59 protein-coding genes, 1 tRNA gene and 3 pseudogenes (2 of these 63 only partly in view) are annotated in these 55530 nt (G+C 63.2%); 36 read left to right on the top strand and 27 right to left on the bottom strand.

Annotated elements, in window-relative coordinates:
- The 3 genes and pseudogenes from ACVWW1_RS10295 to ACVWW1_RS10285 form a co-directional block, all read left to right on the top strand.
- Nucleotides 1–230, top strand: a pseudogene (locus tag ACVWW1_RS10295) (HAMP domain-containing protein) (it extends 5956 nt beyond the left edge of the window).
- A 16-nt stretch (nt 231–246) separates the two neighbouring features.
- Nucleotides 247–1740: a sensor histidine kinase gene (locus tag ACVWW1_RS10290; RefSeq protein WP_456656650.1), complete on the top strand. Its 1494-nt coding sequence runs from the start codon at nt 247–249 to the stop codon at nt 1738–1740.
- A gap of 137 nt (nt 1741–1877) precedes the next feature.
- Nucleotides 1878–3410 (top strand): PQQ-dependent sugar dehydrogenase, encoded by a 1533-nt coding sequence (locus ACVWW1_RS10285; RefSeq protein WP_456655694.1) that lies wholly within the window; start codon nt 1878–1880, stop codon nt 3408–3410.
- Here the strand turns inward: ACVWW1_RS10285 and ACVWW1_RS10280 are convergent.
- Nucleotides 3374–3631, bottom strand: coding sequence for a hypothetical protein (locus ACVWW1_RS10280; RefSeq protein WP_092114459.1), 258 nt, complete (start codon nt 3629–3631; stop codon nt 3374–3376). The two genes, ACVWW1_RS10285 and ACVWW1_RS10280, sit on opposite strands and share 37 nt — an antisense overlap.
- A gap of 201 nt (nt 3632–3832) precedes the next feature.
- Between ACVWW1_RS10280 and ACVWW1_RS10275 the strand changes: the two genes are divergently transcribed.
- Entirely contained in the window at nt 3833–4651 is an 819-nt protein-coding gene (locus tag ACVWW1_RS10275; RefSeq protein ID WP_456656649.1) for an aminoglycoside phosphotransferase family protein, read from the top strand.
- A 12-nt stretch (nt 4652–4663) separates the two neighbouring features.
- Here ACVWW1_RS10275 and ACVWW1_RS10270 read toward each other — a convergent pair whose 3' ends face one another.
- Entirely contained in the window at nt 4664–4831 is a 168-nt protein-coding gene (locus ACVWW1_RS10270; protein ID WP_176531327.1) for a hypothetical protein, read from the bottom strand.
- 85 nt (nt 4832–4916) lie between these two features.
- Complete coding sequence (locus ACVWW1_RS10265; protein ID WP_456655693.1) at nt 4917–5387, bottom strand: winged helix-turn-helix transcriptional regulator; 471 nt, start codon at nt 5385–5387, stop codon at nt 4917–4919.
- Nucleotides 5388–5533: 146 nt separating this feature from the next.
- Between ACVWW1_RS10265 and ACVWW1_RS10260 the strand changes: the two genes are divergently transcribed.
- The 13 genes from ACVWW1_RS10260 (at nt 5534) to ACVWW1_RS10200 (ending at nt 15844) form a co-directional block, all read left to right on the top strand.
- The gene (locus ACVWW1_RS10260; RefSeq protein WP_456655692.1) at nt 5534–6454 is read left to right on the top strand and encodes an alpha/beta fold hydrolase; all 921 of its coding nucleotides are present in this window, start codon (nt 5534–5536) and stop codon (nt 6452–6454) included.
- A gap of 194 nt (nt 6455–6648) precedes the next feature.
- Complete coding sequence (locus tag ACVWW1_RS10255) at nt 6649–7932, top strand: tyrosine-type recombinase/integrase (protein WP_456655691.1); 1284 nt, start codon at nt 6649–6651, stop codon at nt 7930–7932.
- A complete protein-coding gene (locus ACVWW1_RS10250) occupies nt 7929–8492 on the top strand; it encodes a hypothetical protein (RefSeq protein WP_456655690.1) in 564 nt (187 codons plus the stop codon). The genes ACVWW1_RS10255 and ACVWW1_RS10250 overlap by 4 nt, the downstream gene beginning before the upstream one ends.
- Before the next feature lie 55 nt (nt 8493–8547).
- Nucleotides 8548–8751, top strand: a complete 204-nt coding sequence (locus tag ACVWW1_RS10245; RefSeq protein WP_456655689.1) for a helix-turn-helix transcriptional regulator — start codon at nt 8548–8550, stop codon at nt 8749–8751.
- Complete coding sequence (locus ACVWW1_RS10240) at nt 8752–9003, top strand: hypothetical protein (protein ID WP_456655688.1); 252 nt, start codon at nt 8752–8754, stop codon at nt 9001–9003. It abuts the gene before it with no gap.
- Between the two features lie 85 nt (nt 9004–9088).
- Nucleotides 9089–9577: a hypothetical protein gene (locus tag ACVWW1_RS10235; protein ID WP_456655687.1), complete on the top strand. Its 489-nt coding sequence runs from the start codon at nt 9089–9091 to the stop codon at nt 9575–9577.
- 63 nt (nt 9578–9640) lie between these two features.
- On the top strand, nt 9641–10108 hold the full coding sequence (locus ACVWW1_RS10230) for a hypothetical protein (protein ID WP_456655686.1): 468 nt from the start codon (nt 9641–9643) through the stop codon (nt 10106–10108).
- Between the two features lie 478 nt (nt 10109–10586).
- Nucleotides 10587–11219, top strand: a complete 633-nt coding sequence (locus ACVWW1_RS10225; RefSeq protein ID WP_456655685.1) for a hypothetical protein — start codon at nt 10587–10589, stop codon at nt 11217–11219.
- The gene (locus ACVWW1_RS10220) at nt 11206–12567 is read left to right on the top strand and encodes a DNA-packaging protein (RefSeq protein ID WP_456655684.1); all 1362 of its coding nucleotides are present in this window, start codon (nt 11206–11208) and stop codon (nt 12565–12567) included. The genes ACVWW1_RS10225 and ACVWW1_RS10220 overlap by 14 nt, the downstream gene beginning before the upstream one ends.
- A gap of 13 nt (nt 12568–12580) precedes the next feature.
- Complete coding sequence (locus tag ACVWW1_RS10215; protein ID WP_456655683.1) at nt 12581–13432, top strand: hypothetical protein; 852 nt, start codon at nt 12581–12583, stop codon at nt 13430–13432.
- 443 nt (nt 13433–13875) lie between these two features.
- Complete coding sequence (locus ACVWW1_RS10210) at nt 13876–14514, top strand: hypothetical protein (protein WP_456655682.1); 639 nt, start codon at nt 13876–13878, stop codon at nt 14512–14514.
- Nucleotides 14511–15176 carry an ATP-dependent Clp protease proteolytic subunit gene (locus tag ACVWW1_RS10205; RefSeq protein ID WP_456655681.1) on the top strand — a complete coding sequence of 222 codons (666 nt, stop codon included), beginning with the start codon at nt 14511–14513 and terminating at the stop codon, nt 15174–15176. Before ACVWW1_RS10210 ends, ACVWW1_RS10205 begins: the two co-directional genes overlap by 4 nt.
- Nucleotides 15173–15844 carry an SPRY domain-containing protein gene (locus ACVWW1_RS10200; RefSeq protein ID WP_456655680.1) on the top strand — a complete coding sequence of 224 codons (672 nt, stop codon included), beginning with the start codon at nt 15173–15175 and terminating at the stop codon, nt 15842–15844. Before ACVWW1_RS10205 ends, ACVWW1_RS10200 begins: the two co-directional genes overlap by 4 nt.
- Before the next feature lie 17 nt (nt 15845–15861).
- Here ACVWW1_RS10200 and ACVWW1_RS10195 read toward each other — a convergent pair whose 3' ends face one another.
- The 8 genes from ACVWW1_RS10195 to ACVWW1_RS10160 form a co-directional block, all read right to left on the bottom strand.
- Entirely contained in the window at nt 15862–16299 is a 438-nt protein-coding gene (locus ACVWW1_RS10195) for a DUF5658 family protein (RefSeq protein ID WP_456655679.1), read from the bottom strand.
- Nucleotides 16296–16553 (bottom strand): hypothetical protein, encoded by a 258-nt coding sequence (locus tag ACVWW1_RS10190; protein WP_456655678.1) that lies wholly within the window; start codon nt 16551–16553, stop codon nt 16296–16298. The genes ACVWW1_RS10195 and ACVWW1_RS10190 overlap by 4 nt, the downstream gene beginning before the upstream one ends.
- 141 nt (nt 16554–16694) lie before the next feature.
- Nucleotides 16695–16910 carry a hypothetical protein gene (locus tag ACVWW1_RS10185; protein WP_456655677.1) on the bottom strand — a complete coding sequence of 72 codons (216 nt, stop codon included), beginning with the start codon at nt 16908–16910 and terminating at the stop codon, nt 16695–16697.
- A 76-nt stretch (nt 16911–16986) separates the two neighbouring features.
- Nucleotides 16987–17322 carry a hypothetical protein gene (locus ACVWW1_RS10180; protein WP_456655676.1) on the bottom strand — a complete coding sequence of 112 codons (336 nt, stop codon included), beginning with the start codon at nt 17320–17322 and terminating at the stop codon, nt 16987–16989.
- Between the two features lie 172 nt (nt 17323–17494).
- The gene (locus ACVWW1_RS10175) at nt 17495–18838 is read right to left on the bottom strand and encodes an IS1380 family transposase (protein WP_176528776.1); all 1344 of its coding nucleotides are present in this window, start codon (nt 18836–18838) and stop codon (nt 17495–17497) included.
- A 173-nt stretch (nt 18839–19011) separates the two neighbouring features.
- Nucleotides 19012–19458: a hypothetical protein gene (locus tag ACVWW1_RS10170; RefSeq protein WP_456655675.1), complete on the bottom strand. Its 447-nt coding sequence runs from the start codon at nt 19456–19458 to the stop codon at nt 19012–19014.
- 39 nt (nt 19459–19497) lie between these two features.
- On the bottom strand, nt 19498–20622 hold the full coding sequence (locus ACVWW1_RS10165; RefSeq protein ID WP_456655674.1) for an Abi family protein: 1125 nt from the start codon (nt 20620–20622) through the stop codon (nt 19498–19500).
- Between the two features lie 230 nt (nt 20623–20852).
- Nucleotides 20853–20975 carry a hypothetical protein gene (locus ACVWW1_RS10160; RefSeq protein ID WP_456655673.1) on the bottom strand — a complete coding sequence of 41 codons (123 nt, stop codon included), beginning with the start codon at nt 20973–20975 and terminating at the stop codon, nt 20853–20855.
- A gap of 153 nt (nt 20976–21128) precedes the next feature.
- Between ACVWW1_RS10160 and ACVWW1_RS10155 the strand changes: the two genes are divergently transcribed.
- From ACVWW1_RS10155 to ACVWW1_RS10140, 4 genes are all read left to right on the top strand, one after another.
- Nucleotides 21129–21329, top strand: coding sequence for a hypothetical protein (locus tag ACVWW1_RS10155; protein ID WP_456655672.1), 201 nt, complete (start codon nt 21129–21131; stop codon nt 21327–21329).
- Between the two features lie 3 nt (nt 21330–21332).
- Nucleotides 21333–21971, top strand: coding sequence for a hypothetical protein (locus ACVWW1_RS10150; RefSeq protein WP_456655671.1), 639 nt, complete (start codon nt 21333–21335; stop codon nt 21969–21971).
- A 534-nt stretch (nt 21972–22505) separates the two neighbouring features.
- Nucleotides 22506–22709: a cold-shock protein gene (locus ACVWW1_RS10145; protein WP_076865209.1), complete on the top strand. Its 204-nt coding sequence runs from the start codon at nt 22506–22508 to the stop codon at nt 22707–22709.
- A 687-nt stretch (nt 22710–23396) separates the two neighbouring features.
- Nucleotides 23397–23573, top strand: coding sequence for a hypothetical protein (locus ACVWW1_RS10140; RefSeq protein WP_456655670.1), 177 nt, complete (start codon nt 23397–23399; stop codon nt 23571–23573).
- Between the two features lie 46 nt (nt 23574–23619).
- On the opposite strand, the gene ACVWW1_RS10135 is transcribed toward ACVWW1_RS10140, so the two are convergent.
- Entirely contained in the window at nt 23620–23793 is a 174-nt protein-coding gene (locus ACVWW1_RS10135) for a hypothetical protein (RefSeq protein ID WP_456655669.1), read from the bottom strand.
- Between the two features lie 308 nt (nt 23794–24101).
- A tRNA-Ser gene (locus ACVWW1_RS10130) sits at nt 24102–24191 on the bottom strand.
- A gap of 247 nt (nt 24192–24438) precedes the next feature.
- Here ACVWW1_RS10130 and ACVWW1_RS10125 point away from each other — a divergent pair.
- Complete coding sequence (locus tag ACVWW1_RS10125) at nt 24439–24870, top strand: arsenate-mycothiol transferase ArsC (protein ID WP_456655668.1); 432 nt, start codon at nt 24439–24441, stop codon at nt 24868–24870.
- Here the strand turns inward: ACVWW1_RS10125 and ACVWW1_RS10120 are convergent.
- On the bottom strand, nt 24863–25189 hold the full coding sequence (locus tag ACVWW1_RS10120) for an NUDIX domain-containing protein (RefSeq protein ID WP_456656648.1): 327 nt from the start codon (nt 25187–25189) through the stop codon (nt 24863–24865). The two genes, ACVWW1_RS10125 and ACVWW1_RS10120, sit on opposite strands and share 8 nt — an antisense overlap.
- Nucleotides 25190–26156: 967 nt before the next feature.
- Here ACVWW1_RS10120 and ACVWW1_RS10115 point away from each other — a divergent pair.
- Nucleotides 26157–27089 (top strand): septal ring lytic transglycosylase RlpA family protein, encoded by a 933-nt coding sequence (locus ACVWW1_RS10115; RefSeq protein ID WP_456655667.1) that lies wholly within the window; start codon nt 26157–26159, stop codon nt 27087–27089.
- A gap of 33 nt (nt 27090–27122) precedes the next feature.
- On the opposite strand, the gene ACVWW1_RS10110 is transcribed toward ACVWW1_RS10115, so the two are convergent.
- On the bottom strand, nt 27123–28058 hold the full coding sequence (locus ACVWW1_RS10110; RefSeq protein ID WP_456655666.1) for an alpha/beta fold hydrolase: 936 nt from the start codon (nt 28056–28058) through the stop codon (nt 27123–27125).
- A 267-nt stretch (nt 28059–28325) separates the two neighbouring features.
- On the opposite strand from ACVWW1_RS10110, the gene ACVWW1_RS10105 reads away from it, so the two are divergent.
- The 8 genes from ACVWW1_RS10105 (at nt 28326) to ACVWW1_RS10070 (ending at nt 36249) form a co-directional block, all read left to right on the top strand.
- A complete protein-coding gene (locus ACVWW1_RS10105) occupies nt 28326–29480 on the top strand; it encodes a D-alanyl-D-alanine carboxypeptidase family protein (RefSeq protein ID WP_456656647.1) in 1155 nt (384 codons plus the stop codon).
- 1 nt (nt 29481) lies between these two features.
- Entirely contained in the window at nt 29482–30168 is a 687-nt protein-coding gene (gene tmk / locus ACVWW1_RS10100; RefSeq protein WP_456655665.1) for a dTMP kinase, read from the top strand.
- Complete coding sequence (locus ACVWW1_RS10095; RefSeq protein WP_456655664.1) at nt 30165–31205, top strand: DNA polymerase III subunit delta'; 1041 nt, start codon at nt 30165–30167, stop codon at nt 31203–31205. The genes tmk and ACVWW1_RS10095 overlap by 4 nt, the downstream gene beginning before the upstream one ends.
- 120 nt (nt 31206–31325) lie before the next feature.
- Entirely contained in the window at nt 31326–33281 is a 1956-nt protein-coding gene (gene metG, locus ACVWW1_RS10090; RefSeq protein ID WP_456655663.1) for a methionine--tRNA ligase, read from the top strand.
- Between the two features lie 14 nt (nt 33282–33295).
- Complete coding sequence (locus ACVWW1_RS10085) at nt 33296–34087, top strand: TatD family hydrolase (protein WP_456655662.1); 792 nt, start codon at nt 33296–33298, stop codon at nt 34085–34087.
- Nucleotides 34084–34890, top strand: a complete 807-nt coding sequence (locus ACVWW1_RS10080) for an MBL fold metallo-hydrolase (RefSeq protein ID WP_456655661.1) — start codon at nt 34084–34086, stop codon at nt 34888–34890. Before ACVWW1_RS10085 ends, ACVWW1_RS10080 begins: the two co-directional genes overlap by 4 nt.
- 152 nt (nt 34891–35042) lie before the next feature.
- Nucleotides 35043–35801 (top strand): nitroreductase family protein, encoded by a 759-nt coding sequence (locus ACVWW1_RS10075; RefSeq protein WP_456655660.1) that lies wholly within the window; start codon nt 35043–35045, stop codon nt 35799–35801.
- On the top strand, nt 35782–36249 hold the full coding sequence (locus tag ACVWW1_RS10070) for a MarR family winged helix-turn-helix transcriptional regulator (RefSeq protein ID WP_456655659.1): 468 nt from the start codon (nt 35782–35784) through the stop codon (nt 36247–36249). The genes ACVWW1_RS10075 and ACVWW1_RS10070 overlap by 20 nt, the downstream gene beginning before the upstream one ends.
- Before the next feature lie 3 nt (nt 36250–36252).
- Here the strand turns inward: ACVWW1_RS10070 and ACVWW1_RS10065 are convergent, their stop codons facing one another.
- The 4 genes and pseudogenes from ACVWW1_RS10065 to ACVWW1_RS10050 form a co-directional block, all read right to left on the bottom strand.
- Nucleotides 36253–37902: an acyl-CoA synthetase gene (locus ACVWW1_RS10065; protein WP_456655658.1), complete on the bottom strand. Its 1650-nt coding sequence runs from the start codon at nt 37900–37902 to the stop codon at nt 36253–36255.
- A 24-nt stretch (nt 37903–37926) separates the two neighbouring features.
- Nucleotides 37927–39813 carry a TRAP transporter large permease gene (locus ACVWW1_RS10060; protein ID WP_456655657.1) on the bottom strand — a complete coding sequence of 629 codons (1887 nt, stop codon included), beginning with the start codon at nt 39811–39813 and terminating at the stop codon, nt 37927–37929.
- A 22-nt stretch (nt 39814–39835) separates the two neighbouring features.
- A pseudogene (locus ACVWW1_RS10055) lies at nt 39836–40856 on the bottom strand (TRAP transporter substrate-binding protein).
- A 635-nt stretch (nt 40857–41491) separates the two neighbouring features.
- Nucleotides 41492–42193, bottom strand: coding sequence for a L,D-transpeptidase (locus ACVWW1_RS10050; RefSeq protein WP_456656646.1), 702 nt, complete (start codon nt 42191–42193; stop codon nt 41492–41494).
- A 235-nt stretch (nt 42194–42428) separates the two neighbouring features.
- Between ACVWW1_RS10050 and ACVWW1_RS10045 the strand changes: the two genes are divergently transcribed.
- Entirely contained in the window at nt 42429–43676 is a 1248-nt protein-coding gene (locus ACVWW1_RS10045) for a DUF763 domain-containing protein (RefSeq protein ID WP_456655656.1), read from the top strand.
- 267 nt (nt 43677–43943) lie between these two features.
- Here ACVWW1_RS10045 and ACVWW1_RS10040 read toward each other — a convergent pair whose 3' ends face one another.
- A complete protein-coding gene (locus tag ACVWW1_RS10040; RefSeq protein WP_456655655.1) occupies nt 43944–44750 on the bottom strand; it encodes an enoyl-CoA hydratase/isomerase family protein in 807 nt (268 codons plus the stop codon).
- A gap of 74 nt (nt 44751–44824) precedes the next feature.
- Between ACVWW1_RS10040 and nthA the strand changes: the two genes are divergently transcribed.
- Genes nthA through ACVWW1_RS10025 form a run of 3 tightly spaced genes read left to right on the top strand, consistent with a single transcriptional unit; the run spans nt 44825 to nt 46487 of the window.
- Nucleotides 44825–45454 carry a nitrile hydratase subunit alpha gene (nthA, locus tag ACVWW1_RS10035; protein WP_456655654.1) on the top strand — a complete coding sequence of 210 codons (630 nt, stop codon included), beginning with the start codon at nt 44825–44827 and terminating at the stop codon, nt 45452–45454.
- Entirely contained in the window at nt 45451–46110 is a 660-nt protein-coding gene (nthB, locus tag ACVWW1_RS10030) for a nitrile hydratase subunit beta (RefSeq protein ID WP_456655653.1), read from the top strand. Before nthA ends, nthB begins: the two co-directional genes overlap by 4 nt.
- The gene (locus ACVWW1_RS10025; protein WP_456655652.1) at nt 46110–46487 is read left to right on the top strand and encodes a nitrile hydratase accessory protein; all 378 of its coding nucleotides are present in this window, start codon (nt 46110–46112) and stop codon (nt 46485–46487) included. Before nthB ends, ACVWW1_RS10025 begins: the two co-directional genes overlap by 1 nt.
- 374 nt (nt 46488–46861) lie before the next feature.
- Here the strand turns inward: ACVWW1_RS10025 and queC are convergent, their stop codons facing one another.
- Complete coding sequence (queC, locus tag ACVWW1_RS10020; RefSeq protein WP_456655651.1) at nt 46862–47581, bottom strand: 7-cyano-7-deazaguanine synthase QueC; 720 nt, start codon at nt 47579–47581, stop codon at nt 46862–46864.
- A 128-nt stretch (nt 47582–47709) separates the two neighbouring features.
- Here queC and mazG point away from each other — a divergent pair.
- Nucleotides 47710–48526, top strand: a pseudogene (gene mazG, locus ACVWW1_RS10015) (nucleoside triphosphate pyrophosphohydrolase).
- Nucleotides 48527–48558: 32 nt separating this feature from the next.
- Here mazG and ACVWW1_RS10010 read toward each other — a convergent pair.
- The 6 genes from ACVWW1_RS10010 to ntrX all read right to left on the bottom strand — a co-directional run.
- Nucleotides 48559–49596 (bottom strand): MBL fold metallo-hydrolase, encoded by a 1038-nt coding sequence (locus ACVWW1_RS10010; protein ID WP_456655650.1) that lies wholly within the window; start codon nt 49594–49596, stop codon nt 48559–48561.
- Between the two features lie 334 nt (nt 49597–49930).
- On the bottom strand, nt 49931–51301 hold the full coding sequence (mgtE, locus tag ACVWW1_RS10005; RefSeq protein WP_456655649.1) for a magnesium transporter: 1371 nt from the start codon (nt 51299–51301) through the stop codon (nt 49931–49933).
- 158 nt (nt 51302–51459) lie between these two features.
- The gene (locus tag ACVWW1_RS10000; protein ID WP_456655648.1) at nt 51460–52701 is read right to left on the bottom strand and encodes an FAD-dependent oxidoreductase; all 1242 of its coding nucleotides are present in this window, start codon (nt 52699–52701) and stop codon (nt 51460–51462) included.
- On the bottom strand, nt 52679–54073 hold the full coding sequence (gene hflX, locus ACVWW1_RS09995) for a GTPase HflX (protein ID WP_456655647.1): 1395 nt from the start codon (nt 54071–54073) through the stop codon (nt 52679–52681). Before hflX ends, ACVWW1_RS10000 begins: the two co-directional genes overlap by 23 nt.
- Nucleotides 54074–54084: 11 nt before the next feature.
- Nucleotides 54085–54333 (bottom strand): RNA chaperone Hfq, encoded by a 249-nt coding sequence (hfq, locus tag ACVWW1_RS09990; RefSeq protein ID WP_006020546.1) that lies wholly within the window; start codon nt 54331–54333, stop codon nt 54085–54087.
- A 391-nt stretch (nt 54334–54724) separates the two neighbouring features.
- Nucleotides 54725–55530, bottom strand: partial view of a nitrogen assimilation response regulator NtrX gene (gene ntrX / locus ACVWW1_RS09985; protein ID WP_028331957.1) — the 3' portion only. Its footprint extends 565 nt past the window's final position; only the last 806 of its 1371 coding nucleotides appear in the window; the start codon falls outside the window, past its right edge — the gene reads right to left on this strand; the stop codon is at nt 54725–54727.

Raw genomic sequence — 55530 nt, 5'->3', positions numbered from 1 at the left:
TCGCGATCGTGCTGATGGACATCATGATGCCGCAGATGGACGGTTACCAGACCATCGGCGCCATCCGGCAAAATCCCGCTTTTGCGCGGCTGCCGATCATCGCGCTGACCGCGAAGGCGATGAAAGGTGACCGGGAGAAATGCCTGGAGGCAGGCGCATCCGATTATCTGGCGAAACCCGTGAACACCGAGCAATTGCTGCTGGCGATCCGCATGTGGCTGCACCGCTGATCGGCGATCGATTATGATGGACCATGAAAAGGTAAACATCCTTCTGGTCGATGACCAGCCGGCCAAGCTGCTGGCCTATGAGGTCATCCTGAAGGAGCTCGGCGAGACGCTCGTGGCCGCTTCGTCGGGCCGCGAGGCGCTGGAGTTCCTGCTCAAGAATGAAGTGGCGGTCATCCTGGTCGACGTGTGCATGCCCGAGCTCGACGGCTTCGAACTCGCCGCGATGATCCGCGAGCATCCGCGCTTTCAGAAGACCGCGATGATCTTCATCTCGGCAATCCAGGTCAGCGATATCGACCGGCTGCGCGGCTACGAAATGGGCGCGGTCGATTACGTGCCGGTGCCGGTCGTGCCGGAAGTGTTGCGCGCAAAAATCCGCGTGTTCGCCGAACTCTACCGCAAGACGCGGCAACTCGAACGCCTCAACGCCGAGCTCGAGGACCGGGTGCGCGCCCGCACTGCCGAGCTCGAGCAGTCGACCACACGGCTGGTCGAGAGCGAGGCGCGCCGCAGCATGGCGATTGCCGCGGGCAAGATGGGCTCGTGGGACTGGGATTGGGTCAACGGCGACTGGATGTGGGACGAGGGGCAATACAAGATCTTCGGCGTCGATCCGAAATCCTTCGCACTGACCTCCGATAATATCCAAGCGCTGTTTCATCCCGACGATGTCGAACAACTCCGCCAGGGCTGGACCGGCTTCGGCAACGGCCACACATCCTATGAGGCCGAATTCCGCGTCGTGCGGCCGGACGGCGAGATCCGCTGGTGCGTCGGCACGGCTGCGGCGACCAGCGACAGGAGCGGCAGGGTGGTGCGGGTCAGCGGCGTCACCGTCGACATCACCGATCGCAAGAAGGCCGAGGAACGGCAGAGCCTGTTGACCCGCGAGGTCGACCATCGCGCCAAGAACGCGCTCGCGCTGGCGCAGTCGATCGTGCGCCTGACGCGCGCGCAGAACGTGACCGCCTATGTGCGGGCGGTCGAGGGCCGCATCACGGCGCTGGCGCGCGTTCACACCGTGCTGTCGCTGTCGAGCTGGCAGGGCGCCGAAATCCGGCGGTTGGTGACCGAGGAGATCGCGCCTTATTCCGAGGCCGGACAGATCCGGATCGCCGGCGGAGAGGTGCAGTTGCAGCCCGCGACCGCGCAGACGTTGGCACTGGCGCTGCATGAGCTCGTCACCAACTCCGCCAAATATGGCAGCCTGTCGGTGTTGCCGGGCCGGCTCGCGATCACCTGGGAAGTGGCGGACGACACGCTGATCCTGGCCTGGGTGGAATCCGGCGGGCCTCCGGTGACCAAGCCGAAGCAGAAAGGCTTCGGCACACGAAGCGTCATCGCCAGCATCGAGACCCAGCTCGGCGGACGGGCCGATTTCGATTGGCGCGCCGAGGGCCTGATCTGCCGGCTCACGGTTCCCCTCAAGCCGCTTGTTGGAGACACGCCGGCGTTCTGCGAACCGACGACGGCCGAGCGCAAGCCCATGGTCAGTTCCCGGGCCGTGTAGTGCATGCTGCGGAGCAGCTCGCCTGTGATGCGACGGCGCTTCCCAACGGCCAACGATACAGAGGACATTGTGAATGCATCCTGCGCGCGAACTGCGCTATGAGCGGCGCATCTGACAGGACCTCGCGCGAGGAGCAAATGCGTAAGACAAACCTTGCCGGCGTGAGCATTTCCGTCGTCATCCTCGCAGCGACCAGCATCGCGCGGTCGGGCGCTGAACCTGTGCTGAAGGGCGTGGAGGCCTTCGGCGACTGGCACCGCGACAGACCGGGCACGGTGCGTCTGATCACGCCGCAGGACTTGCCCAAGCCGGGGGCAACGGCGTCCAGCAGCAACTCATCCCGTGTCGTGTCGCGCCCTGCATCGGCGGCGCCGCAGGTGCCGGCGGGGTTCAAGGTCGGGTTGTTTGCGAGCGGACTGAGCGGTCCGCGCATTGTCCGGGCCGCGCCCAACGGCGATATCTTCGTCGTGGAAACCAGCTCCGGCCGCATCCGTGTCCTGCGCAGCACCGACGGCGCCACCAAGCCGGCGACCAATGAGGTCTACGCAACCGGACTGAACCGGCCGTTCGGCATCGCGTTCTTTCCAAACGGCGACAATCCGCAATGGCTCTACGTCGCCAACACCGACAGCGTCGTGCGCTTTGCCTACCGCAACGGCGATCTCAGGGCGCCGGGAAAGCCTGAGAGCATCGTCGCAAACCTTCCTCACGGCTACGGCCATTCCACGCGTGACATCGTGTTTACGCCCGACGACAAGCGGATGCTGGTGTCGGTGGGCTCCGTCGGCAACGCGGGCGAGGGCCTTGGCCGGCCGCCGGAAGGTATCGAGAGCTGGAGCCGCGATCACGCGCTTGGTGCGGCCTGGGGATCGGAAACCGACCGTGCGGCTGTGCTGGCCTTCGATCCCGACGGCAAGAACCAGAAACTGTTCGCCACCGGTATCCGCAACTGCGTCGGACTTGCGATCCAGCCTGGAAGCGGCACGCCCTGGTGTTCGACCAACGAGCGCGACGGCCGCGGCGACAATCTCGTGCCCGACTATGTGACGCGTATTCGCGAGGGCGCGTTCTACGGCTGGCCCTGGTACTATATAGGCGCCAACGAAGACCCCGCGCATAAGGGCGCGCGGCCCGACCTCAAGGACAAGGTGACTACTCCCGACGTGTTGTTGCAGGCGCACTCGGCCTCACTCGGCCTGACCTTCTACACCGGCAGCAGCTTTCCGGCCGAATATCGCGGCGACGGGTTTGCAGCCGAACACGGCTCGTGGAATCGCGCGAAGCGAACCGGCTACAAGGTCATTCGCATCAGGTTGAAGGACGGTCTGCCGACCGGCGAGTACGAGGATTTCGTCACCGGCTTTGTCATCGGCGACAATGAGGTCTGGGGCCGTCCGGTGGGTGTCACCGTGGCGCGGGACGGCGCGCTGCTGGTCTCCGAAGACGGCAACGGCACGATCTGGCGCGTCAGCGCACGACTAGAGCCTTTTCCGTTCCGATTGAATCGGAACGGAGCTCTAGATTCTAGTTTTGACGCGTTTTCTTCACGCGAACCGCTATCCACTTCGCTCGAAAACGCTCTAGCCGTTCGACCTTCACGCGGCTCTTCAGGGCGCCGCCGCGACGGCGGCCGCTACCCAAGTCCGTCCTTGAGGCCGTATTCCTCATAGATGGTCAGCGGATCGGTATCGGGAAACAACCGGCACTTGGCTTGCGCAAGATGCAGCGTGACGGCTCCGGCCTCACATCTCGCGGTCAGGAGCTTCCGGACGTCCTCCATATGCGCGCGCGGCTGATGCTTCGACGGCAACTGTTCGAGCGCGACCAGCGCGGTGGCCAGAGCTTCCGTGACCACCCAATCGTCGTGTCCGGTAATTCCCTTTCGCGGCATCACCACACCCTCCGTCGCACCGGCTGCGACATTGTAGCGCGAGAAGGGTGGGGGCTGTCATCAGCCAACATGGGCAGGGCGGCGGGGAACCGGTTGGCGCGGGCCCTGCCACGATGCGCCGCAGGGAACCAGCGTGGCAGCGCGCGCAGGCAATGCTTAGAACGAGGGTTAGGTCCCTTGATCACCCAGTCAACCCGCCCGATGTTCGATCCCTATCTCTCGGCCTGGAGCCTCGTCCCCGACGGCGATCCGATCGTGACGCACGCCGCACGGTTGCTGCCGGTGCGGCGGCACGGCGAACCGGCAATGCTCAAGCTCTCGAACGAGCCGGACGAACGGCTCGGTGCCATCGTCATGGAGTGGTGGGATGGCGACGGCGCGGCGCGCGTCCTTGCCCGTGACGGCGAGGCGGTCCTGCTCGAACGGGCGATGGGTACCGCTTCGCTCAGCGACATGGCGCGAACCGGCCGTGACGATGAGGCCTGCAGGATTCTCTGTGCAACGGCCGATCGGCTTCACGCAAGGCGAACGAAACCACGGCCGGACCTGACGCCACTGAAAGCCTGGTTTCGCGAGCTGCGGCCGGCGGCGAGGGCGCACGGCGGCATCCTGAACCGATCGGCTGACATCGCCGAAGCGCTGCTCGGCGATCAGCGCGAGATCGTGGTGCTGCATGGCGATCTGCACCATGACAATGTGCTCGACTTCGGTGCGCGCGGCTGGCTTGCGATCGATCCCAAGCATCTCGTCGGTGAGCGTGGCTTCGACTTCGCCAACATCTTCACCAATCCGGATCTTGCTGATCCGGCACGGCCGGTTGCGACCGAACCTGGACGCTTTGCCCGGCGTCTCGACATCGTCGCGGAAGCAGCGAAGCTGGATCGCCGTCGCTTGCTGTCATGGATCGTCGCCTGGACCGGCTTATCGGCAGCGTGGTTCCTCGGCGATGATGATCCGCTCGCCGAAATCGACCTGCAGATTGCAAAACTTGCCGCGTCTGAGCTCGACCGGATGGCGTAGGGCGCGCAGCGACTACGCCGCGGCGGCGCTGGCTCCGCTCAGCGACACACTCAAGATCCGCCATTTCGATATGTCGAAGAAGTAGGCGGCCTTGATACGCGCGGACGCGGGATCCGGCGCCTGAATCGCGGTGTGGAATTTCCGCTCCCCATCGCTCAGCGAAATCCGGAATGTCTGCATTGGTCGAACCTCCACGCGCGGATGCTGCGGCACGGACGGTTAACATCCGGTTGCTGGCAGCGGTCCGGCGTAGCGCACGCGCGTCTCACGCGCTGCCGTTCTCATGTGAAGCCCGCGGCAGCCGCACCATCGTGTCTTCTGCACCAACGACGCGTCCGTCCTGCGCTCTCAGCTCGAGGCGGCGCACCGGCAGTCCATTCTTTCGATCAACCAGCAGCACATGCGCTTCGTCGGGCTCGAAGAAGAAATCCTCACCCCACTGCCGGAGCGCGACGAGGAGCGGGAACAGCCCGCGTCCCTTTTCGGTCAGCACATATTCCTGGTACGGGCTGCCGTCCGCTGCAGGCGCGGTCTCCATGATTCCGTGCGCCAGCAGATTACGGAGCCGGGCGGAGAGGATGTTCTTGGCAAGCCCAAGGCTCTTCTGAAATTCGCCGAACCGGCGCAGCCCGTCGAATGCATCGCGGACGATCAGCAGCGACCACCAGTCTCCGATCGCATCCAGCGGCCGGGCCACGCCGCACATCGAGTCCCTGTGGCTCACTCGCTTCGCCATCGTGGTCCGCCTGACGCTCCTCAATCCATATTCTGATCGGTGCGCGGCCCGAAAGACCGCCCCGTCGGGGCTCGGTATATCGGTTGCAAAGTAAAACCACAAGCGATACACGATGGTTTCAATCTAAAACCATCCGAGGCCGAGCCATGATCCAGTCCGACGCCACCTTCGACGGCACCTTTCCGTTCACGCCGCATTTCAGCACGGCTCCAGGTTTCCGGATGCATTATGTCGACGAGGGCCCGCGGGACGGCGAGGTGGTGCTCTGCCTTCATGGCGAACCGACCTGGGGCTATCTGTTTCGCCATCTTGTGCCGGCCCTCAGCGCCACGCAGCGCGTGGTCGTTCCGGATCACATGGGGTTCGGCAAGAGCGCGACGCCGGCGCAGCGCAGCTATTGGCTGCAGGACCATGTCGACAATCTCGAAGCGCTGGTCCTTGCGCTCGATCTCACCGACATCACGCTGGTCATGCATGACTTCGGCGGCCCCGTCGGCATGGGGTTCGCGGTCAGGCATCCGGATCGCATCCGCCGCATCATCTCGGCCAACGGGCCGACGCCGTTCGGGCAGAGCGATCTGTTCGAGCGCGTCACGGCCAATGCGCTAGCTTCGCGGTGGTTTCAATGGATCGCAAAGGCCGAGGCGAACGGCGAGCTCGAGCCGGTTCTCGGCCAACTCGGTTTCAACATCCTGAGCACGCTCAAGCTCAATGGTTTCGAGAACAACGCCGTCATCACCGACACCTGGCTCGCCGCCTACGGCGCACCCTTCGCACGCCCGGCCGACTGTCTCGGTGCGATCGGATGGGCCAGGGGCTTTGCGACCGGTGCGCACAGGTTCGACGCGCCGGATCCCGCCGCCGACCGCGCGATCCGCAGCAGGCCGGCGCTCGCCATCTGGGGCGAGGCGGACCGCACCCTGCACGCAGAGCATTTCCTGCCGCTGTTTTCCGCGATCTTCCCGGCGGCACCGGTCAGGCGTCTCACCGGTGTCGGGCATTACTGTCTGGAGGATGCCCCGGAGGAAATCGGCGGCCTGATCGCGGAGTTCATCCGGCAGACCTGACTGCGACGGCTGGGCACATCGAGGGCAGGTGGCGGAAGGGGTGTCCGACTGAATAGTGTCCGCAGCTATCCGAGAACGTTTGAAAAGTCCTGCAAAATAAGTGTTTCTCGCAATTCTACGGTCTGGCGGCGTCCGAAGATTTCCGGTATGTTCCACAAACGATTTGTGCGTAGCATTGTTCAGCGAGAGAACCTATGGGCCGCGCCCGCAACAAGCTCTCAGTCAATTTCACAAAGAAGAACGACTTAAGGCCCGGCCTCTACGGTGACGGTGACGGCCTATACCTGCAGGTCAGTCCGAGAAATCCTACTCCGAAGGACAAGCGACGGATCACCAAGGCGTGGGTATTCAGGTTCATGATCGCAGGCGTCGCCCGCAAGATGGGCCTCGGGGACTATGACCGTGTATCACTCGCAGACGCCCGCAAGAAAGCCGCTGCGGCGCACCTGCTCGTGGTCGACGGCATCGACCCCATCGCAGACCGCGACGTCAGGAAGGCCGCCCAGGCGGCCGAGAAGGCCAAGGCACTCACGTTTAAGGAATGTGCCGAGGGTTACATAGCTGCGCATCGATCGGGCTGGAAAAACGCGAAGCACGCTGCCCAGTGGACATCTACGCTCGAGACTTACGCATATCCCATCATTGGCAGTCTTCCGGTCCAAATGGTCGAGACGGCGCATATCACGAAGATCCTACAGCCGATCTGGACCGAGAAGACGGAGACCGCCAATCGGGTCCGCGGCCGGATCGAGAAGGTTCTCGATCGCGCAAAGGTGCTGGAGCTTAGGACTGGTGAAAACCCTGCCAGGTGGCGCGGCCATCTTGATCAGGTGTTGCCGGCCAAATCGCAGGTCGCGCCCGTCGTACATCACCCGGCATTGCCTTATCCCGAAATCCCCGACTTCATGGCGAAGCTTAGAGCGCGCAACAGCATCAGTGCCAGGGCCCTGGAATTCACGATTCTGACAGCGGCGCGCACTGGCGATACGATCGGCGGCAAGGTCGGCGAGATCGACAAGGCGGCGAAGCTCTGGATCGTTCCCAAGGACCGGCTGAAGGGCAAGCGAGGAGCCCGCAAACGAGATCACGTCGTTCCGCTCTCGAAACAGGTCCTTACTGTCCTGGAGACCGCGCCACGCGAAGGGGAATATCTCTTTCCGGGCAGCGAAAAGGGAGCCGGGTTATCAAACGCAGCCATGTCCGAACTACTCAAGGGCATGGGCTACAAACCTGAATATGCCACCGTGCATGGCTTCAGGTCGTCCTTCCGGGATTGGTGCGGCGACATGACCAGCTATCCGAACGAGATGGCGGAGATCGCGTTGTCTCATACGGTCAGCGACAAGGTTGAGGCGGCCTACAGGCGCTCCAACATGCTCGAGCGGCGGCGCCGGCTGATGCAAGACTGGGCCGATTATTGCGCTTCGATACCCCGCGCCAAGACCGACATAGTTGTTGCCATGAAGGGTCCGCGATGATCATAGACCCGCTTGAGATACATCGTGGCGCTCTCATCGCGCAACTTCGCGATGTCGCGACAGAAAACAACCAGCGCGTCAGGCAGGTACGGACCATCGCCACGCTGTGCTATTATCTGGGCCAGATCGGCGTTCCAACAGAACTCTCGATGCCCCTTACCGAGCTTGCCGGCGAGATCGCAGACCGCCTCGCGCGCAGCAATGAAAAGCCACTAATAGAAAGCGAGCAGTGGGCTGCCTGTGCGGCGGCCGTCACCTATTTGAAAGATCATCTGGGCGTCGGGTTAGCGGAGGCCCTTCGCTCGGTGGCCAAAGCCGCGGGCGGGAAGATTTCCGAACGACAGCTACGAGAATTCCGCAAGAACGTCGGCAAGGGACGCGCCAGACCCGAAGCTATCCAATTTCATAATTTCGAGATTCAGCGAAACAAGACCGCCCTTCGGGGACTCGAGCCGAACATACAGAAGGACGTCCTGCTGAAATCTATCCGGCGCGTAATGGGCGACGGCTCACCGCCCACAAAGGGTAAGACCCGCAATCGTAATACCCCGACGGAATAGTAATTCTCTGGGCGTCACCGGAATCCCTCCGGGGAACGCAAAAGAGGATTTGCAGATGTCGAACCAGTTTTGGCGCCTTGAACGGGTGCAGCAGGAGACCGGCTTAACCCGCTCTGCCATTTACGAGCGGATGGAAGCTCAAACCTTCCCCAAAAACTTCAAGATTACGGAGCGGTCCGTCGCTTGGCTGTCTGACGAGATTCAGGCCTGGAAGTCGGAGCGCCTCAAGGCCGCCGGCAAGATCCGGGAGGCCGCATAGATGGCCTTTGAAGATCACCCGAGGATTGTGGCCTCAGTCAAAAAAAGCGGAAGAGAAGAGTTTCGTATCACCATCAGGAACTTCAATGGCAATGCAAAGCTCGAGATTCGCGTGTTCGAGAACCGGCCCGACACCGGTTGGAGTTCGACGCCGCGCCATCTCGTTGTGGGCAGGGATCATGGCGCGGTTAAGGGGCTAATCGACAGCCTGGCCTTGGGCCAAGCGCTGCTAGAGGCGGAGGCAGCGGCCTGATGCAGTCACCCATGGAAAACCCCGCAACGCTGGCGGCGTGCGGGGCTCCGAAACTTGATCTGGCTGGCGCTTCGATCGGTTCGGAATGTACGCCCTCGCTTCATTATCTGCAAGCGCGTCGTCTAACGCGGCGCTGTGCAATCAGTTTGGCCATGGCCGCTGTGCTCGTCCCGATTCTGCACGGGGAGGCGCAGCCATGAATAAGCAAATCAAGCCCGAACAGCTCGAACTGGCCAACGGCATATCCCGCGAGGAATTGTTGCTGGCTCGGGCGCCGCACATAGATCCGGAAAGTCCTGCCCTGAAGGCGGATCGGGCGAAGGTCGACAAGATTGCGCTGGCGGAGAAAGCTGACGCCATCCTGCGCGAGGAGGTCGAGTTCAATTGGAACGACGACGATTCCATCATCCTTAGAGAGCAGCGCGCGACCGCCGCGTACCGCAACAGGGTTGGCGAACTGATCATACGCCAGCAGGCCGGCTGGAACGACGACCAGGACACTTTCATCTACATTTCATCCGAGAACGAAGTCGCCTTCATGGAAGGGCTCGCTAAGCGGGCTCGGGAAGGCTGACATCCGTTGGGAAAGAGACGCAACAATCAGATAGACGGGCAGTTCTCTGCCCGTACTATCGAAATGCTGACCAGTCCCGCGTGGCGGGTGCTGAGCTTGTCAGCACATCGCGTGTTCGACCGCGTCTGCATCGAGCTCGCGCACCACGGCGGCAACGACAACGGGCGGCTGCCGGTCACCTACGACCAGTTTATGGAGTACGGGATCGATCGGCAAGCAATCGCGCCGGCAATCCGCGAACTGGAGGCTCTCGGCTTCGTGGAGATCACTCAGAGGGGGAAGCCGAGCGCGGGCGAATTCCGCTGGCCCAATTACTTCCGGCTCACATGCGTCAACAGCAAAAGCAGCCCAAACCCCTCGCACGAGTGGCGTAACGTCAAAACAGTCGAGGCGGCCAACCAGCTCGCTCGGGTAGCGCGCATGGCCAAAAACAAATCCCCAGGGTGGAAAACCCACACTGTCACAGTAGGGGAAACCCACACTGTCGAGGACATCTCCCAGGGTGGAGTTTCCACACTACTGTCCCAGTAGGGGAAACCCACACTACCTCTATATCTCGGGGGAGTACTCAGCGTGCTGCAGGGACTAATCCCGATCCCAACTGCTCGGAGCTTAGGCGTGCGCTAGGCTGAATGGGTGAGGGGGCGGCACCTTGAAGTGGGAGGCCGCTATGGAGCGTCTGTACTTGGGCATTACCGTTACCAGCACATATGCTCTGGTCTCGGTGCTGTTGATGTGGGTGTTCCTGCGCTAGCCGGCTCGTCTGCGCGACGCTGCTTGGCCGTTGTAGTGTCGTCGATATAACGCTTCGGTGATACTTGGCGGATGCTCCGTCCGCCGAATTAGCAAAATAAATTAGTAACTTCAGCGTTCTCGGACGTCACCGGACGCCTACTAGCAACGCTACGCACAAACTGGCTCTTGAACGCGACGGTTTTTCGCATATATTTGCTGCATCGAGTTCGCTCGATGTGCCCATGGCCGCGCAAGCGGAGCGGGCTTTCCACGGATGTACTGGAAAGTCACGCTGCCCATGGGCGTCATTCGCTCCTCACGTTGCAAAGTCTGCACCCACGCCGAAAGATGGCGCATCGAGCTATTGCGCGCTGGTGGCGCAAGCCTCGATAGCTTGGCCGAGAAGTTCGGCCTTGAGCGGGACAGCATCCATCGGCATTGGCACAACCACGTCTCGGACGAGGCAAAGGCGTCGTATCTCTGCGGTCCGGCTCAGCTAGCCGAACTGGCGGAGAAGGCGGCCAGCGAGGGCGACAGCGTCCTCGACCATCTCCGCATGGTCCGCACTGTGTTGTCCGGTCAACTGGCCGCGATGAACGAGGCCGGAGATGGCCGAGGCGTGGCTTACGTGGCCGGCCGGCTGACGTCGGTGCTCGAGACTATCGCCCGCGTTACCGGTGAACTGGGCTCAATGGCCCAATCCATCAACATCACGAACAACGTTGCGGTCCTGGCCGAGCATCCGGCTTTCCTGCGGATGCAGGCCACAATGCTCAAGGCCCTTGCCGCGTTCCCTGATGCGCGTGCGTCGGTGGTGGCGGCATTGCGCGACCTGGACGAGGAGGGCTCACCAGTGAGCCTGCCAAGCCCGTCCATGAGTCAGGTAATCGACCATGTCGCTGCGTAGCCTCGCATCACGACTGGCTGACACGCTGGCCGATGGTGGCTGGCGTGCGAAGGCGCGTCCGTCGCAGTTACCTCCGGCCGGCGATTGGAATGGCTGGCTCGTCATGGCCGGCCGCGGGTTCGGCAAGACCAGGACCGGCGCCGAGTGGGTCAAGGAAGAGGTTGAGACGGGCAGGGCGCGGCGTGTGGCGATGGTGGCCCCGACCGCTGCGGATGCCCGAGACACGATGGTGGAGGGCGAGAGCGGCATTCTGGCAATCTCTTCTGATTGGTGTCGTCCGGAATATGAGCCCTCAAAGCGCAAGCTGACGTGGCCCAACGGCGCCATCGCTCACACCTTCTCGAGCGAGGAGGCCGATCGTCTCCGTGGTCCGCAGTTCGATCTGGCTTGGGCCGACGAGCTGGCGGCCTGGAATGATCCTGATGCAGCCTGGTCAATGCTCCAGTTTGGGCTTCGGCTCGGCCAGCGGCCGCGTTGGATTGCGACTACCACCCCACGACCGATCAAGCTGGTGAAGGAATTGCTCAAGCGGGACGACGTCGTCGTTACCCGCGGCACGACGTTTGAGAATGCCGCCAACCTTGCGCAGCCGTTCCTGAACGCTATCCGGGCTCGATATGAGGGGACCAGGCTCGGAAGGCAGGAGCTGAACGCCGAAATCCTCGACGACGTCCAGGGCGCGCTGTGGACCCGCGACATGCTCGAGCGGGCGCGGTTCGCCGGCACCGTTCCTGATCTCAAGCGCGTTGTGGTTGCGATCGATCCCTCAGGCACCGGCGGCCAGGAGGACGGCGGCGACGCTGTCGGCATCATGGTTGCTGGTCTTGGCGCGGACGGCTTCGGCTATGTGCTGGCTGACCGTACCATCAAGGCGTCGCCCGGCATTTGGGGCGCGCGTGCGGTGGCTGCCTATCACGAATTCAAGGCCGATCGGATTGTAGCGGAGCGCAATTTCGGCGGCGCCATGGTTCAGCACGTCATCCGCACGGTTGATCCTGACGTGCCTTATCGCGAAGTCACCGCGTCCCGGGGCAAGATCCAGCGTGCTGAGCCGATAGCCAGCCTTTACGAGCAGAACAGGGTGCGCCACGCGGGCGGCTTCGCCGAGCTTGAAGATCAACTCGCTGCCATGACGGGCGAGGGATACCTCGGCGAAGGCTCGCCCGACCGTGCTGATGCGTTGGTCTGGGCGCTGACCGAACTGATGACGAAGCCGCAGCCGATTGGCGCGGTGCAGATGACGTATGGCGGCAAGTTAATTGCTGGCCGCATCGAGCGGCGCAGCACCATCAATGACGGCCCGATCACCGAAGGCCCGTTGGCCGGCGGTTACGCAACACGACGATGAGGAGACCAGGCTAATGAGTTCAATCGGCGAGAAACTGGGGATCAGGGGACGTCGCAAGATCCTACCGAATGACGTTCCGGGACGGCCCAACCACGAAATTCGTATGTGGGAATTGAAATCCAAGCCGGGCTCGACCGTCGAGCGTCTGGAGAAGGCCTATCTTGGCGCCTTGTCTGCCGTCGATCTCGCCGAGAGCATCGGCCGTCAGCTCGCTGCGGACACCCGTTACACCGACCAGGGACGGCAGGATCAGTTCAAGAACCACATCTTGCACCAAGCGGTGCCGGCATTCCACCAGGGGCGCCGCGCGATCTCGAGCGCCAAACTGGAACTTGAGGAAAAGCGCGGCCGCCTTCAACTGCCGAAGGCCGATCCTACCGACGCCGCCGGAGCCATCGCGCGAATGGAGATTCGGACCTGGCTTCGCGGTCTGCCGCAGGGCGAGCGCGACAAGATCACCGGACCCGACAAGATCGATCCACAGATCCGCGCTGCAATCCTCGAGGCGCCATCCATGTTGAGTGGCGCGTCCGATAGTCATCTGAAGTTGCTGAAAGAGCGGGCTCTGCGCGATGTACACGGCTCCCTGATCGATGAAATCGAGGAACTGGCCAGCGCGATCGACGTGGCCGCCTCGGCGGTGGAAGCCGGCCGCGACAGTGCCCGCATCGACACCGGCCTGACGGCGGAACAGTTTGAGGTCGCCGCCGCGCCGATCGAGGCCAAGGAGCTAGTGCCGTGGCTGCGCCGTGGGCGCGTGGTCGATCTCGAGCGCGGCGTGGAGCGAGAACCGACTGCGGACGAGCTCGCCAACGGCATCGAAGCGACCACGCTCGATGAATTCAACCAACGCAAAGCCGCCTGATTATTGAAAAGGACAATCAATGACTATTCCCAAAGCACTCCCGCCTGGCGTCGACCACCGAGCCGCCTCCGAACATCTGGCGAACGCCACGGAGTCTCACGTCAAGGCTGTGACCGCCCATCACACTGCGCCGCGGCCCGCGGGTACGAAGGCGACCGCCACCGTCGAGATCCCCGCCAAAAGTTTGCGATCGGGCGCGGCACAGTGAGCAAAGCAAAGCCGCCCCGATCATCGCGCAGTGCGAAAGACGCCGGCAGGGCGATCGTGGATCGGCTGACTGCGCCGCGGCCCGCCGGGCCGAAGTCGAGTCTGGCCCCGCATCACATCTCGAAGAAACCCCCTTCGGCCGTGCGCAAGCGGCTCGAGAAGCATTTCAAGTGATAATGGCAACCAGGAACCATCGATGAAACCGGGCAATATCGGATCGAGCGTTGGAGACTCCCATGCTGTTTAGTCCCCAGCTTGTGGCAAGACGAGCCGCTGTCGTATCGGCTTCAGCCGTGCCGACAACGTTCGATGCTGCATCTCTCTCAAACGCCGCGCTCTCCAACGGCAACTTGACCGCGACGCGCAGCAACACCAGCACCGGCGGCGCGCAATCGATTTCCTACAAGAGCGCCGGCAAGTTTTATTTTGAAGTCACTGTCGGTGCTTCGCACGGGAGCACCGACGCGATCGGTATTATGGCATCCAGCTATGGGTACGGCGCGCTTACAAACGGCAATACCGGCGCTGGGTCTGGCGTCTGGTTGGGCAGTGGCAATATCGTAAATAACGGCGGCACTGTCGGATCAGTGGGTGGCGCAGCTAATGCTGGGGGAAGCATTATCCGTGTGGCGCACGACGCCGGCAACGGGAAGGTTTGGTATGCGCTCAATGGCGGAAGCTGGGACAACATCGGGACAAATGATCCCGCGACAAATACAGGCGGCGTTTCGTTACTTGCCGCGCAATACGCGCCGGTCGTCGGGTTTAGCCCGTTCGGCAGCCCTGTAGCCGGCGATAATCTCACGGCCAACTTCGGAGCGACGGCTTTTACCTATGCCGTACCGTCTGGCTTCACCGCGGGATGGTCGGCGTGAGCTTCGTGCCCGAGATCTATGTTATCCACGCGGAGCCTAGAGCCGAGGCGGTGGCGCTGCCTGAGTGTCCAAATCCGCCGTTCCGCCCAAGAGGTTCCGCGCAGCCTTTGGCGCTGAAGTTTCATTCGTCGGTACCGCGCGGAATCGATATTGCGGAGGGTCGCGCTACGAAGCGCGACAGCAGTCGCTATTTGCAAGCCATCCGCGACGCGAGTGACCGCTCTATATCGATGTTGATCGATTGCGCCGGTGGTGAAGCCGGGAGCGCGGCGGCCATCGCCCTGGCTCTGTTACAGCACCCATGGCATGTCACGGCCCACATTGCCGGAAGGTGCTCGAGCGCAGCAATCTTTCTCGCGCTGGCAGCCGACTTTCGAACCATAGCAACGGGCGGAACGGTTCTAATTCACCGATCGGCGAGGATTTGCTCCCCATCCCAATTCGAGGCAATGCGGCAGCTGTCAGAGGACGCGAAAGAGGCGATCAATAACTCCCTGACCGCGACAGATGATTTTGAAGCGGTGATGTTGGCGTCTCGTCTCGGTGTCACCGAGCAGCGCGCCCGCGATTGGATGGCGGAGGGGCGCGTCTGGACCGCGGCGGAAGCCCTCGAGCGCGGCTTCGCTCATGCGATTGAAGATCACGCGGAGGTCGCATCGTGACTGGGGTCAATTGGCTTGTTGAGATCACTGCGGAGTCGATCCTGCAGTGTCGAGTTGGCGCGATTACCGCGCCTCCACCCGTTGTCAGCGTGAGTTCTGCCTTCGACCCCGGCTCGGTTTCTAACGCTACGCTCTCAAATGCAGATCTGACCGCGACGCGCACGAACACCAGCACGGGTGGCGCCAGGTCAATCTCTTACCAGAGCTCCGGAAAGTTCTATTTTGAAGTCACCGTCGGCGCGTCGCATGGAAGCACGGACTTTGTTGGCGTCATGGCAGCGAGCTATGGCTATTTCCCGGCTGTCAACGGGAATACGGGCTCCGGAGTCGGCGTGTGGCTGGGCAGTGGCAGCATTGTCAGCAACGGCGGTCCGTCGGGATCACTCGGGGCCGGCTTATCCGCAGGTAATATCATTGGCGTCGCGTTCGATGCCGATAACGCGCGAATATGGTTTCGAGTTAACGGTGGTAACTGGAATGGCGTCGGCACCGCGAATCCCGCAACGAACACGGGCGGCGCCTCTTACCCTGTAGCCGCAATGGCGCCGGCGGTTGCATTCAGTCCTTACGGCAGTCCAGTAGCCGGTGACAATCTAACGGCCAACCTCGGGGCGTCGGCGTTTTCTGGATCTGTCCCATTCGGGTTTACTTCGGGGTGGCCGCCATAATGCCAAACGATTGGACGTCAGTGTGAGCTGGCGATGACGAGGAGATTGTTCAGTACTGGTGTACAGCAGAACGCCACCACGACAGCGATGTTGTAAGGGTTGTTGCTGCGCCAAAGCAGCCACATCATGAAGTAGGTCAAGGCTAGCTTCGGGAAAAGCCACCACGGGCCGAGCCATGTCTGAGCGATGTGCATGAACGGGTTCAGCTCGCCCATGCCGAGATTCAAGATCGTGTTCGTGGTGTAGAGATCGGCGACCCCGAGAAGCAAGACAGAAAGCACAAGGAGTGTCTTGGCCAAGTAACGTGGCCCTAAAATAACTTCATAGGCGAACGCGACACCCTCGGGATCATTCTGCTTAAACCAAGCTTCCGCGGTATCGTTCGTCGCAAAGACTTTCAGGTGATCTGGATCGCCAACAATTTTGTTCGTGTCGGTATAGGTCCAAACTTTCATCTCATCCGCTCAAACAGTTCTTTGATTTCGCTCAGCCGTAGTTTGGTGCCAGTCGGCATGTGTTGCAACAGCATATGCCGCGTGCCGACCGCGATCCGGTCGCGTCGGTTGTCATCCTGCGCAGCGTGATACGCCTTCATGTCTGCGGCAAACTGGCGAGCCACCTCCGTCGGGATTTCGAGCTGCTTTCGGGTAATCGGCATGCCTGGGAGATAGGTATCCTGGGCTGGTTTTGCGAGTTCCGCATAGACCAATGGCGCATTGTCCTGCGCAGGCCGGTTTGAGGAAACTCCAGGACACGCAGCGGCGACGCTACAACGCTTGCGGAAACTACAGCACCAGCGCCCGGTAGGGGCGCTGGTGCTTTTTATGTCGCGATACTCGGCGTGGCGAGGTTAGGGTTCCACGATGATCCGGAAGGCGTTCCGCTGTTGAGCGATCGCGAGGGCACGATCCAGAGCCGCCGGGTAGATCATCTGCTCGTTGAGCTTGACCTCGTAGAGGATCGCGCCGGTCTCCGACACCAGCGTGAATAGCCAGAACCGGCGCCCGGCTGGCGGGTGGCCATGCTCGCGTTCATAGCGGGCGGTATAGACTTCGATGTCAGCCATCAGGGTTGCCGTTTCGGCTCTCAGAAAGAGACAACCGGCGATGGAGGGCAAGGCCGGGCTTTTACGGGGCGCTGAATCAGCCAGAAACGCCCTTCGCAAAGTTAATCACTTCGCCCCAGTCCAGCCGGGTATCGACCCAGCCGACCTTGCCGCATGCGGTGCACTTCAGGTGCGCGGAGATATCGTACCAGTCCCAATCCGGAAGGTCGGCGAGCTTCAGCCGGCCGTTGTGGTGCTGGCACCCGACGCAGAACACCAGCACCGTCTTGAAGCCGGCGTTGCGATCGACGGGGCCGGACCAGTAGCGGAGGAAGTGAGCGGGCTTGCGGCGCCAGGGCATGGGCCCATGATCGCGCCGATCGAGCAGCGGGTGAAGGCCTCTACGCCTCGCGACCAGGAAGGCGACGATCACAACGGATTGGTCTAGCCCGTCTTATTCATGATTGCCGGGCGGGGCAGCTGGAACATTTCCGGTCGGGGTGAAGGCGCGCGCGAACGCTTCGGCTTTTTCGCCGCTTTTCGACCCGACTTCGTGAACGCGTTGGAGGACGGCAGCGGGGTGACCGGGGCTCATGCCCCGCGCGTCAGGGTGCTTGCGGGACGAGAGCGTTTGCCAAGCCGCGGAACAGGTCGGCGTCGGGGCACGCCGCAGCGAAGGCGAGACGGACGCGGGTGGCGGTCTCGATGACGCGGGCTGCGATCTTGAGAAGCCTGAGCCTGATCGTGTTGAACTCGGCCGTTGCCAGATCGCGCGGCTTTGGGATGGCATCGCGCACGGCGAGGATGAGCCAATAGGCGGCGGTGTGGAAGACGAGGCGGACCTGGTTGGCGAGCGCCGAGCGGCAACTGGTGCGATCGGAGGCGAGCTGGGTCTTGTGCAGCTTGATCAGGTTCTCGGCCTGTCCGCGAGCGCAATAGAGGCTGTCATAGATCCACTCAGCCGAGCCGATATCCAGGCTGGTGACGACGTAGCGGACGTCGAGCCCTTGTTGGGTTGCCTCGATGCGGGCGACGACGCGGCGCTCACGATGCCAGGAGCCGGCCGCGTGGCGGGTCTCGGTGTAGCCGCGAACCACGATCTTGTTCTCGATCGCACGTTCGGTTCGAAATGCATCACAGACCTCGTCGACCTTTCTGGCGAGCGGCTTCGTGCCGGCTAGCGCGAAGATGTAATCGACGCCGTTTTGCTCGCAAAAAGTCATCGCCTCGGGGCCGGCGTAATGGCTGTCGCCGCGGAAGGTGATACGCGTATCGGGCCAGCGCCGGCGAATGCGCCGAACCAGGCGGCGCAGGTGTGCCCGCACCTCGCGGCCGCTCGGCGTCTTGCCGGGGCGCAGGATGACCGCAACAGGCCGGCTGTGCTCGGTGTCGTAGACGTGGATCGGCAGGAAGCAGTGTTCATCATAATGGGCGTTGAACAGCGAGAGTTGCTGACGGCCATGCACCACGTCGACCGTGTCGTCGATGTCGAGCGTGATTGCGCTCGGCGCTCGCGCGTAGCTGTCCATCCATAGGTCAACCAGCACAGAGCTCAGCCGGATCACCTCGCGCAGGTGTGGTGCATTCTCCAGGCGCGATAGGGTCGGCTGCGAACACAGATCCCGGCCAGTGTCCGGCAGTCGGCCGCAAGCCAGCTTGAACGCCGGATCGCCGCGTAAACGATCGAGATCATTGCCATCCTCGTAGCCACACGCGATGGCGAAGATGCGGGCGCGGATCATATCCGCAAGGCTGTGCACGATGCGTCCCGGATCGCGCCGCTCGGGGAATACGCAGGACAACTTCGCGGCCAAGCCGAGGCGCCGGTCCGCCATGGCCAGAAGCATGACGCCGCCATCCGACGTCAGCTTGCCGCCGTCGAACGAGGCTGTGATCTTCTTGCGGGAAACGGCTGGAAATGAGAACGGCAGACTCGTATCGTCGGTCATGGCGAGTGTGGCGGCCCGGATGCGCGGAGGGTGGGTGTCAGCAACCGAATCCTACGCCATCTCAGCGGCTTACGCCACGCTCGCCAGCCTCTCAACAAGCCGCTGATGAATAAGACGGGCTAGCCCGGATTCATCCGGGCGACGGCAATGAATAGCTTGTCCGAACAGACAAGTTAGTTGTCTGTACCCCATCCCGCGTCATCGCCAGAATTGCGCGGGAAGCGACGATCCGGGAAGCAGTATTTCGCAAATGAACTATAGACGAACGCATCCGAATTGTTGCGGATCACAGCCACCTCTCCATTTATGGCCATGTAATAAAATGGTTTTCTTCCGACGTAGCCGCCCATTCGGTTCTTGGCATTAACAAGCCCGCAAACCATGGCTCCAATCTCGGTCTTGATTTCTCGGATGTCTTCGTATTGAGCGCTGTATGGGTCAAACAAGAACTTGCCCAACTGCGTCTTCGCGCTTTTCACGTTGGCGCTGTCCGGCGATGCGCCCGTTTTCGCCGCCAACTGCAGCGACGGTGATCCGCCGAAAATCTGCCAAACGATCACGATCGAGAGCGCACCGGCAATGTAGAATAGGGCGGCAATTGCCCAGACTGAGCGGTTCATTGAAATGGCCCCGAAGGAAAGCAAGCAGCTTATCGCAACCTAGACGAGCGCGGAAGCGCGGCTAAGGGCGGCTGCAATCCGTGATTTTACGGTGGAGAACACCGGACTAGCGTCACCCTTGCTGCTAGGGCACGCGCCGATTGAACGCGGAGAGGAGCCGCTAGGAATTGGACAGTGCCGCGCCTCAGCCCGCGATGCATGGGGAAGCTTAATCTGAGTCAAACGACCACTCGGCCAGCTTATCCCAATCTGCGCGGGGAAGCCCATCGCACCCAGTGGAATGGTCGGATGTTCGTCGATCAAGGCACGCAAATTCTCTGCCCATTCATTGTTCGACCAGATCTGCTGAAGCAAAATTTGCATTGCTAGCAATGCAGCGTAGATGCGATCGTTCTTATTCCCGAAAGCTAACCGGTGCGCATTCGGTATCGTGGGTTTGATGGTGAGAACGCGGTTCCAGAGGCGTGAATGGTGAGCGCATAGATTGCGCACATAAGAGAGCGCGTGAAGCCATGAGCTTATGATCTGGTGGCTCAGACCGAATTTCTTGCAAACCTCTCCGTACTCTGGGTGCTTGAGGAACTTCAGGCACTGCGAGATGGATCCGAAAGTAATAATCTCGAAGACCATCCAGCATGGAGGCATGTCTGGATCGCTGTAGGTCTCGTAGTAGTGCTTTACGAAAACGTCCTGTCTTCGTGCATCGTCGTGACCGATTTGCCGCTTCACGTCCTCAAGGAAGGCGGCGTGCCACTTCACGACATCGAACTTTTGAGCCCGATGATAAAAGCCGGGGCGAGCGAACAAATTGCGGTCCATGTACCAATGAGGACCGTGTCGGCATGCAACGGCGTCTGAAATGGCCGCGCGTGCGGCTATCTCAATTTTCTCAACAGCCTCCAGGATTAAGATTCGAAGCCGCCGATCGAAAATGTATCGGTCGTGAACTAACTCGAAAGTCGTGTTCGGTTTAAAATTCTCGGCGTCCGCGCCTGTACCGCCAATCTTGAATGGTCTTAGATAACCGGTGAAGCGATAGTACCCGATGTGCTCCAAATGCGTGTGAGCATCCGCCCAGTTCTCGAACCTGAGGCCGCGGGTAGCCAGAAGGAACGTTAAGTCTCCAAGCTCGCGCGCGGGTTTCTTGAAGGGGGTTCGCGCCAAAATTGTAACTCAAGGCAAGGAAAACCCCACCATATGCGCTTCCATGGAGAGGCGGGCGGGGTGTTGTTGGAATTAGAAATAGTTCGTGAATCCTTAAGTGTCAATTAATCTGACACTGCATTCCAAACCAAAATTGTTGCCCGGAGTGTGGCGTACATGCGTGCTACGACCGAAAATTGAAACAATTTCAATCGCATCGAGAATCGCAGCTGGCCTCAAAAACTAACCGGCTATTTCTCTACCTTTAGTCCAATCTCGACCAGCCGGCGGATGGCTTCTGGGCGGCCGGGCAGGTCGTCCTGCTGCCGGCGCCAATCGTCCAGCGTTTGCAGCGCATCATGGGTCATGCGCACGGTAACCGCCTCGCTCTCGACGGAGGGGCGTCCGCGCTTTGATTTTTTAATGTCATTTATTCTTGACGGCATGAATTTATAATGTCATAAAAAGACAAGCCGAGCAAGTGCTGGAACACCTGCTCGGCTCTAACCCAAGCCAAGGAGTGACCTATGGCGCGAGCTGACTCAAATCATACCACAAAACCCCTGTCTTCGCTGATCCGCGACCCGTTCGTCGCGGCTGCGTTCCGTCGCGCCGAGGACGACGGTCTGACCGGCGCGCTCGTCAAGGTCGACGAGCCCCGCAGTCGGGACGGTGGTGCCTCGGAAACAATCCCGGCCATGAGCCGGCGCGCGCTGGTGGAGGCGTGAGCCATGAAGCACGGTCAACCATCACATCTGCGGATCGTTTCTTCGAGTCGTCCTGCTACCCAGCCGGAGCGGGACGCCATGACGTTTGAACCGCTGGATCTTCCCTTCAAGTGGTCGAATGAAGATTGGGCGCAGAAGCATCTGCCGTGGATTCGTCTAGCGACAGCGTTCCTCCAAGAGGACCACTCCGGCATGCAGGAGAAGTTCGCACAGTTGGCGCCTAAAGGCGTGTTGCCTGGCGCCCTTGATGAAATGTGTGCCACGAAGCAGCACCTGCTCGACTGCGCGCAAATCCTCGACATAGCCGTCACTCGCAGCTTCCTCGTGCTGGAGCGGCTGGGCTACAGCCCCGAGAATCCTCCACCTGATGGCGGCGAAGAGGGAAAGCGCCGGCTTCCACAGCCCGGGCGAATTAGGGGAGATGATAGAATGATCGCCAACAACACACCCGATGACTGCGACGCCATCATCGACCACGCCACGCTTCTCTGCGTGCTCACGACCGCTCCCGATGCGGAGACGTGTCTCGATCAGATAAACCGCACGCTCTGGCTCATCGTTGAGCACGCCCAGGCCATTAAATCGCGAGTTGCAACGCAGCCGCGGTCGATACCATTCGGTCGTGCGACCCGCGCCACATGATTGGGCCTGACGAACGAGGGCCCGCCGGTTCACGCCCGGCGGGGCTGCCTGTGCGCTTGTGCGCAGCAAGTCATTGGCGCTGCGCCATTTCACGCACTCTCAACCACTGTGGATATGCTGCGGGCATGCTGCGGATAAGTGGCACCCGGCGCGCGCGATCGGACTGACGAGGCGAATGCGAAAAAGTACGCCGCCGGGCTCGAAATGCAGCGTCCCGACGGCGGCCTGTTCTTCCAGCCCTGGGCCCTGAAATCCCCAGTGGGCGATGTTCTAGCAGGATCGGGGGCGCATGACTGCGGCTTCGTTAACACAAGGTTAATGGAAGAGGAGCCGGCGTCAGGGCCCGCGCGCCAGGCTCCTCCCCGAAACGCGACCGATCTACGTCCCCAACGGTCCCGTCCCACGGGGAAGCCTGCGCCGATCTGGTTGCTGGTTTGCTAACGGATCTTGGAAACGGCTTCGTCGCGAGGAGGGCCTAGGCGGCTGGTTCCGCTAACGCTAGGCTGGGCGCCTTACTTCAATTGGAGAGACGACGTGGCTACAGGTACTGTTAAATGGTTTAATCCCACGAAGGGGTACGGGTTCATTCAGCCCGACAACGGGGGCAAAGACGTATTCGTGCACATTTCGGCCGTAGAGAAGGCCGGTCTGAGCAGCCTCAACGAGGGTGCCAAGGTGAGTTACGAAGAGAGGGAAAACCGGGGCAAAACGTCCGCGGAAAATCTGAGAGTGGGCTAACGCTCCGTAGTCGTACTCAAGCCCGTCGGTTCAATTCGGCCGGTTTTTCTCTGAGCCTTCAGGGAAGCGGCGACGGGTTGGCCCGGCTTTTGAGATTGATGCCTTTCGGGCCGGCGCGTTTCCGCTGGCCGCGCAAATCTGGCGGCCCACCGTCGCTCGAACTTTCTTTGAATATCCCGAGGAACGTCGCACATTACCCGCCTCCGGGTTCAGCCCCTCGATGGGGCATCAACTCGCACGGCGCTCTAAAGGATCCAAACGGGTGCCATTTTCATTGGTTTGGCCTTAAGTTGGCAGGCCGCCTTTGACGACGACAAAAACTCCGCCCGCGCGCATGCTTTGCAAACGGGCGGAGTTGATTCGGGCCATGGAGCTGGAAGCCCTAGTGTCGCTGATGGGACTCGGCGCTTGCGCCCTGCTGCTCATTGCCTTCTGGGGGCTTACGCCGCGCTAATTCCAAAAAGACGCCGCCGGTCTCACAAATACACGCCCGGCGGGTTCTTCCTGAACTGGGACACTGAAATCCCCAGCATCAAACTAACTGCAGAGACCGTGCCGGAGCCGGGAGTTGAAAGTGGCGACCTTGGCGCTCCCCGCGCCAGGGTCGCTTACCTGGGCTTCTGATCGGAGGGATTCATCAGTGTTCTTTCTCCCAGCATGGGTATAGCGTCGGGAAAAGGGACAAAAATGAAGGACATCCTGAACTATTTAGAGAAGCTCCGCTGCGATGCGGCGGAGTGCGCGATGATCCGCGATCTTACCACCGACGTTCCGAAGCGAGAGCTGTTCGCGAGGCTGGCCGAGCATTTGACTTTGCTGGTGTCGATGGTTGAGCAGGAGGCGTCGACACGCCAGCGGCCGTGAAGACTGTATCACTTCCTGTGTGCGCCGAGCTCGGCATGGTAGTGAGCTAAATTGAAGGGCTCATTGATCCGCAGGTCTCTTGGGTTTTCTTGAGCGAGTGCGCACGCCAATGTTTGAGCACGTACCCCTGCTCACAGTGATGGTGCTTCTGGGCGTAGCTAATCGAACCGATCACAATCAAAGCCACTACGACAAGTCCGGCGACGATGTTCTGCACCATGGTTGTCAATCCCTGGGACCGCACCGGCCCAAACGGGGATGATGGACACCGGAATTCTTCGGGGCGATGGATATTTGGGATTAAGAGTTCCGCCGAGAACTTGCGGGTCTGCTGACGCAGACCTCAGGAACAACCGGCAGCGTCGGGAGTCATTGAAAATGCTCCCGGCTCTCACACCCAGCCCCCCGGTCGGGAGTTTTAGAATGGCGACCCCGGCGTGCCGCCCACACCGGGGTCGTTCTCATTGTGCAGCCATTTGTGCGCACAATCAACCAAATCCGCAATAAAACAGCAATTTCAATGAGTTGTGGCGGAAGGGGTGGGATTCGAACCCACGGTACCCTTGCGGGCACGCCGGTTTTCAAGACCGGTGCCTTAAACCACTCGGCCACCCTTCCGGATCATTCGGATCAGGCCCTTAGCGTAGGGCGACGCCGAACGCAACGCGAACTTGGCGAGAACACCGGAGCGAAATGGGCCGTTAGCTCGGTCCACCAGCAACCAACCGACTGAATTTGAGCGCGAGGACAACCCGGCCTTCAGCCGATGCTACGGCGCCGAGGCCGCAGCAATTGGCCGCGGGTCATCGTCGCATGCACGCACCACGGTTGACCGCGACCACCGCCGTTGGCCATCATGATGCCCATGAAGCGCGTTCTCTTCCTTTGCACCGGCAACTACTACCGCAGTCGATACGCAGAGGAGCTGTTCAATCATCTTGCGCGCGGCGAAAACCTGCCGTGGCGCGCCTCCTCGCGAGGCGCCGCCGAACGGGGCTCGCCCGACAATGTCGGCGCCATGTCGGTGTTTGCCGATGACCGGCTTCGCACCAGCGGCATCGTTCCGGAGGGCGCAACGCGCTATCCGCAGCCATGTTCATTGGCTGACTTCGACGGCGTGGACCTGGTGATCGCGCTCAAGGAGGCCGAGCATCGTCCGCTGATCGAGCGGCGGTTCCCCGAGGTCGCCGACAAGGTGACCTACTGGCATGTGCACGATATCGATGTTGTCCATCCCGCGGATGCGCTGCCGATGATCGACGAGCTCGTCCGCGAGCTGGTTTCATCGCTCAGGTAACTGGTTCGCGCTTCAGGAAGATCGCGAGCGCATATTCCGCCGGGCGTGCAAGCCTGCCGCTGATGCGTTCGAGGTCGTCGACGGCGACGATCTCGAGGCGGCCTTCAGTGACCCTCAACCGGTCGATCGGCACGTCCCGCGCGAGGAACACCTCGCCGTGGAGGCTGCCGCCTGGCGTCGAATGATCCGGCCCGAAATAACGGCCGATCAGCTCGAAACGTTCGGGCGGCAGGTAGTGGCCAATTTCCTCGTGGATTTCGCGCACCACGCATTCCAGGAAAGTCTCGGTGCCTTCCCGCCGCCCGCCAAACAGGCTGATCCTGCCAGGGTCGGAAACGTGAGGAAAGGTCGTCGCGCAGTTGCATCAGCAACCGGCCGTCCGTGCTGACCAGCAGCGCAGACGTTCCCTCTCTTACTGCGCCCGTCATTCGCGAATCCTCTCGCTGGGAACATGGAGGATGCGTCAGGACCGGGTCTGGGAGAAGACGGCGGATCTGCCGTGCAGATGATAGCAGCCGAACACTTGCCTGGGCTGGTATCGCCAGCACGCTAAGGCTGAAGCCGGGGTTCGGGCGGCGAGAAATGAGGTGAGGGTAGCCGACGCTTGTCGCATGGGCGCAGACGGCGCCCAGGACATCTCGTGTTCAGCCGAAAGCGAAGGCCAGCAGGCTCGAGCACAGCAGCACGAGGCTTGCTGCGGTCAGGGTTAGAAATCCGTCGGAGACCAAATCGTGATTACGCATGACACACCTGCCTTCAATCGATGCTCATCCGAATTGATTAAAGCTTTCCGAACATTCTCTCCTGGAAAGAGGTGACGCGTCTTTCCGCCTTCAACGCACTGTCAGGCCCGGTACCGATAGCCTTCCACGGCGTGCGCCAAGAAGATCGCCGCACTCACCAGGCCCATTACCGCTGTAACCGTCTCGATCATCGCAAACTTCCTTTGCGCCCCACGCGGAAGAGAAAACGATTGCAGCCTTGCACAGTCAAAAAGATTCAATTGTTGGAATTGAAGATGCCCCCCGACTGATGATTTGCTGCAACAGTGTGTCTGATAGCGGGACAGGCGAGGGCATTCTGCGCGGAGGGAGGTCCGTAGAAGGACGGAGGAAGCGCAACAGACCATTCACCAAGGCGCCACCGCCCGACGGCTCTCCCCATTTCCGCCGTGTTCCGGTTGCGATATCTTCACCATCCGGTGCGGAGGTGGGCCGCACAGTGACAGAATCGATCCCGACGCCTCGGAGTAGGCGCGGGTCCGGGCAGAATGGTACTTGGGGCAGATGGGGATTAGACGGCCAGATTCGATGATCCGGACGGCGCGCGGCGCCGTTGCGGTGGCCACGTGCCTCGTCGTCGCCAATTGTGCCTCGTCGAACCAGTTCGCCAGCCGGGTCGATCCCAAATACGGCGTGTCCTCGAGCCCGCGTGTGGTGGCGCTCGGCGACCCCGTGCCGAAAGGCGGCGGCACCTACCGCATCGGCAAACCCTATGTCGTCGCCGGCCGCACCTATGTGCCGGAAGAGAACGAGAATTACCGCGCCGAGGGCTTGGCGTCCTGGTATGGCGATGATTTTCACGGCCGCCTGACCGCCAACGGCGAGGTGTTCGACATGGGCTCGCTCACGGCCGCCCATCCGACCTTGCCGATGCCGAGCTACGCGCGCGTCACCAATCTGAGCAACGGCCGATCGCTCGTCGTTCGCGTCAACGACCGCGGCCCGTACCACGGCAATCGTCTCATCGACGTCTCGAACAAGGCGGCCGAACTGCTTGATTTCAAAGGCAATGGCGTCGCGCGCGTCCGCGTCGAATATGTCGGCCGGGCGCCGCTGGAAGGCTCCGACGACCGCCAGCTGATGGCGACCCTGCGCACTGGTACGCCGGCGCCGTCCCCGTCGATGGTCCGGGTCGCCTCGGCCCGGCCGTTCGTGCCGGAGATGTCGACCTCGTCGGGCCGGGTCCGGGGCGATGTCCCGCTGCCTGAAGGGCGGCCCTACAGCCTCGGCAACACCCAGTCCGACTACGCCTCGGTCAGCGCCACCTCGGAAATGTCGGCCTCGAGCCGGTCGCACCGCCGCGTGCCGAACAATCCGCGCGAGGTCTCCTACGAGGGTGACGCGCGCTACGCCGCGGCCCCGAGCCCGGCGGCGGCCTATGTGCCGATCGACGCGCGTGGACCGGCCGAAGTGCTGAGCGGGCGCGGCCTCTACTGAATCAAGCCGTTGCGAATCAAGCTTTTGGCCTGATCATTTCAGAAATGCGATCAGCGCCGCGTTGACCTCGGCCGGGCGCTCCTGCTGGATCCAGTGGCCGGCGCCCTCGATGATCAGCTTCTGCCGCAGGTTCGGCAGCACGCGTTCCATGTCGGCGACCCGCTTGGCACCGATCAGCCCGGTAATCACCGAATCGTTCGAGCCGGCGATGAACAGCGACGGCTGATGGATCTGCGCATCCTGCCAGGGCGCGGTCAGCTCCCAATTGCGGTCGAGATTGCGGTACCAGTTCAGGCCGCCGCGGAAGCCGGACTGCCGGTAGCCCTCGGCGAATTCGGCGATGTCGGCCTCGGTCAGCCAGGCCGGCAGCGGCATTCCGGCCGGCAGCTTGCCGAGGAAACCCTTGGCTTCGTCGACGAACATCGAGCTTGGATCGGAGACGCCGCGCCCGAGCACCAGTCGCATGGTGTGGGCGATGTCGCGCTCGAATTCGGCCTCCGCCACGCCGGGCGGCTGGAAGTATTGCCAATAGAAATTGGTGATGCCGCCCTCGCGCAAGGTTTCCAGCGGACGGCCGCGGCCACGGAACGGCGGCGGCACGCTGAGGCCGGCGACCTTGGTGAAGATATCAGGACGGAACAGGGCCGCGTGCCAGGCGACCGGCGCTCCCCAATCGTGACCGACGATCATCGCCTTCCGCTCGCCGAGCGCGGCCACCAGTGCGACCATGTCGCCCACCGTATCGAAGATCGTGTAGGCGCCGACATCGGCCGGCGCGGTGGTCCGGCCGAAGCCGCGCATATCAGGGGCTGCGACCCGGAATCCTGCCGCGGCGAGGGCTGCGATCTGGTGCCGCCATGAGTAGGACAGTTCCGGCCAGCCATGGCAGAGCACGACCAGTGGGCCTTGCCCGGCCTCACGCACGAACATGTCGATGCCGTTGGCGGAAATGGTGCGGGAGGATGACATTCGCGTTTCCGCCTTGTTTGCCGGTTCTGTTGTCGTTAGCTGGTTCCAAGGATACGGGCGTTCAGCGCTGCCGGCAATCCAGCCGGCCGTGCACAAGCGGCGAAACCTCAGTTGTTTGCGATACTTCCAGCTGTTAGAACGCAGTCTTTCAGGACATCGCCGATGGCAGCCCAGATCGCAATTCCCCGCACGTTGTTCGCTCGCGCTGGGCGCTCTTGGCGTGGCCTGGTCGCGGCCGTGGTGGTGCTGTCGATCGGCTGCGGCGGGATGGTTTATGCCGCCAATAACAGCGTCCAGGGCGCCAAGAAGGAAGATGGCGGGTTCGACGGCGATGCGCCGACCGCGATCCTGGTCGAGGCCTCCTCGGGCAGCGTGCTGTTCGAGAAGAATGCCGACGAGCTGCGCGCGCCCTCCAGCATGATGAAGCTGATGACCGCCGAGGTGGTGTTCGACGCCATCAAGAAGGGCGACATCAAGCTGACCGACGAGTACCGGATTAGCGAGAACGCCTGGCGGCGGGGCGGGGCGCCGTCCGGGACCTCGACGATGTTCGCGGCGATCAACAGCAAGGTCTCGGTCGACGACCTCCTGCACGGTGCGATCATCCCGAGCGGCAACGACGCCTGCATCGCGCTGGCCGAGGGCATCGCCGGCAACGAGCATACGTTTGCGACCGATTTCATGACCAAGCGCGCCCGCGAGCTCGGCATGACGAAGTCGACCTTCGGCAACTCCAACGGACTGCCGGATCCGTCCAACAAGATGACGGTGCGGGAACTCGCGATCCTGGCGCGCCACCTCATCCTGACTTACCCGGACCGGTACAAGCTGTTCGGCGAGAAGGAATTCACCTGGAACAAAATCCGCCAGCAGAATCGCAACCCGCTGCTGAACGCTTTGCCCGGCGCCGACGGCCTGAAGACCGGCTACACCAAGGACGGCGGCTACGGCATGGTCGGCTCGGCCGTGCAGAACGACACAAGGCTGATCGTCGTGGTCAATGGCCTCGAGGATTCCGAAGACCGCGCGACCGAAGCCAAGAAGATGCTGGAATGGGGGTTCCGCAGCTTCGAGACCCGGGTCCTGATCGCGGCCAACCAGCCGGTCGGCTACGCCCGGGTGTTCGGCGGCGATCGCCGCTCGGTCAAGCTGGTCAGCCCCGATCCGATCAAGGTGATGGTGTCGAAGAACGGCAACGACAAGCTGCTCGCGCGCGTCATCTATAGCGGCCCGGTCAAGGCGCCGATCACCGCCGGCCAGCAGATCGGCGTCGTCCGGGTCTGGCGTGGCGCCAATGTCGCGGTGGAGACTCCGGTGTTCGCGGCGGATGCCGTCGGCACGGGATCGACGATGCGCCGCGCACTCGACGGCGCCCAGGAGCTCGTGATCGGAATGTTCCGCGCAGGGGTCGAGAAGCTCTGACATGGCGGAAGCAGCAGTCCAACGGCCGAGCTTGCGCGGTCGCTTCATCACCTTTGAGGGCGGCGAGGGATCGGGGAAATCGACCCAGATCCGCAAGCTCGCCGAACGGCTCGATGTCGCCAAGCTGCGCGCGATCGTGACCCGTGAGCCCGGCGGCTCGCCGGGGGCGGAGATCATCCGTCACCTCGTGCTGTCTGGGATGGGCAAGCTGCTCGGGCCGGAAGCCGAGACGCTGCTGTTTGCCGCCGCGCGTGACGACCATGTCCGCACCGTGATCCTGCCGGCGCTCAACCAGGGCATCTGGGTGCTGTGCGATCGCTTCTTCGATTCCACACGCGCCTATCAAGGCCAGCTCGGGCAGGTGTCGCCCGGCCTCGTCAATGCCATGCAGCGCGTCACCATCGGCGATCTCAAACCCGATCTCACCTTCATCCTCGATGTGCCGGTCGAAGTCGGACTGCAGCGCGCCGCCCTGCGCCGCGGCAATGCCACGGCGGATCGCTTCGAAGCCGAGGGCATCAAGTTCCATCAGGATTTGCGTGATGCCTACCGCAAGATCGGGGCTGACGATCCACAACGCTGCGTGCTGATCGACGCGACGGCCGATCCGGACACGGTTGCGGCGAGGATCTGGGCCGCGCTGCGCGAGCATCTGCGCGCAACGCTCACGGCAGACAATCCCGCATGAGCGCACGCAAGGTCGAACAGGAGAACCCCGCTCGCCACCCGCGCGAAACCCCCGATCTGTTCGGGCATCGCGAGGCGGAGACCGCACTGCTCGATGCCTATCGCAGCGGACGAATTCCGCATGCCTGGCTGATCGGCGGCGCGCAGGGCATCGGCAAGGCTACGCTGGCCTACCGCATGGCGCGGTTCGTGCTGGCGTTCCGCAATCCGAAGTCGTCCCAGGTGCAGGCGGCGCCGACGCTGCGCGTCGATCCGTCCGATCCGGTGGCGCGCCAGATCACGGCGGGCGCCCATGGCGGGCTGCTGGTGCTGGAGCGCGGCCTCAACGACCGCGGCGTGATGCGCACCGTGATCACGGTCGACGAGACCCGCGAGACGATCTCGTTCTTCGGCTCGACCGCGGCGGTCGACGGCTGGCGCGTCTGCATCGTCGATACGGTCGATGAGCTCAATCCCAATGCCGCCAACGCGCTGCTGAAGATCCTCGAGGAGCCGCCGCAGCAGTCGCTGTTCCTGCTGGTCAGCCACGCGCCGTCACGGGTGCTGCCGACCATCCTGTCCCGCTGCCGCAAATTGCTGCTGCGGCCGCTGGAGACGAGCGATGTGGTGCGCGCGGCCGCGGCCTCAACCGACATCGAGGCCGACGATCCAGCGCTGGCGGAAGCTGCCGCAGCATCCGAGGGCAGTGTCGGGCGGGCGCTATCGCTGCTCGGCGGCGATGCGCTCAAGCTACAGCAGCGCACGGCCGCTCTGCTCGCAACGCTTCCGAGCGTCGATCCGCGCGAACTGCACGCGCTGGGCGATGCGCTCGGCACCAGCGACCGCGTCGCGCTCGCCGCTTTCATCGACGGCATCGATCGCTGGATGAGCGAGCGCATGCGAACCGGTGACGCCAATGCCAATCTGCCGCGCCTTGCACGGCTGGCGGAGGTATGGGAAAAGATCGTCCGCACCGCGCGCGATACCGAAGCCTACAATCTGGAGCGCAAGCCGCTGGTTTTCTCGGTGTTTTCGATGCTCGCGGACGCGACCCGGTAGACGCCAAGTCTGAAAACAATCAGTCTGACAACGCACCCGTCCGAAAACACACTCGTCCGAAAATACATCTGTCTGACAACACTCCCGACAATCTCGTTTCGATCTGCAAAGGATTCCGTGGTGGCGACTGCTAAGAAGAAATCGTCGAAGAAGGCCAAGAAGACGAAGAAGGCATCGCCCGCCCGCGCGACCAGGAAAGCCACGGCGAAGTCGCGCGCTGCCAAGACCAAGACCAAGAAGGGTGGGCGCGTCACCAAAAAGGCGAAGATAGCCACCAAGGCCAAGACAGGTGCCAAGAAGTCGACGGCAAAGAAGGTCGCCCAAAAGGCCGTCAAGAAAGCTGCCAGGAGGCCCACCAAGGCTCTGCCGGAGAAGGCAGCCGCTGCGGCCGTAGCTCCGGCTGCAAGGAAGCCCGCTGCGCCGAAAGCTCCAGCGGCCGAGAAGGCTCCGAAGGCGGCAGCGGTCCGCGCGCCCAAGCAAGCCAAGCCCGCAGCGACCGCTGCTGAGCGCGCGCCGGTCTCAGCACCTGCCGCGGACCGCGGCAACGTCTACTACATCACGACCGCGATCGCGTATCCGAACGGCCAGCCGCATATCGGCCACGCCTATGAGGCGATCGCGACCGATGCGCTGGCGCGCTTCCAGCGGCTCGACGGCAAGGATGTGTTCTTCCTGACCGGCACCGACGAGCACGGACAGAAGATGATCCAGACCGCGCAGGGCGAGGGGATGACGCCGCACGATCTCGCCACCCGCAACGCTGCGCGCTTCAAGGAGATGGACGAGCGGCTCAACGTCTCGTTCGACCGCTTCATCCGCACCTCCGAACCTGCCCACCACAAATCGGTGCAGGAAATCTGGCGCCGCATGCAAGACAATGGCGACATCTATATCGACGCCTATGCCGGCTGGTACTCGGTACGTGACGAGGCCTATTACGCCGAGGATGAGACAACAGTCGGCGAGGACAATGTCCGCCGGGGCCCACAGGGCACCCCCGTCGAATGGGTCGAGGAGAAGAGCTACTTCTTCAAGCTGTCGGCCTACCAGGACAAGCTCTTGCACCTCTATGAGAGCCAGCCCGATTTCATCGGCCCGGATTCGCGCCGCAACGAGGTGATGAGCTTCGTGCGGGGCGGGCTGAAGGATCTCTCGATCTCGCGCACCACCTTCGACTGGGGCGTCAAGGTCCCCAACGATCCCGAGCACGTGATGTATGTCTGGGTCGACGCACTGACCAACTACATCACCGGCGTCGGCTATCCCGACGAGAGCGACAAGTACTGGCGCTACTGGCCGGCCGATGTGCACATCATCGGCAAGGACATCATCCGCTTCCACGCGGTGTACTGGCCGGCCTTCCTGATGTCGGCCGGCATCCCGTTGCAGAGGCGCGTCTATGCGCACGGATTCCTGTTCAACAGGGGCGAGAAGATGTCGAAGTCGGTCGGCAACGTGGTTGACCCCTTCAATCTGGCGAACCAGTACGGCGTCGACCAGCTGCGCTACTTCTTCCTGCGCGAAGTGCCGTTCGGCCAAGACGGCAACTACAACCACGAGGCCATCGTCGCGCGTATCAATGCCGACCTCGCCAATGATTTCGGCAATCTCGCCCAGCGTTCGCTGTCGATGATCGCCAAGCAACTCGGCGGCGTGCTGCCGGAGCCGGGCGAATTCAGCGATAACGACAAGGCGATCCTGGCGCAGGCCGACGCCATGCTGGAGACGTCGCGGACCGCGATGGCGACGCAGCAGATCCATCAATGGCTCAACACGGTCTGGGCCGTGGTCGCCGAAGCCAATCGCTACTTTGCCGGCGAGGCGCCATGGGCGCTGGCCAAGACGGATCCGGCGCGCCAGAAGACGGTGCTCTATGTCACCGCCGAAGTGGTGCGGCAGATCGCGATCATGGCGCAGGCCGTGATGCCGGAATCCTGCGGCAAGATGCTCGACAGCCTCGGCATATCAGCGGATGCGCGCAGCTTCGCCGCGATCGCGGAGCGGATCAGGCCGGGTACGGTTCTGCCGGCGCCGGTCGGCGTGTTTCCGCGCTATGTGGAACCGAAGACCGAGTGAGTGGTTCGAAAGTTATGCTGGTCGACAGTCACTGCCATCTGGACTTTCCTGATTTCGCCGACGATCTCGACGGGATCGTCGGACGCGCCGAAGCGGCCGGCATCGGCCGCATCGTTACGATCTCGACCCGGGTGAGGCGGCTCGGCGGCCTGCTTGCGATCACGGAGCGGTTTCCCGACGTCTACTGTTCGGTCGGCACCCATCCGCATCATGCCGACGAAGAGGACGGCATCCCGGCCAGCGAACTGATCGAGCTGACCAAGCACCCGAAAGTCGTGGCGCTCGGCGAGGCGGGGCTCGACTATTTCTATGAGCATGGTTCGCGCGAGGCCCAGGAGCGCGGTTTTCGCGCGCACATCACTGCTGCGCGCGCAACCGGCCTGCCGCTCGTCATCCACACCAGGGAGGCCGACGAGGATTGCGGCCGCATCCTGGAGGATGAGGTCGCGAAGGGGCCGTTCAAGGCCGTGCTGCACTGCTACACCGGCGGCCGCGAGCTCGCGATGAAAGCGATTGGGCTTGGGCTATCGATCTCGTTCACGGGCATCCTGACCTTCAAGAAGTCGGACACCCTGCGTGCGCTGGCCGCCGAGCTACCGGCCGATCGCATCATGGTCGAGACCGACGCGCCGTATCTGGCGCCCGGAAAATTCCGCGGCAAGCGCAACGAGCCGTCCTACGTCGTCGAGGTCGCCAAGGTGCTCGCCGAGACCCGCGGCGTCTCGCTGGAGGAGATCTCGCGGCAGACCACCGAAAACTTCTTCCGGCTGTTCTCCAAGGTGCCGGCGCCGAAGGTTGCTGCATGACGCTGACACTGACCATTCTGGGCTGCGGCTCATCCGCCGGCGTGCCGCGTCCCGCGCTCGGCTGGGGCGCCTGTGATCCCAACAATCCCAGGAATCGCCGCCGCCGCTGCTCGATCATGGCGGAGCGCACCATGGAGCACGGCACCACGCGGGTTGTGATCGATACGTCGCCGGATTTGCGCGAGCAGCTGATCGACGGCGACGTCGAGCATATCGACGCGGTGTTCCTGACGCACGAGCACGCCGACCAGACCCACGGCATCGACGATCTGCGCTCGGTGGTGCTGCACCAGCGCCGCCGTATCCCGGTCTACTTCAACCAGTCGACCGCCAAGGACATCATGGCGCGGTTCTCCTATTGCTTCATCTCGCCGGAAGGCAGCGACTATCCGCCGATCCTGACCCGGCATTCGATCGAGGCCGGCGAGAGCCACACCGTCCAGGGGAAGGGCGGTCCGCTGAAGCTCGAGGCCTTCCTGGTGCAGCATGGCCGGATTCCTGCGCTCGGCTACCGCGTCGGCGACGCCGCCTACACGCCCGATCTGCACGACATTCCCGAGGCGAGCTGGCCGGCACTGGAAGGTCTCGATCTCTGGATCGTCGACGGCCTGCGCTATGCGCCGCATCCCAGCCATTTCAGCGTTGCGGACGCGCTGTCGTGGATCGAGCGCTTCAAGCCGAAGCGCGCGGTCATCACCAACATGCACTCCGACCTCGACTACGAGGTGCTGCGGCAGAGCCTGCCGGCTGGCGTCATCCCGGGCTATGACGGCATGCGCCTGACGCTCGATCGGGCAGGCTGAAAACTCAATAGTCCTGAGCTGGCCGGACCTGGCGCGCCTACCGCGGACGCGCGGTTCCGCACGTCAGGGTGATCGACCGACACTGCAGTCGGCCATTGACCTTTTGCACATTGTCGATATCGTTATGATCATAACGATATCGGGAGGCCTCAATGGCAGAAGCTTTGGCAGTGCGGGACTACTCCGATCGCACGCGATATGACGCGCTGATGGATGTCGTGAAGAACCGCCTGACGACCCGGGCGTTCGACGCCAGCTACGTGATGCCGCCGGAGCATTACGACATGATCCTGGAGGCCGCGCGGCACGCGCCTTCGGGCGCCAATGCCCAGCCTTGGCACTTCATTGCCGTCACCGATCAGGACCTCAAGAACAGGATCACGGAATACTTCCGCGAGGAGCAGGTCGCACGCGCCCGGCTCAAGATGAAGTTTCCGACGCCCGATTATCGCGGCCTCGCGTCGGCCCCCGGCTTCATCGTCGTCGCCAGCGACTTCCGCTGGGTCAAGGCGTTTCCCGTGCTCAACGACGGCTCCGAGCTCGACAAGATGTACAAGGAGAACGCCGAACGCATCCTGCTGCAGAGCGTGGCGGCGGCGACGATGTCGGCCCATCTCGCGGCGGCCGCGCTCGGCTATAATGTCTGGTGGGTGACCGCGATCGGGCAGGAGAAGGCGCAGCAAGCGATGAAGCCGCTGCTCGGCATCCCCGATGAATTGTCCGTGCTCGACATCATGTGCTTCGGTCCGCCGGCCAAGCCGCCGTACAAGCGCTGGAAGAAGAGTCTGGCTGACATCAGCAACTGGAACAGGTTCGATGATCAGCACTTCATGACTGAAGCCCAGATCGACGAATGGGTGTCGACCACGCGCCACAAGGTGATGTACCGCGATGCCGAGAACGTCGACTAAAGCGGACGCGCCGGTTCGGCGGGGCGCGTCGGACTACCGGCTGGAGGACCAGGTCGGCTTCCTGCTGCGCCGCGCCTATCAGCGCGCGTCGTCCAACCTGGTCGAGCGGATCGGGTCCTACGATCTGACGGCGCCGCAATACGCGACGCTGGCCCGGCTCTACGAGCGCGGGGCACTGTCGCAGAACCTGCTCGGGCGGCTGGTCGCGATGGAGCCGGCCAATATCCGCGACGTGGTGCTGCGGCTGAAGAAGCGGCAGCTGGTCACGACCCGGCGCGACGCGACCGACAAGCGGCTGATCCTGATCGACCTGACCGCGGCCGGCGTGGCGCTGGTCGAGCAGTTGATCCCGATCGAGATCGAGTGCACTGCGACCACGCTGGCACCACTCAAGGCCAGCCAAAAAGCGGTGCTCTACGAGCTGCTCGGCCGCCTTGCGGAGGACTGAGCGTTAGGCCGTAATCGCCTTGGCCGATCCGACCTGGTTGCGCAGCAGGAATTTCTGGATCTTGCCGGTCGAGGTCTTCGGGATCACGCCGAATACCACCGACTTCGGCGTCTTGAAGCCCGACATATGCTCGCGGCAATAGGCGATGATCTCAGCCTCGGTCGCCTTGGCGCCGTCCTTCAGCTCCAGGAAGGCGCAGGGCACCTCGCCCCATTTCAGATCGGGCTTGGCGACAACCGCGGCGAACAGCACGGCCGGGTGCTTGTAGAGGATATCCTCGACCTCGACCGAGGAGACGTTCTCGCCGCCGGAGATGATGATGTCCTTGGAGCGGTCCTTGATGATGACGTAGCCGTGCTCGTCGAGCACGCCGAGATCGCCGGTGTGAAACCAGCCGCCGGCAAACGCTTCCTGCGTCGCCTTCTCGTTCTTCAGATAGCCCTTCATCACGATGTTGCCGCGGAACATGACCTCGCCGATGGTCTCGCCGTCGCGCGGCACCTCGCGCATGGTCTCGGGGTCGAGCACGGTGACGTCTTCCTGCAGCGGGTAGGCCACGCCCTGGCGTCGCTTCAGCTGCGCGCGCTGATCGGCCGACAGCTCATCCCAGCCCGGCTGCTCCGCGCAGACGGAGGCGGGGCCGTAGACTTCGGTCAGCCCGTAGACATGGGTCAGCTTAATGCCGATGCGCTCGGCGCCCTCAAGGACCGCAACCGGCGGCGCCGCGCCCGCGATCAGGCCGACGACGGGCTTCGCCTTTCCGCCCTTCGGCGCGTCGGGCGCATTGATCAGCGTGTTGTAGACGATCGGCGCGCCGCACATGTGGGTGACGCCGTGTTTCGGGATCAGCTCGAAGATTTTTGCCGGATCGACCTTGCGCAAGCAGACATTGACGCCGGCGGTCGCCGCGATCGTCCAGGGGAAGCACCAGCCGTTGCAGTGAAACATCGGCAGCGTCCAGAGATAGACCGGATGCTGGCCGAGATTGCCGGCGAGAATGTTGCTGACGGCGTTGAGATAGGCGCCGCGGTGATGGGTGACGACGCCCTTCGGATTGCCCGTCGTGCCCGACGTATAGCTCAGCGCGATCGCATCCCATTCGTCGGCCGGCGGCCGCTCGGCGAATGCGGGATCGCCGGAGGCGACCGCAGCCTCATACTCGATCTCGCCGATCCGCTCGCCGCCGGCGAAGGCGGCATCATCGACGTCGATCACGAACGGCTTTGGGCCCTTCATCAGGGTCAGGGCTTCCGCGATCACGCCGGAGAACTCGGGGTCGACGAGGATGATCCTGGCGCCGCCATGATCGAGCTGGAACGCGATCGACGCCGCATCGAGGCGGATGTTGAGCGCGTTCAGCACCGCGCCGGTCATCGGCACCGCGAAGTGCAGTTCGTTCATCGCCGGGATGTTCGGCAGCATCGCCGCGACCGTGTCGCCATGACCGATGCCGTGGCCCGCAAGATAGGACGCAAAGCGCTTGCAGCGTTCGTAGGTCTCTTTCCAGGTGAAGGTGCGGCCCTCATAGACCGCGCTGACATGGTCGGGATAGACGGCGGCCGAGCGGGCCAGGAAGCTCAGCGGCGTCAGCGGCACGTAGTTGGCGGGCGTCTTGTCCAGCCCGATCGAGTACTGGTTTTGAGCTGCACTCATGGCTCTATCCAATCCGCTAGGTTCTCAAAGGAATCCAATCGATATCCAGGGGAAGATGGCGACGATGATCAGGCCGATCAACAGCGCCAGCATGTAACCCCAGATCGGCCGGATACCCTCGGCCGGATCGACGCGCCCGATGGCGCAGGCGGCATAATAGCCGACGCCGAACGGCGGCGCGAACAATCCGATGCCCATCGCCAGGATGATGATCATGGCGTAGTGCACCTCGTGGACGCCGACCTGGCGCGCAATCGGAAACAGCAGCGGCCCGAACAGCACGATGGCCGGAATGCCCTCCAGCACGCTGCCGAGGATCACGAAGGCCAGGATCGAGACCGCGATGAAGGTCGCCGAACCGCCGGGCAGCCCGGTCATCGACGCCGCCAGCGCCCGCGAGAAGCCGGACTGGGTCAGGCCCCAGGCCATGCCGGTCGCGGTGCCGATGATGAAGAGGATCGCGCCCGACAGGCACGCCGTGTCGATCAGCATCGGCAACAGCCGCCGCCAGTTGAACTTGCGGTAGATCAGGAGGCCGATGACGAAGGCGTAGACGATGCCGATGGTCGAGACTTCGGTGGCCGTGGCGATGCCTTCGACCACGGCGTAGCGGATCACGAAGGGCAAGGCCAATGCGGGCAGGGCGAATACCAACGCCTTGCCGATCTCGCTGCCGGTGGCGCGCTGCACGTGGCTCAAGTTCTCGCCGCGGTAGCGCCACCACACCAGTCCGGACAGCGTGATTGCCAGCACGACGCCCGGCAGCAATCCGCCGGTGAACAGCGCCGAGATCGAGACGCCGGTAACCGAACCGATCGTGATCAGAACGAGGCTCGGCGGAATGGTTTCGGTCTGCGCGCCGGTGGCGGCGAGCAGGGCGACCAGATCGCCCGGCTTGGCGCCGCGCTCCTTCATTTCCGGAAACAGCACGGGTGCGACGGCCGCCATGTCGGCAGCCTTCGATCCGGAAATGCCGGACACCAGATACATGGCGCCGACCAGCACGTAATGCAGGCCGCCGCGGACATGCCCGAGCAGGCTCGCCAGGAACGCCACCATCGCGCGCGCCATGCCGGTCATCTCGATCAGCAGGCCGAGGAAGACGAACAGCGGCACCGACAGCAGGATGAGGTGGCTCATGCCCTCGTCCATCCGGCCGACCAGCACCATCAGCGGCGTCCGCGTGGTCAGCGCCAGATAGCCGAAGATCGCCATGCCGAAGGCAAAGCCGATCGGCACGCCGGCGAACACGCAGAAGCCGACCACGCCGACGAAGAAGATGATCAGATTGAGGTTGCCGAGCGGCCGCAGCATCGGCTGCGCCAGCCAGAACACGCCGATCAACGCGACGACCGTCAGCGCGGCCAGCAGGAAGGTTTTGACGTCGCCGACCCGCGCCAGCCGCAGCAGCGCAAACAGCCCCATCAGGCAGGTGCCGACCGGCAGCGCCGCCGCGCGCCAGGTATTGGAGATCTGCAGCGCCGGCGTCGTGATGAAGCTTTCCTCGTAGGCGTATTCATAGGCCGGCCGCACGATCAGGATCAGGAACGCCAGCGCGGCGCAGGTCGCGACCACGTCGAGATAGCCCCACAGCCTGGGCCCTGCGCTTGCGACCAGCGCTGTCATCCGCATGTGCTCGCCGCGACGGAACGCGACCGCCGAACCCAGCATCGCAAGCCACAGGAACAGGATCGACGCCAGTTCGTCGGACCAGATCAGCGGCGCATGCAGCACGTAACGCGACACCACGCCGGCGAACAGGATGACGACCTCGGCGACGACTAGGATCGCCGCCGGGATTTCGACCAGCCATCCGAGCGTCGCCTCGATGGAACCGAGAACAGAGCGGCGGCGAGGGGGCTGTGACGCCGCCTCGCCGGCCACGGCCGGCGTCATCTCGACATGAGCCATGGCACGCCTCCCGCTTGATCGATCAGGACAGTTTGCCGACGGACTTCTCGAGCAGATCCCAGGCCTTCTCGCCGTACTTGCCCTTCCACTCGGCGTAGAAGCCGGCGGCGCGCAGCTTGTCGCGGAACGGCCCGACCTCGGGCTGGTTGAACACGAGGCCCTTGCCGGTGAGCTCCTGCTTCACGGTGGCGTTGAGCTTCTCGGTGTCCTCGCGCTCCTTGACGGCGGCCGCGTTGACGTTCTTGGCGACGATGGTCTTGATATCGTCCGGCAGCGCCGCCCAGGCACGGCGGTTCATCAGGAACCAGAAGCCGTCCCACATGTGGTTGGTCATCGAGCAGTATTTCTGCACCTCGTACAGCTTCGCCGCCGAGATCAGCGCCAGCGGATTTTCCTGGCCCTCGACGATCTTGGTCTGCAGCGCCGAATAGACCTCGCTGAAATTGATCGAGGCGGGCGACGCATCGAACGCCTTGAACATCGAGGTCCACAGCGGCGACACCGGCACGCGGATCTTGAAGCCCTTGAGATCGTCAGGACCGTTGATCGGCTTGGTCGAGGACGTGGTCTGGCGGAAGCCATTGTCCCAGATCCTGTCCATGACCTCGAGGCCGGCCTTGTTGATCTCGCCGCGCACATAGGCGCCGAGCTCGCCATCCATGGCCTTCCAGACCGTGGGATAGTCCGGGAATGCGAAGCCGATGCCGTTGATCGAGGCTGCCGGCACCAGGGTCGCCAGGATCAGGCCGGACAGCGTGAAGAACTCGACGCCGCCGGAGCGCACCTGGCTCAGCATGTCCGTATCGGAGCCAAGCTGGCTGTTCGGGAACACCTGCAGGTCGAACCGGCCGTTGGTCTCGGTCTTGATCGCCGCGGCCATCTCCCGGGCGCGCGCCACGAAACGGGTGCGACTCCGGCAGGTTGTTGGCGAACTTGTACGAGAACTCGGCCGACTGGGCGCGCGCGACATACGGCGCGCCAATTCCGCCCAGGACGGCGGAAGCGGCGGAAACCTTCAGCAGCGTGCGTCGTGAAAAGCTCATTGGGTTTGCTCCCTCGAGAGGCTTGTTGTTGTTCTGAGATGCCATCCTATACGGACCTGATGCCGCGGGGTCACCAGCGATCTCTGCACAGCTGGCGCTTATTGCAGCGTCCGTACGCCGCGGCAATATCGGCTTTCTGACGAGATGCGTGCGCGTGGATCGCTGGCGTGTCTCGACGAGCTCGACCAACGACCGAGACAAGCCCGGACAGCCGCCAAGCTGCGGGCTGGTGCGAAAATTTCCAACTAAGTATCTGATCTAATTGTATATATAAATATTCCATAATATACCTTATGCGAATTTCGGATATGGAAGTCGATCCGGTTTGGTGGCCCAGCTGTGGCTTCCCCTATACGGTTCGCATTTCATCCCATAGGCCGTCGCAACGCATCTCTGCGATCCCTAAGGTCGCTCCTGGTATGTCCGGCTGACCACCGAGTTGGGCGATACCTTGCGACGTCTGCGACACGCCGGTGTCGGTCATAGCCGCCGGTGTAGACGCTGCCGAAGATGGCGAAGGCGGCGCAATCGAAAGACCTGCGGAAGGCTCATTTTCTTGTCCGCATCGTGCGTGATTGCGATCCCCTGCGACGGCCGCCTGCTGCGATGCGAGCGCATCCTCGGCCTGCCGTTGCCTAGGCCGGGAGCACGATCACCTTGGTTTTGAGAGGCGTTCGCGAATAGAGGTCGATCATGTCCTGACTGAGGAGGCCGGTGCAGCCGCTCGTAATGCCGTTCCCGATGGTTTCGGGGGCGCTGGTGCTATAGATCGTGTAAAGCGTATATGCCCCGTTTTGATAGAGGTAGAGCACGCGGGCGCCGAGTGGATTGTCGAGACCTCCCGGCATGCCGCGGGCATATTTGCCTGCCTCCGGCTGGCGCGCGATCATCTCCTTGGGTGGCGTCCAGGTAGGCCATTCGGCTTTGCGCCCGACATAAGCCTCCCCGCTCCACCGGAATCCATCGCGGCCGACATTGGCGCCATAGCGGGTCGCGTTTCCCTCTCCTTCAATGCGGTAAACATAGTACTTGCCGGGATCGATGATGATCGTACCGGGTGCCTCATCGCTGTCGTAGCGCACTGTCTTGCGAAAATATTGCGGTTTGACCTTGCTAACATCGACCGCAGGGATCGGGAATTTCTCGTCAGGCACGGGCCCGTAGACTTTCTCCGCCTCGGCCAGGCTCATGTAGTCGGATGCACAACCGGCTAGGCCCAGTGCGGCAAGACCGGCAGCGGAGCCGAATAGAAACGCCCGGCGGTTGAGACGCGGCGAACGAGGCCCAGACAGAGCGCCCTTGCCCATCGCGCCGGCAATTCCACGGTCCATGATCATGATTTCGGGTTTTCCGAGATTTTCCAGAAGGCGCGACAAGCTTATGTCGGGGAACCACCCCGTTACGACACTCTTATGGAGGATTTCGCGCTTTTTTATGAAGGGAAACTTTCAAGAAAAAGCTAAGGAATTCCGTTCTGTGTGTCGGTCTTATGCGGGGATTCAACAACCCCCGAAGGCTTTGCCTGATAGTCTGCCCCCGACTCAACGACACCAGTTCGAGACTTGGAGACCAATGGCCCGACGTACCGGCAGCGCTGATCTCCCGCTCCATGGTGGACGCGTGCCGCCGTGGCTCGCGGAGCGCATGGCAACGCTGGGCGCGATCATCACGCAGGCTGTGGTCCATCATTACGGCCGTGACGCGTTCCTGCAGCGGCTCTCGCATCCGTTCTGGTTCCAGTCGTTCGGCGCCGTGATGGGCATGGACTGGCATTCGTCCGGTATCACCACGAGCGTCATCGGCGCGCTCAAGCGCGGGCTGGCGCCGCTGCAGGACGAGCTCGGCATCTACGTCTGCGGTGGTCGCGGCAAGCATTCGCGGCGCACGCCGGATGAATTGTCGGCGCTGGGCGACCGGACCGGCGTCGACGGCGTTGCCCTCACCCGCGCCAGCCGCTTGGTCGCCAAGGTCGACAGTGCCGCGGTCCAGGACGGCTTCGAGCTCTACCTACACGGCTTCTTCGTCACCGCGGACGGCAAATGGACCGTGGTCCAGCAAGGCATGAACGATCACAAGCGGCAGGCGCGACGCTACCACTGGCATTCCGAGGGGCTGCGCAGCTTCGTCGACGAGCCGCACAGCGCGATCGACGGTCCAGCGCAGGGCGAGATCGTCAATCTCACCGATCACCGCGCCGACGCCTCGCGCCAGGCTCAGCTCGATCTGCTCGCCGCGCTCGGTCCCGATGGCATCGCGCGTGAATATGCCGAGTTGACCGAGCAGGTCGCGGCGCAGGGCGATCTGTTGCACCTGATCATGCCCGAGCATCACGATGTGCGCTCGAGCGACGTCTTCATCCGCCGCCTGCACGGCACCCTCGCCGCCGCGGCCGAGCGCGGGCCGCTGGATTTCCCCGAGCTGCTGCTCACGCCGGGCGTCGGCGCCCGCACCGTCGAGTCGCTCGCCATGGTCGCCGAGGTCGTCCACGGGACGCCGTATCGCTTCCGCGATCCGGCGCGTTTCTCACTCGCGCATGGCGGCAAGGACCGTCATCCGTTCCCGGTGCCGATCAAGGTCTATGACGAGACCATCGGCGTGCTGAAATCGGCGGTACGGCAGGCGAAGCTCGGCCGCGACGAGGAGTTGCAGGCGCTGAAGCGGCTGGATGACCAGGCCCGCAGGCTGGAGCTGACCGCAACCGGTCCGTCCTTCGATGCTTACGTCGCCAACGAGCGCGCGCGTTCGCCGGCGCTTGACGGCCGCTCGGTGTTCGGTTGGGAGGCCGACCTCGCCGCCCGCGACCGCATCACCAAACGCTAGTGCGGGATGAATTTTGGTTGAACCGGCTTGCCGCGCTTTCGGTTCACCTCTCCCCGTCGGGGAGAGGTCGGATTGCTCTCGGCGATGCGAAGCATCGTCCGGTGCAATCCGGGTGAGGGCTCTTGCTCTCTCGATAGACCGCAACCCCTCACCCGATTTGCTGCGCAAATCGACCTCTCCCAAAGGGAGAGGTGAACTTTCTACGCCATTCCAGCCCAACCTAATCTCATCATGCTTTAGTGCGGCGCTTGTCGACCGCGACACCTGTCAGCGTCCCCTGAAGCGCGGCTTGCGCCGTCCGAGGAAGGCCGCGACGCCCTCCTTGTGATCGTCGGTCAGGCTCGCCAGCGCGAACTGGTCGATATCCATGTGGCTGGCGAGATCGTCGAGCGCATGGGCCAGCCGGTTGACCGTCAGCTTGGTCATCGCGACCGAAATCGGCGGCTGGGCGGCGACCTTGGCCGCGAGCGCCATCGCGGCCTCATATGATTTGCCCGGATCAACCACCTGCTCTACCAGGCCCCATTCGTAAGCCTCGTCGGCCGAGATCCGGTCGTCGGCCAGGATCACGGCCTGCTTGGTGCGCGCCGGCCCCATCAAATGCAGCATGCGCGGCACACTCTGCCAGCTCATGTTCATGCCGAGCGCGATCTCCGGCACGCGTAGATGCGCGTCGCGCGCCATCACCCGGAAGTCCAGTGCGACCGCGAGCGCCACGCCACCACCGACGCAGAAGCCCTCGATCGCGCCGATCGTGACCTGTTCCATCTCCTGCCAGGCGCGCGTCAGCCGCGGCCCGAGCTTCAGGTGACGGCGCAGCGTGCCCATATCCATCGTCTTGCGCGAGCGCCCTTCGGCATCCTTGAGGTCGAAACCGGCGCTGAACGATTTGGCGCCGCCGGTCAGCACCACCACCGAGGTTTCGCCATCGTCCTCGAAACTGCGCGCCGCATCGGTCAATTGCCGCAGCGCCTCCGGCGACAGCGCGTTGATACCGTCGCCGCGGTCGAACCGCACCACCGCGATGCGGCCCTCCGGTCCGAGGCCCTTCTCGATCGTCACATCGTCAACCACGCATACCTCCCTGCTCGCATTGTTGTGTACTGCTTGCCTCGACATAGCACGGCGGTTTCGCCTATTCTGCGGGCATGAGCGAACATGATCATCACCACCACGATCACGACCATTCCGAACTGTCGGAGACCGAACTGCGCGTGCGCGCGCTGGAATCGATCCTGACCGAGAAAGGCTACGTCGAGGCTGCCGCGCTCGACGCCATCGTGCAGGCCTATGAGACGAAGATCGGCCCGCATAACGGCGCCCGGGTCGTCGCCAAGGCCTGGACCGATCCCGCCTTCAAGAAGGCGCTGCTCGAGGACGCCAGCAAGGCGGTCGGCACCCTCGGCCATGTCAGCCGGGTCGGCGACCATCTGGTCGCGATCGAGAACACGCCTGGCCGTCACAACATGGTCGTCTGCACTTTGTGCTCCTGTTACCCTTGGGAGATGCTCGGCCTGCCGCCGGTCTGGTACAAGGCCTCGCCGTATCGGTCACGCGCGGTCAAGGATCCGCGCGGCGTGCTCGCCGATTTCGGCGTCAGCCTGCCGAAGGAGACCGAAATCCGGGTCTGGGACTCTACGGCTGAAACGCGCTTCCTGGTGCTGCCGATGCGGCCCGCGGGCACTGAAGGCTGGAGCGAAGAACATCTCGCCGACCTCGTGACGCGCGATTCCATGATCGGCACCGGCTTCCCGAAAACGCCGGGAGCACCGTCGTGAACGGCGTCCACGACATGGGCGGCATGGACGGGTTCGGCAAGGTCGAGCCCGAGCCGAACGAGCCGATGTTCCATCAGGAATGGGAATCGCGGGTGCTCGCCATGGTCCGCGCGATGGGCGCCGCCGGCGCCTTCAACATCGACGCATCGCGCTTCTATCGCGAGACCCTGCCCCCGCAGGTCTATCTGTCGAGCTCCTACTACAGGAAATGGCTGCTCGGGCTGGAAGCCCTGCTGCTCGACAAGGGCTATATCTCCAAGGACGACGTCGCGGCCGGACATTCCGTCGCGCCGGCGAAATCGCTCAAGCACGGCAAGTTCTCGATGGCCGACGTCGAGCGCATCATGGTGCGCGGCAAGTTCGGCCGCGCCGCACCGGCGCCGGCGAAGTTCAAGGCCGGCGATCGGGTGCGGGCGAAGAACATCCATCCCGTCACGCACACGCGGCTGCCGCGCTACGTGCGCGGTCATGTCGGTGTGGTCGAGCGCGATCATGGCTGTCACGTGTTTCCCGATACCGCGGCGAACGACGCTGGCGAGCATCCGCAGTGGCTGTACACCGTCGTGTTCGATGGACGCGAATTGTGGGGGCCGGACTCCGATCCGACCATCAAGGTCTCGATCGACGCGTTCGAACCGTATCTGGAGGCGATCTGATGGATGCCGGCGCCGCCGCGCGCGCGACCAGCGCCGTGTCCAGCATTCCCCGCGATCAGGACGGCCCGGTGTTCCGCGCACCTTGGGAGGCGCAGGCGTTCGCCATGGCGTTGACGCTGCATGACCGCGGCGTGTTCACCTGGCCCGAATGGGCCGCCGCCCTCGCCGATCAGATCAAGCGCGCGCAGGCTGCCGGCGATCCCGACACCGGCGACACCTATTACCAGCATTGGCTCGCGACCCTCGAACACCTCGTGGCCGCCAAGGGCGTCACGACACCGGAGACGCTGCACCGCTACCGCGACGCCTGGGACCGCGCCGCCGACCGTACCCCGCACGGCAAACCGATCGAGCTGACGGCGGCGGATTTTGAGTAACGGCGCGCTCTCTCCTTCGTTCGTCGTCGCGCGCCTCATCACACTCGTCGTCCTGGCGAAAGCCAGGACCCATAACCACCGCATTTGATGATGGACGGGATCGCGCCCCCCAGCATCGCGCAACAATTCTCATTTGGGGTAATGGGTCCTGGCCTTCGCCAGGACGACGATGAGGATGGGTTCGCTCTTCAAGGCGCTGTCCGGATCGTCCGGTCGAGCCGAGCCTCCACGATTTCTGAATAATAGAAGAGTACCGCTGATTTGCCCGACGTGTCAAGTTGCCAGGTCGAACGCCGGCGGCCGCCGGCACCTTTGCATGGGGTTGTTTTCGATATTTTCGCAGTGCGCCCCTGCGGACGGCGGTCCGCCCGCGGTTACGGGCCGCCCTGCGCGACATACTCCCGCCAGCCCTTGGCCCGCAGGCTGCAGGCCGGGCACTCGCCGCAGCCATAGCCCCAATCGTGCTGGGCGCCGCGTTCGCCGAGATAGCAGGTGTGCGAGTGCTCGCGGATCAGATCGACCAGCCCTGCCCCGCCAAGCTCGTGCGCGAGCCGCCAGGTCGCGGCCTTGTCGAGCCACATCAGCGGCGTGTGCAGCTCGAAATCTCGGGCCATGCCGAGGCAGAGCGCGGACTGCAACGCCTTGATGGTCTCGTCGCGGCAATCCGGATAGCCGGAATAGTCGGTCTCGCACATGCCGCCGATGATGTGGCGGATGCCGCGCCGATAGGCCAGCGCGCCCGCGAAGGTGAGGAACACGAGGTTGCGGCCGGGGACGAAGGTGTTGGGCAACCCGTCCGCACCCATTTCGATCGCGACGTCGCGGGTCAGCGCGGTATCGGAAATCTCCGACAGCGTCGGGATCGCGAGCGTGTGGCTGTCGCCGAGCTTTGCTGCCCAGTCCGGCCGCAGAGCCCTGATGCCGTCCAGCAGGCGGTCGCGGCAGTCGAGCTCGATCGCGTGGCGCTGGCCGTAGGTGTAGCCGAGCATTTCGACGCGCGCGAAGCGGTCCAACGCCCAGGCCAGGCAGGTGGTGGAATCCTGGCCGCCGGAAAACAGCACCAGCGCGGTGTCGGAATTGTTCTGATTGGTCATGGAACGCGCTTTACCACTCCTTGGCGCCACGGCCAATCGGTGGACAGCGCCGCGATTCCGGCGCGTTTTGCTGGGATCGACAGGGCTGATTTGGCATAAGGCATATACCGCTCACAGTCCGGTGCCCGATGACCCCTTCCCGCGACATTTCCCGCCTGATCGAGATCATGGCTGCGCTGCGCACGCCGGTGACCGGCTGCCCCTGGGACCTCGAACAGAATTTTGAAACGATCGCGCCCTACACGATCGAGGAGGCCTATGAAGTCGCGGATGCGATCGCGCGCGGCGATTTCGAGGATTTACGCGAGGAGCTCGGCGACCTCCTGCTGCAGGTGGTCTATCACGCAAGGATGGCCGAGGAGCAGAACGCGTTTGCGTTCGGCGACGTGGTCGAGGCGATCACGAAGAAGATGATCCGCCGTCATCCGCATGTGTTTGCCGACAAGGACGGCAACATCCAGCCCGCCGGCGTCAAGAGCGCCTGGGAGCGCATCAAGGCCGAGGAGAAGGCCGAGCGCGCCGCGCGGCGGCCCCCGGAGGAGACCGCGCACACATCCTTGCTCGCCAGCGTGAAGGCCGGCCTCCCGGCCCTGACGCGGGCGATGGAGTTGCAGCGCAAGGCGTCCACCGCTCGGCTTCGACTGGAACGACCCGCGCGCCGTGCTCGCCAAGATCCGCGAGGAGGCCGACGAGATCGAGGCCGCGCTCGACCGCAACGACAGAGCCGAGATCGCGGAGGAGACCGGCGACCTGATGTTCGCGCTGGTCAACCTCGCCCGCCACGTCGACGCCGATCCCGAAACCGCACTGCGCGCGACCAACGCCAAGTTCGAGCGGCGGTTTGCCTATATCGAAAAGGCCCTCGCTGCGAAGGGACGCTCGCTCGAGGGCGCGTCGCTGGAGGAAATGGACGCGCTGTGGAATGAGGCGAAGCGCACGACATAGATTTTCTCTCCTCGCGCGCCTCGAAACTCCGCCTAGAGATCAGCACCAGCCCGTCGGGCTTGCGCGCGCATGACACCGAACGGATCGTTCCGGACCGCCAGCTTGCGATAGACCCTGAGGTCGTCGGGGGTCATTCCCTCGCCGCGCTTCGTGTTCGAACTTCCTTCGGCACCGATAGCAATCGACGTGCCGGCGCCGGCATAAATGTACTTGTCGCCAAATGCCTTCTTCAGGGCAGCGAATGTTGGCTCGCCGGTGCAGTGTCCGGGGGCGATGCTTTCGACCTTGAAACGGTCTTGCAGCGCGGCCGTCACTTTCGTGATCACCTCGTCAGGGGCGATGACCAGGTGGAAGCCTCCGGCGATCAGCCGAATCCTGGGGTTGATTGCTGCCGCAGCCTCGACGATACGCTCGATTCCAGGATGCGAGCAGCCAACAACGAGCACGATTCCGTCTGCAGTATTCACCGCCAGGGACAGTTCCTTGAGCTCCTTCGTTCCCGGCAGATCCGAAATCAGAGCTATGAGTGTAATGCCAGGTGCGATTTCGGTCGTTTGGTCGATCAACTCAAAGTTGGCATCCGCCCAGGCAGCACCGAATTTCATGATCTCGGGCGGCTTGCCGTCATAGTACCGCATCTCCGGCGGCAGCGACTCGTCCTTGCGGTAGAAGCTCGACGGCAGCGACGAGCCGTAGATGCCAAATCCCTCCTTGGGGGCATAAATCTTGATCTTCGGATTGACGCTTAAGACATAGCTCAGGCCCGCCATGTGATCGGAGTGCCGGTGAGACAATACGACGAAATCGAGGTTGGTAAGGTCCACATCCTTCGCCTTGACATTGGCAGCGAAGATCTTCGCGTTGTCCCCGGTATCGAACAGGATGCGCTTTCCGCCGACTTCAATGAGGGCGGAGAAGCCCCAATCCTTTGTCATCGCGGTATCGGTACCGAACGCATCGTACAGGATGGTGATCCGGGCCGCCGGCTCGGCCGCACGCGTTGCAGTGCCTAATGCGGCAGCGATCCCTGCGAGAACGACCGCGAAAAGAAAATATGATTTGAGATACATGGAAGTTCCTCCTGTTCAAACGCAACGATTGAGGAATTCCTGACAGGCGACCAGTGGCGATCGAGCCGGACTGGACCTGCCTAGTTCAGAGATCAGCCTTCCAACGATCCATGCTCTCGACTTTGCCCGATCTCGTGGACGGCCCGGCCATGCAAATCCTCCCGCTGCGCACCGGGAGCTGCAAGGTAATTATTTTCGTCGTGGGCCATGAACCTTTTCCTTGGTTCACGAGACTACCACTTTCCACGAACAATTCGGATGTCGTCAGGTTTTGGAGACGTTTCGGCTCCATCGCTGCCGTTTCGCGGCGGCGACTCGTGGCGGTGGACACACCCTACAACAGCGTCCCATGCAGGATCACGGCAGCAACGCCGAAATAGATCACGAGGCCGGTGACGTCGACCAGCGTCGCGACGAAGGGCGCGGACGCGCTCGCAGGATCGAAACCGATGCGTTTAAGGATGAACGGCAGCATCGATCCGGACAGCGAGCCGAAGGTGACGATGCCGACCAGCGCGGCGCCGACGGTCATGGCCACCAGCATCCAATGCGGGCCGTAGTCGAACAGGCCAAGCGTCTGCCAGAGCGTGATCCTGACGATGCCGATCACCCCCAGGATGGAGCCGAGCACGATTCCGGTCGGCAGTTCGCGCAAGGCGACGCGCCACCAGTCGCGCAGCCGCACCTCATGCAACGCCAGCGATCGGATCAGGAGCGAGGTAGCCTGGGAGCCGGAATTGCCGCCGGAGCTCATGATCAACGGGATGAACAGCGTCAGGACGATCGCCTTCTCGAGCTCGCTCTGGTACGACTGCATCGCGGTTGCGGTCAGCATTTCCGAGAGGAACAACGCACACAGCCAGCCGCCGCGCTTCTTGATCATTTCGAGGAAGCCGATCCGCAGATAAGGCTCATCGATCGCTTCCATGCCGCCGAACTTCTGGGCGTCCTCGGTCGATTCCTCGACGATGGCGTCGATGACGTCGTCGACCGTCACGATGCCGAGGATATGACCGGGGCCGTCGACGACCGCGACCGCGAGCAGATCGTAGCGCGAGATCAGCCGCGCCGCCTCCATGCGGTCGGCCTCCGGCGAGATCATCAGCGGCTTCCGCGCCGGTGCCGCGGTGAGCACATTGGCATGCGGGTCGGCCGAGATCAGGCGGCGCAGCGGCACCGCCTGGATCAGCGTCTTCTTGATCGGGTCGATCACGAAGATCGAGTAGACGGTCTCGCGGGTGCGCTCGACCATCCGGATGTGATGCAGGACCTCTGCGATGGTCCAGTTCGAGGGCACGCTGACGAATTCGGTCGTCATGATGCTGCCGGCGCTGCGTTCGGGATAGGCCAGCAGCCCGGAGATGACGTTGCGGGTATCCGGATTGAGGCCGTTCAGCAGCGTGGTGCGCAGCGGCTCGACCAGTTCCTTGAAGATGTCGGCGGCGCGGTCGTCGGAGACGCCCGACAGCAGCGACACCGCCGTGTCCTTCGGCAGCTCGGCCAGGATCTCGCAGGTGTTGTCGAGCCCGGGCAGGTCGAGCACCTCGATCGCCTTCTCGGCCGGCAGCGATTGCAGCAGCTTCGCCGCATCCGCCGGCTCCCGGGCATTGAGGGCATCGACGATCTCGGGCGCCCGCACATGGGCAAGGTCCCCGTTCTGGCCGGCGAGCGTGTCGTGGGTGATGGTTTCGCTGGTGTCCTGCATCGATCCGCCTCGGCTTTGCGTCCAGCAGCGCAATGAACCAAGGCGGCGCAGATTTCAAACAGAAAGTGCGGCGGCACGTCGCAGGCGCGGTCGAGTGAGGCCGCGTCACGGCGCCGTCACATTTCGGGAGATTGCGAGGTGCCGTGCCGGAGGGCCGATCAGGCCCGGCCGAACAGTTTCGCGGCGTCGTCCACCGCCAGGCGCGCGGCGGCAAGATCCGGCGTTTCGTTGTCGTCGTTGAAGCCGAAATAGTCGTTGTCGCCGACCGGCTGGACGACGATGCCGTCGCGCCGGCCGAGGACGCTGAGGTTACGGTAGAAGACGCCGTAATTGACATCCGGCTGAGGAATGAGCCAGGCGATCTGGCCGCGCACCGGAACGATGCTCTCGTCACGAAACAGCGCACGGGCGCCGTAGCCGGTGCAGTTGACAATGACGGTTTCGCGGATCTTCGAAAGATCGGACGGCGTGTGCAGTTCGATCGGCACGAACAGCCCGCCGGCGCGCTGAAACTCAGCTTCGAGCTGACGGTAGAGATCCGTGACGTTGTAGGTGAGCGAGGCGCTTTTCCACGCGTATGGTGCGGGAAACGGATTTGATCCGGCGGCCAGCAAATCCCATCGCGGCGTCAGCGACCTGATCCGGCCGCGCAATTCGAGGAATTTCTTCGAGCCGTCGCCCGAGGCATGCTGGCGCCTGTGCGGACGGCCGTCGGCCTCAGGTGCATCGTCGGACAGCAAATAGCGATCGGTCCATTCGATCGGATTGCCGGCAAGGCCGAGATAGCTTTGATGGGTGGCAAAGGTCGTGCGCGCCATCCGCTCCCAGCGGTCGGCAAAGTCCGGCGTGACGTCTGCTTCCATCGCGATACGCGAATCCGGCGACCAGTCCCCCGTCGCACGCGCCGAGCGCACCTGCGGGAAGCGCTCCTTGGCGTAGATCGTGACGGTCGCGCCCATCCTCTGGGCGGTGATCGCCGTCGTCAGACCGATCGCGCCGGCGCCGAGGACGGCAACGTTGCGCGCGCTCAATTGCAGGGCGAGCGGCACGGCCTCCTGCGCGGCGCCCCAGGACAGCGACCAGCCGCTGCCGCCGTGTCCGTAATTGTGGACGACATATTTGCCGTCGATCCATTCCGCTTCGATGCGCGGACCGGCAGCGCGGAACGGACGCAGGCATACCGTGACACGAAACATGCGGTCCGGACGCGCAAGAACCGGCCGGAGCGCGGGTGCGTCGACGAAAGCGGCATTGTCGGCGGTCCCACGCGTTGAAAATCCTGCGACCGCAGCGCTCGCCAGGCCGCCGCCGAGAAATGTTCGACGGTTGAACATCGATCCCACTTCGACCCCCTTGCCGGCGCGGATGTCCGGGACGTTACGTCCCGTGCGGCAGAGCATCGAATCGTGACATGACGATGTCGCGCTTGGTCTCATCGACCCGCACCGTCATGTCGAAACGCTCGCCATTGAGCTCCTTGTTCAGGACCTCGGCATTGCGATGCAGCCAGCTGATGCCGGCGCCGTCGGAGGCATCGATCGAAAGATTGAGCGTGATGCGCTTGGCCGCGAGGCGATCCTCGATCGCGGCCAGGAGCTCCTGGATCCCCTCGCCTGTGACGGCCGAGACCAGGAAGCACGGCCGCTCCGGCGGCCGGCGCGCAGCGATGTTGCGCAGATTGTCCCGTTCCTCCGGATCGAAGCGATCGATCTTGTTCCAGACCTCGATGATGCGCTGGCCGCCGTCGGCGTCGGGATCGATGCCGAGCTGGTGCAGCACCGCCTCGACGTCGCGCTCCTGCGCCTCCGCATCCTCATGGGAGATGTCGCGGACATGCAGGATGATATCGGCTTCCAGCACCTCCTCCAGCGTGGCGCGGAACGCGGCCACCAGCTGGGTCGGCAGATTCGAGATGAAGCCGACCGTGTCCGACAGCATCGCCTTGCCGCCATGCGGCAGGTTGAGCGCGCGCAGGGTCGGGTCGAGCGTCGCAAACAGCATGTCCGCGGCCTGCACGTCGGCGCGCGTCAGGCGGTTGAACAGGGTTGATTTGCCGGCATTGGTGTAGCCGACCAACGCCACCACGCGGTACGGCACGCGCTGGCGTCCGGCGCGATGCAACCGCCGCGTCGCCTGCACCTTCTTCAACTCGTTCTCAAGCCGCGTGATGCGGTCTCCAATCAGGCGGCGGTCGGCCTCGATCTGGGTCTCGCCCGGGCCGCCCATGAAGCCGAAGCCGCCGCGCTGGCGTTCGAGATGGGTCCACGACCGCACCAGGCGGCTGCGCTGGTAATTGAGATGCGCGAGCTCGACCTGCAGCGCGCCTTCCTTGGTCTTGGCGCGGCGGCCGAAGATTTCCAGGATCAGGCCGGTGCGGTCGAGCACCTTGGTGCTCCAGGCCTTCTCGAGGTTGCGCTGCTGGATCGGCGACAACGCGCAATCCATCACCACGAGCTCGACCTTGTCGCCGGCGACGAGGCCGTTGATCTCCTCGACCTTGCCCTTGCCGAGATAGGTCGCGGGCCGGATCTGGCTGATCGGCGCGACGACGGATTCCACCACAGTGAGGTCGATCGCACCGGCGAGGCCGGCGGCTTCCTCGATTCGCGCTTCGTAGTCGCGGACAGAGGAATCCGTTTGCGCATCGCCGTCGCCACGGCGCATGCGCAGGTACGGGCCGATGACGATCACCCGCCCGGTGCTCAAGTCCCCCGCCGACCCGGGCCTAGACTTGGTCCGGTCGACGCCCCCTTCAGGATTGAAGGGTTCCAATCAGTTCACTCTCAAGCCGGTGCGTCCTCACCACCTTCGAACAGCTGAATCGGAGCGCCGGGCATGATGGTCGAGATCGCGTGCTTGTAGACAAGCTGCGAGTGACCGTCGCGCCGCAGCAGCAAGCAGAAATTGTCGAACCATGTGACAATGCCCTGCAGCTTTACCCCGTTGACCAGAAATATCGTCAGTGGCGTTTTTGTTTTACGAACGTGATTAAGGAAGGTGTCTTGTAGATTTTGTGCGCGGTCTGCCGCCATTGTTTTTGTCCCGCAAGCTTGTGCTTCTTTTTATTGAACCGGTTGCGGCTCTCTAACGGAGCCTCCTCCGGTCGCCCACCTGCCCTGAGATCCCCCTCTGGCAGGCGTAGCGGTAGGATTAGAGGCCACGCGCGGTTTTTAGGCAAGCCGGTTCGCGGTGCAGTCGGTAGGAACACGGTGGCAATTCTAAGAAAGTGCAGGGAAAGAGACGAATATTCTCGTGGAGAGTGGATAAATCCCCCGGTTGTGCCGGCCCCGCCCTCGCCTCGCTGGCCGGCCCACCCGGACCCGAGCCTGGCCCTGCGTCCCCGGCGGGTGACCGCCGAGGCTTCGCGCCAAGCCGCCGGCGATTGCCGGCCGAGGCTTATCGGGGTTCAGCCGACCCCGAGCGTCAGCCGACCCCGAGCGCCTTCAGCTTGCGATGCAGTGCTGAGCGCTCCATGCCGACGAACTCCGCGGTGCGCGAGATGTTGCCGGAGAAGCGGCTGATCTGGGCGATCAGATAATCGCGCTCGAACACCTCACGCGCCTCGCGCAGCGGCAAGCCCATGATGTGCTCGCCATTGTTGGAGGTCGGCATCGCCGGCACCATGGAGCCGACGTCCTGCGGCAGCATATCGGCGGTAATGATCGCCTCCGGGCCGCCGCCGGCCAGGATCATCACGCGCTCGACATTGTTGCGGAGCTGGCGGACGTTGCCCGGCCAGACATGCGATTGCAGCACGGCCATCGCGTCCTGTCCGATCTGCCGCTTCGGCAGGCCGGTGGCCGCCGAGATCTGGTCCATGAAATAGTCGATCAGCTCGGGGATGTCCTCGCGGCGCTCCGATAGTGGCGGCACGCGGATCGGCACCACCGAGAGACGATGATAGAGATCCTCGCGGAAACGCCCTGCCGCGATTTCCTCCTCGAGGTTGCGCGCGGTCGAGGAGATGATGCGGACGTCGACATGGACCTTGCCGGTACCGCCCTGGCGCTGGAAGGTTTGATCGACCAGCACGCGCAGGATCTTGTTCTGGGTCTCGCGCGGCATGTCCGCGATCTCGTCGATGAACAGCGTGCCGCCATGCGCTTCCTCGAGCGCGCCGGCCTTGCGCTGCTGCTCGCCGTTCGATCCCTCGATGCCGAACAGCTCGATCTCCATGCGCTCCGGCGTGATCGCGGCCGCATTGATCACCACGAACGGCCCCTCGGCGC

Source organism: Bradyrhizobium sp. JR3.5 (assembly GCF_054057015.1).
The sequence above is the reverse complement of the archived record's forward strand: the minus strand, read 5'-3'. Positions and strand labels throughout refer to the sequence as shown.

Excerpts from the sequence above, each read along its gene's own strand:
- ACVWW1_RS10290 (WP_456656650.1), top strand. The coding sequence starts at position 247 with ATGGACCATGAAAAGGTAAACATCCTTCTGGTCGATGACCAGCCGGCC.
- ACVWW1_RS10285 (WP_456655694.1), top strand. The coding sequence starts at position 1,878 with ATGCGTAAGACAAACCTTGCCGGCGTGAGCATTTCCGTCGTCATCCTC.
- ACVWW1_RS10280 (WP_092114459.1), bottom strand. The coding sequence starts at position 3,631 with ATGCCGCGAAAGGGAATTACCGGACACGACGATTGGGTGGTCACGGAA.
- ACVWW1_RS10275 (WP_456656649.1), top strand. The coding sequence starts at position 3,833 with ATGTTCGATCCCTATCTCTCGGCCTGGAGCCTCGTCCCCGACGGCGAT.
- ACVWW1_RS10270 (WP_176531327.1), bottom strand. The coding sequence starts at position 4,831 with ATGCAGACATTCCGGATTTCGCTGAGCGATGGGGAGCGGAAATTCCAC.
- ACVWW1_RS10265 (WP_456655693.1), bottom strand. The coding sequence starts at position 5,387 with ATGGCGAAGCGAGTGAGCCACAGGGACTCGATGTGCGGCGTGGCCCGG.
- ACVWW1_RS10260 (WP_456655692.1), top strand. The coding sequence starts at position 5,534 with ATGATCCAGTCCGACGCCACCTTCGACGGCACCTTTCCGTTCACGCCG.
- ACVWW1_RS10255 (WP_456655691.1), top strand. The coding sequence starts at position 6,649 with ATGGGCCGCGCCCGCAACAAGCTCTCAGTCAATTTCACAAAGAAGAAC.
- ACVWW1_RS10250 (WP_456655690.1), top strand. The coding sequence starts at position 7,929 with ATGATCATAGACCCGCTTGAGATACATCGTGGCGCTCTCATCGCGCAA.
- ACVWW1_RS10245 (WP_456655689.1), top strand. The coding sequence starts at position 8,548 with ATGTCGAACCAGTTTTGGCGCCTTGAACGGGTGCAGCAGGAGACCGGC.
- ACVWW1_RS10240 (WP_456655688.1), top strand. The coding sequence starts at position 8,752 with ATGGCCTTTGAAGATCACCCGAGGATTGTGGCCTCAGTCAAAAAAAGC.
- ACVWW1_RS10235 (WP_456655687.1), top strand. The coding sequence starts at position 9,089 with ATGTACGCCCTCGCTTCATTATCTGCAAGCGCGTCGTCTAACGCGGCG.
- ACVWW1_RS10230 (WP_456655686.1), top strand. The coding sequence starts at position 9,641 with ATGCTGACCAGTCCCGCGTGGCGGGTGCTGAGCTTGTCAGCACATCGC.
- ACVWW1_RS10225 (WP_456655685.1), top strand. The coding sequence starts at position 10,587 with ATGTACTGGAAAGTCACGCTGCCCATGGGCGTCATTCGCTCCTCACGT.
- ACVWW1_RS10220 (WP_456655684.1), top strand. The coding sequence starts at position 11,206 with ATGTCGCTGCGTAGCCTCGCATCACGACTGGCTGACACGCTGGCCGAT.
- ACVWW1_RS10215 (WP_456655683.1), top strand. The coding sequence starts at position 12,581 with ATGAGTTCAATCGGCGAGAAACTGGGGATCAGGGGACGTCGCAAGATC.
- ACVWW1_RS10210 (WP_456655682.1), top strand. The coding sequence starts at position 13,876 with ATGCTGTTTAGTCCCCAGCTTGTGGCAAGACGAGCCGCTGTCGTATCG.
- ACVWW1_RS10195 (WP_456655679.1), bottom strand. The coding sequence starts at position 16,299 with ATGAAAGTTTGGACCTATACCGACACGAACAAAATTGTTGGCGATCCA.
- ACVWW1_RS10185 (WP_456655677.1), bottom strand. The coding sequence starts at position 16,910 with ATGGCTGACATCGAAGTCTATACCGCCCGCTATGAACGCGAGCATGGC.
- ACVWW1_RS10175 (WP_176528776.1), bottom strand. The coding sequence starts at position 18,838 with ATGACCGACGATACGAGTCTGCCGTTCTCATTTCCAGCCGTTTCCCGC.
- ACVWW1_RS10170 (WP_456655675.1), bottom strand. The coding sequence starts at position 19,458 with ATGAACCGCTCAGTCTGGGCAATTGCCGCCCTATTCTACATTGCCGGT.
- ACVWW1_RS10155 (WP_456655672.1), top strand. The coding sequence starts at position 21,129 with ATGGCGCGAGCTGACTCAAATCATACCACAAAACCCCTGTCTTCGCTG.
- ACVWW1_RS10150 (WP_456655671.1), top strand. The coding sequence starts at position 21,333 with ATGAAGCACGGTCAACCATCACATCTGCGGATCGTTTCTTCGAGTCGT.
- ACVWW1_RS10140 (WP_456655670.1), top strand. The coding sequence starts at position 23,397 with ATGAAGGACATCCTGAACTATTTAGAGAAGCTCCGCTGCGATGCGGCG.
- ACVWW1_RS10135 (WP_456655669.1), bottom strand. The coding sequence starts at position 23,793 with ATGGTGCAGAACATCGTCGCCGGACTTGTCGTAGTGGCTTTGATTGTG.
- ACVWW1_RS10125 (WP_456655668.1), top strand. The coding sequence starts at position 24,439 with ATGAAGCGCGTTCTCTTCCTTTGCACCGGCAACTACTACCGCAGTCGA.
- ACVWW1_RS10115 (WP_456655667.1), top strand. The coding sequence starts at position 26,157 with ATGGGGATTAGACGGCCAGATTCGATGATCCGGACGGCGCGCGGCGCC.
- ACVWW1_RS10110 (WP_456655666.1), bottom strand. The coding sequence starts at position 28,058 with ATGTCATCCTCCCGCACCATTTCCGCCAACGGCATCGACATGTTCGTG.
- ACVWW1_RS10105 (WP_456656647.1), top strand. The coding sequence starts at position 28,326 with ATGGTTTATGCCGCCAATAACAGCGTCCAGGGCGCCAAGAAGGAAGAT.
- tmk (WP_456655665.1), top strand. The coding sequence starts at position 29,482 with ATGGCGGAAGCAGCAGTCCAACGGCCGAGCTTGCGCGGTCGCTTCATC.
- ACVWW1_RS10095 (WP_456655664.1), top strand. The coding sequence starts at position 30,165 with ATGAGCGCACGCAAGGTCGAACAGGAGAACCCCGCTCGCCACCCGCGC.
- ACVWW1_RS10085 (WP_456655662.1), top strand. The coding sequence starts at position 33,296 with ATGCTGGTCGACAGTCACTGCCATCTGGACTTTCCTGATTTCGCCGAC.
- ACVWW1_RS10080 (WP_456655661.1), top strand. The coding sequence starts at position 34,084 with ATGACGCTGACACTGACCATTCTGGGCTGCGGCTCATCCGCCGGCGTG.
- ACVWW1_RS10075 (WP_456655660.1), top strand. The coding sequence starts at position 35,043 with ATGGCAGAAGCTTTGGCAGTGCGGGACTACTCCGATCGCACGCGATAT.
- ACVWW1_RS10070 (WP_456655659.1), top strand. The coding sequence starts at position 35,782 with ATGCCGAGAACGTCGACTAAAGCGGACGCGCCGGTTCGGCGGGGCGCG.
- ACVWW1_RS10065 (WP_456655658.1), bottom strand. The coding sequence starts at position 37,902 with ATGAGTGCAGCTCAAAACCAGTACTCGATCGGGCTGGACAAGACGCCC.
- ACVWW1_RS10060 (WP_456655657.1), bottom strand. The coding sequence starts at position 39,813 with ATGGCTCATGTCGAGATGACGCCGGCCGTGGCCGGCGAGGCGGCGTCA.
- ACVWW1_RS10050 (WP_456656646.1), bottom strand. The coding sequence starts at position 42,193 with ATGATCATGGACCGTGGAATTGCCGGCGCGATGGGCAAGGGCGCTCTG.
- ACVWW1_RS10045 (WP_456655656.1), top strand. The coding sequence starts at position 42,429 with ATGGCCCGACGTACCGGCAGCGCTGATCTCCCGCTCCATGGTGGACGC.
- nthA (WP_456655654.1), top strand. The coding sequence starts at position 44,825 with ATGAGCGAACATGATCATCACCACCACGATCACGACCATTCCGAACTG.
- ACVWW1_RS10025 (WP_456655652.1), top strand. The coding sequence starts at position 46,110 with ATGGATGCCGGCGCCGCCGCGCGCGCGACCAGCGCCGTGTCCAGCATT.
- queC (WP_456655651.1), bottom strand. The coding sequence starts at position 47,581 with ATGACCAATCAGAACAATTCCGACACCGCGCTGGTGCTGTTTTCCGGC.
- ACVWW1_RS10010 (WP_456655650.1), bottom strand. The coding sequence starts at position 49,596 with ATGTATCTCAAATCATATTTTCTTTTCGCGGTCGTTCTCGCAGGGATC.
- mgtE (WP_456655649.1), bottom strand. The coding sequence starts at position 51,301 with ATGCAGGACACCAGCGAAACCATCACCCACGACACGCTCGCCGGCCAG.
- ACVWW1_RS10000 (WP_456655648.1), bottom strand. The coding sequence starts at position 52,701 with ATGCTCTGCCGCACGGGACGTAACGTCCCGGACATCCGCGCCGGCAAG.
- hfq (WP_006020546.1), bottom strand. The coding sequence starts at position 54,333 with ATGGCGGCAGACCGCGCACAAAATCTACAAGACACCTTCCTTAATCAC.